General features: G+C 69.9%; 48 protein-coding genes (1 of these 48 running past the window's edge). 17 read left to right on the forward strand and 31 right to left on the reverse strand.

Going from position 1 to position 57671, the window contains the following annotated elements:
• Positions 1–128: 128 nt before the first annotated feature.
• From ABLE43_RS00005 to ABLE43_RS00035, 7 genes are all read right to left on the reverse strand, one after another.
• Entirely contained in the window at positions 129–1025 is an 897-nt protein-coding gene (locus ABLE43_RS00005; RefSeq protein WP_348976794.1) for a thymidylate synthase, read from the reverse strand.
• Positions 1026–1202: 177 nt separating this feature from the next.
• On the reverse strand, positions 1203–2546 hold the full coding sequence (locus ABLE43_RS00010; RefSeq protein WP_348976415.1) for an ammonium transporter: 1344 nt from the start codon (positions 2544–2546) through the stop codon (positions 1203–1205).
• Between the two features lie 14 nt (positions 2547–2560).
• A complete protein-coding gene (locus ABLE43_RS00015; protein WP_348976416.1) occupies positions 2561–2899 on the reverse strand; it encodes a P-II family nitrogen regulator in 339 nt (112 codons plus the stop codon).
• A 146-nt stretch (positions 2900–3045) separates the two neighbouring features.
• Positions 3046–3249, reverse strand: coding sequence for a putative signal transducing protein (locus ABLE43_RS00020; protein ID WP_348976417.1), 204 nt, complete (start codon positions 3247–3249; stop codon positions 3046–3048).
• Positions 3249–4670, reverse strand: coding sequence for a metalloprotease TldD (gene tldD / locus ABLE43_RS00025; RefSeq protein WP_348976418.1), 1422 nt, complete (start codon positions 4668–4670; stop codon positions 3249–3251). Before tldD ends, ABLE43_RS00020 begins: the two co-directional genes overlap by 1 nt.
• A 26-nt stretch (positions 4671–4696) precedes the next feature.
• Positions 4697–4933 (reverse strand): HTH-like domain-containing protein, encoded by a 237-nt coding sequence (locus tag ABLE43_RS00030; protein WP_348976419.1) that lies wholly within the window; start codon positions 4931–4933, stop codon positions 4697–4699.
• Positions 4930–5157, reverse strand: a complete 228-nt coding sequence (locus ABLE43_RS00035) for a zinc-finger domain-containing protein (RefSeq protein ID WP_348976420.1) — start codon at positions 5155–5157, stop codon at positions 4930–4932. Before ABLE43_RS00035 ends, ABLE43_RS00030 begins: the two co-directional genes overlap by 4 nt.
• An 86-nt stretch (positions 5158–5243) precedes the next feature.
• On the opposite strand from ABLE43_RS00035, the gene ABLE43_RS00040 reads away from it, so the two are divergent.
• Entirely contained in the window at positions 5244–6188 is a 945-nt protein-coding gene (locus ABLE43_RS00040) for an ABC transporter ATP-binding protein (RefSeq protein ID WP_348976421.1), read from the forward strand.
• Positions 6189–6561: 373 nt separating this feature from the next.
• Here ABLE43_RS00040 and ABLE43_RS00045 read toward each other — a convergent pair whose 3' ends face one another.
• The 3 genes from ABLE43_RS00045 to sucC form a co-directional block, all read right to left on the reverse strand.
• The gene (locus ABLE43_RS00045) at positions 6562–7491 is read right to left on the reverse strand and encodes an electron transfer flavoprotein subunit alpha/FixB family protein (protein WP_348976422.1); all 930 of its coding nucleotides are present in this window, start codon (positions 7489–7491) and stop codon (positions 6562–6564) included.
• Positions 7488–8237, reverse strand: coding sequence for an electron transfer flavoprotein subunit beta/FixA family protein (locus ABLE43_RS00050; RefSeq protein WP_348976423.1), 750 nt, complete (start codon positions 8235–8237; stop codon positions 7488–7490). The genes ABLE43_RS00045 and ABLE43_RS00050 overlap by 4 nt, the downstream gene beginning before the upstream one ends.
• Before the next feature lie 202 nt (positions 8238–8439).
• Positions 8440–9639 carry an ADP-forming succinate--CoA ligase subunit beta gene (sucC, locus tag ABLE43_RS00055; RefSeq protein WP_348976424.1) on the reverse strand — a complete coding sequence of 400 codons (1200 nt, stop codon included), beginning with the start codon at positions 9637–9639 and terminating at the stop codon, positions 8440–8442.
• A gap of 171 nt (positions 9640–9810) precedes the next feature.
• Between sucC and ABLE43_RS00060 the strand changes: the two genes are divergently transcribed.
• The 3 genes from ABLE43_RS00060 to ABLE43_RS00070 are packed head-to-tail and all read left to right on the forward strand — an operon-like array spanning position 9811 to position 11473.
• Complete coding sequence (locus ABLE43_RS00060) at positions 9811–10335, forward strand: sterol desaturase family protein (protein ID WP_348976795.1); 525 nt, start codon at positions 9811–9813, stop codon at positions 10333–10335.
• Entirely contained in the window at positions 10332–10730 is a 399-nt protein-coding gene (locus ABLE43_RS00065; RefSeq protein ID WP_348976425.1) for a hypothetical protein, read from the forward strand. Before ABLE43_RS00060 ends, ABLE43_RS00065 begins: the two co-directional genes overlap by 4 nt.
• Entirely contained in the window at positions 10727–11473 is a 747-nt protein-coding gene (locus ABLE43_RS00070; RefSeq protein ID WP_348976426.1) for a sulfite exporter TauE/SafE family protein, read from the forward strand. The genes ABLE43_RS00065 and ABLE43_RS00070 overlap by 4 nt, the downstream gene beginning before the upstream one ends.
• 116 nt (positions 11474–11589) lie before the next feature.
• Here ABLE43_RS00070 and ABLE43_RS00075 read toward each other — a convergent pair whose 3' ends face one another.
• Together ABLE43_RS00075 and ABLE43_RS00080 are read right to left on the reverse strand one after the other, a co-directional pair.
• Positions 11590–12474 (reverse strand): ROK family protein, encoded by an 885-nt coding sequence (locus tag ABLE43_RS00075; protein WP_348976427.1) that lies wholly within the window; start codon positions 12472–12474, stop codon positions 11590–11592.
• 8 nt (positions 12475–12482) lie between these two features.
• Positions 12483–14336 (reverse strand): M61 family metallopeptidase, encoded by a 1854-nt coding sequence (locus ABLE43_RS00080; protein WP_348976428.1) that lies wholly within the window; start codon positions 14334–14336, stop codon positions 12483–12485.
• A gap of 93 nt (positions 14337–14429) precedes the next feature.
• On the opposite strand from ABLE43_RS00080, the gene ABLE43_RS00085 reads away from it, so the two are divergent.
• The 4 genes from ABLE43_RS00085 (at position 14430) to ABLE43_RS00100 (ending at position 20247) form a co-directional block, all read left to right on the forward strand.
• Positions 14430–16169 (forward strand): type I secretion system permease/ATPase, encoded by a 1740-nt coding sequence (locus ABLE43_RS00085; protein WP_348976429.1) that lies wholly within the window; start codon positions 14430–14432, stop codon positions 16167–16169.
• Complete coding sequence (locus ABLE43_RS00090) at positions 16166–17545, forward strand: HlyD family type I secretion periplasmic adaptor subunit (RefSeq protein WP_348976430.1); 1380 nt, start codon at positions 16166–16168, stop codon at positions 17543–17545. Before ABLE43_RS00085 ends, ABLE43_RS00090 begins: the two co-directional genes overlap by 4 nt.
• Positions 17546–17699: 154 nt before the next feature.
• The gene (locus ABLE43_RS00095; RefSeq protein ID WP_348976431.1) at positions 17700–19214 is read left to right on the forward strand and encodes a TolC family outer membrane protein; all 1515 of its coding nucleotides are present in this window, start codon (positions 17700–17702) and stop codon (positions 19212–19214) included.
• A 373-nt stretch (positions 19215–19587) separates the two neighbouring features.
• Positions 19588–20247: an HPP family protein gene (locus ABLE43_RS00100; RefSeq protein WP_348976432.1), complete on the forward strand. Its 660-nt coding sequence runs from the start codon at positions 19588–19590 to the stop codon at positions 20245–20247.
• Between the two features lie 140 nt (positions 20248–20387).
• Here the strand turns inward: ABLE43_RS00100 and pelF are convergent, their stop codons facing one another.
• The 13 genes from pelF to ABLE43_RS00165 form a co-directional block, all read right to left on the reverse strand.
• Complete coding sequence (gene pelF, locus ABLE43_RS00105; RefSeq protein WP_348976433.1) at positions 20388–21857, reverse strand: GT4 family glycosyltransferase PelF; 1470 nt, start codon at positions 21855–21857, stop codon at positions 20388–20390.
• Entirely contained in the window at positions 21854–22666 is an 813-nt protein-coding gene (locus tag ABLE43_RS00110) for a hypothetical protein (protein ID WP_348976434.1), read from the reverse strand. Before ABLE43_RS00110 ends, pelF begins: the two co-directional genes overlap by 4 nt.
• Positions 22663–23616 carry a hypothetical protein gene (locus ABLE43_RS00115; protein WP_348976435.1) on the reverse strand — a complete coding sequence of 318 codons (954 nt, stop codon included), beginning with the start codon at positions 23614–23616 and terminating at the stop codon, positions 22663–22665. The genes ABLE43_RS00110 and ABLE43_RS00115 overlap by 4 nt, the downstream gene beginning before the upstream one ends.
• The gene (locus ABLE43_RS00120) at positions 23613–25085 is read right to left on the reverse strand and encodes a hypothetical protein (RefSeq protein WP_348976436.1); all 1473 of its coding nucleotides are present in this window, start codon (positions 25083–25085) and stop codon (positions 23613–23615) included. Before ABLE43_RS00120 ends, ABLE43_RS00115 begins: the two co-directional genes overlap by 4 nt.
• Entirely contained in the window at positions 25082–26791 is a 1710-nt protein-coding gene (locus ABLE43_RS00125; RefSeq protein WP_348976437.1) for a hypothetical protein, read from the reverse strand. The genes ABLE43_RS00120 and ABLE43_RS00125 overlap by 4 nt, the downstream gene beginning before the upstream one ends.
• Positions 26788–27645, reverse strand: coding sequence for a glycoside hydrolase family 191 protein (locus ABLE43_RS00130; protein WP_348976438.1), 858 nt, complete (start codon positions 27643–27645; stop codon positions 26788–26790). Before ABLE43_RS00130 ends, ABLE43_RS00125 begins: the two co-directional genes overlap by 4 nt.
• Positions 27642–29039, reverse strand: coding sequence for an exopolysaccharide Pel transporter PelG (gene pelG, locus ABLE43_RS00135; protein WP_348976439.1), 1398 nt, complete (start codon positions 29037–29039; stop codon positions 27642–27644). Before pelG ends, ABLE43_RS00130 begins: the two co-directional genes overlap by 4 nt.
• 55 nt (positions 29040–29094) lie before the next feature.
• Complete coding sequence (locus tag ABLE43_RS00140; RefSeq protein ID WP_348976440.1) at positions 29095–31905, reverse strand: cadherin domain-containing protein; 2811 nt, start codon at positions 31903–31905, stop codon at positions 29095–29097.
• Positions 31906–31932: 27 nt separating this feature from the next.
• Complete coding sequence (locus tag ABLE43_RS00145) at positions 31933–33126, reverse strand: hypothetical protein (protein WP_348976441.1); 1194 nt, start codon at positions 33124–33126, stop codon at positions 31933–31935.
• A gap of 154 nt (positions 33127–33280) precedes the next feature.
• Positions 33281–33952, reverse strand: a complete 672-nt coding sequence (locus ABLE43_RS00150; protein WP_348976442.1) for an alpha/beta fold hydrolase — start codon at positions 33950–33952, stop codon at positions 33281–33283.
• 25 nt (positions 33953–33977) lie between these two features.
• Positions 33978–35279: a CitMHS family transporter gene (locus ABLE43_RS00155; RefSeq protein ID WP_348976443.1), complete on the reverse strand. Its 1302-nt coding sequence runs from the start codon at positions 35277–35279 to the stop codon at positions 33978–33980.
• A 27-nt stretch (positions 35280–35306) separates the two neighbouring features.
• Positions 35307–36770, reverse strand: a complete 1464-nt coding sequence (locus ABLE43_RS00160; RefSeq protein WP_348976444.1) for an OprO/OprP family phosphate-selective porin — start codon at positions 36768–36770, stop codon at positions 35307–35309.
• Positions 36767–37834, reverse strand: coding sequence for an ABC transporter substrate-binding protein (locus tag ABLE43_RS00165; RefSeq protein ID WP_348976445.1), 1068 nt, complete (start codon positions 37832–37834; stop codon positions 36767–36769). Before ABLE43_RS00165 ends, ABLE43_RS00160 begins: the two co-directional genes overlap by 4 nt.
• Before the next feature lie 102 nt (positions 37835–37936).
• Here ABLE43_RS00165 and ABLE43_RS00170 point away from each other — a divergent pair, with 102 nt between their 5' ends.
• Both ABLE43_RS00170 and ABLE43_RS00175 read left to right on the forward strand, forming a co-directional pair.
• Positions 37937–38602, forward strand: a complete 666-nt coding sequence (locus ABLE43_RS00170; RefSeq protein ID WP_348976446.1) for a response regulator transcription factor — start codon at positions 37937–37939, stop codon at positions 38600–38602.
• A gap of 310 nt (positions 38603–38912) precedes the next feature.
• Positions 38913–40313, forward strand: a complete 1401-nt coding sequence (locus ABLE43_RS00175; RefSeq protein WP_348976447.1) for a sensor histidine kinase — start codon at positions 38913–38915, stop codon at positions 40311–40313.
• Between the two features lie 76 nt (positions 40314–40389).
• On the opposite strand, the gene asd is transcribed toward ABLE43_RS00175, so the two are convergent.
• Positions 40390–41265, reverse strand: a complete 876-nt coding sequence (asd, locus tag ABLE43_RS00180; protein WP_348976448.1) for an archaetidylserine decarboxylase — start codon at positions 41263–41265, stop codon at positions 40390–40392.
• A 44-nt stretch (positions 41266–41309) separates the two neighbouring features.
• Here asd and ABLE43_RS00185 point away from each other — a divergent pair, with 44 nt between their 5' ends.
• Positions 41310–42962: an aminotransferase class III-fold pyridoxal phosphate-dependent enzyme gene (locus tag ABLE43_RS00185; protein WP_348976449.1), complete on the forward strand. Its 1653-nt coding sequence runs from the start codon at positions 41310–41312 to the stop codon at positions 42960–42962.
• 40 nt (positions 42963–43002) lie between these two features.
• Here the strand turns inward: ABLE43_RS00185 and ABLE43_RS00190 are convergent, their stop codons facing one another.
• The 3 genes from ABLE43_RS00190 to ABLE43_RS00200 form a co-directional block, all read right to left on the reverse strand.
• Positions 43003–44946 carry a vanadium-dependent haloperoxidase gene (locus ABLE43_RS00190; protein ID WP_348976450.1) on the reverse strand — a complete coding sequence of 648 codons (1944 nt, stop codon included), beginning with the start codon at positions 44944–44946 and terminating at the stop codon, positions 43003–43005.
• Between the two features lie 368 nt (positions 44947–45314).
• On the reverse strand, positions 45315–45926 hold the full coding sequence (locus ABLE43_RS00195) for a hypothetical protein (RefSeq protein ID WP_348976451.1): 612 nt from the start codon (positions 45924–45926) through the stop codon (positions 45315–45317).
• An 18-nt stretch (positions 45927–45944) separates the two neighbouring features.
• Positions 45945–46631 (reverse strand): class I SAM-dependent methyltransferase, encoded by a 687-nt coding sequence (locus ABLE43_RS00200; RefSeq protein WP_348976452.1) that lies wholly within the window; start codon positions 46629–46631, stop codon positions 45945–45947.
• Between the two features lie 272 nt (positions 46632–46903).
• On the opposite strand from ABLE43_RS00200, the gene ABLE43_RS00205 reads away from it, so the two are divergent.
• From ABLE43_RS00205 to ABLE43_RS00215, 3 genes are all read left to right on the forward strand, one after another.
• On the forward strand, positions 46904–47776 hold the full coding sequence (locus ABLE43_RS00205) for a UDP-2,3-diacylglucosamine diphosphatase (protein WP_348976796.1): 873 nt from the start codon (positions 46904–46906) through the stop codon (positions 47774–47776).
• Complete coding sequence (locus ABLE43_RS00210) at positions 47773–48828, forward strand: glycosyltransferase family 4 protein (protein WP_348976453.1); 1056 nt, start codon at positions 47773–47775, stop codon at positions 48826–48828. The genes ABLE43_RS00205 and ABLE43_RS00210 overlap by 4 nt, the downstream gene beginning before the upstream one ends.
• 101 nt (positions 48829–48929) lie before the next feature.
• Positions 48930–49859 (forward strand): DUF808 domain-containing protein, encoded by a 930-nt coding sequence (locus tag ABLE43_RS00215; protein WP_348976454.1) that lies wholly within the window; start codon positions 48930–48932, stop codon positions 49857–49859.
• A 274-nt stretch (positions 49860–50133) separates the two neighbouring features.
• On the opposite strand, the gene ABLE43_RS00220 is transcribed toward ABLE43_RS00215, so the two are convergent.
• Positions 50134–53148 carry a TonB-dependent receptor plug domain-containing protein gene (locus ABLE43_RS00220; protein ID WP_348976455.1) on the reverse strand — a complete coding sequence of 1005 codons (3015 nt, stop codon included), beginning with the start codon at positions 53146–53148 and terminating at the stop codon, positions 50134–50136.
• Between the two features lie 144 nt (positions 53149–53292).
• Between ABLE43_RS00220 and ABLE43_RS00225 the strand changes: the two genes are divergently transcribed.
• Both ABLE43_RS00225 and ABLE43_RS00230 read left to right on the forward strand, forming a co-directional pair.
• Positions 53293–54756 carry an MFS transporter gene (locus tag ABLE43_RS00225; RefSeq protein ID WP_348976456.1) on the forward strand — a complete coding sequence of 488 codons (1464 nt, stop codon included), beginning with the start codon at positions 53293–53295 and terminating at the stop codon, positions 54754–54756.
• Entirely contained in the window at positions 54753–55739 is a 987-nt protein-coding gene (locus tag ABLE43_RS00230) for a serine hydrolase domain-containing protein (protein ID WP_348976457.1), read from the forward strand. The genes ABLE43_RS00225 and ABLE43_RS00230 overlap by 4 nt, the downstream gene beginning before the upstream one ends.
• A gap of 104 nt (positions 55740–55843) precedes the next feature.
• On the opposite strand, the gene dacB is transcribed toward ABLE43_RS00230, so the two are convergent.
• Positions 55844–57202 (reverse strand): D-alanyl-D-alanine carboxypeptidase/D-alanyl-D-alanine endopeptidase, encoded by a 1359-nt coding sequence (gene dacB, locus ABLE43_RS00235; protein ID WP_348976458.1) that lies wholly within the window; start codon positions 57200–57202, stop codon positions 55844–55846.
• Between the two features lie 53 nt (positions 57203–57255).
• On the opposite strand from dacB, the gene ABLE43_RS00240 reads away from it, so the two are divergent.
• On the forward strand, positions 57256–57671 hold the 5' end (the start) of the coding sequence (locus tag ABLE43_RS00240) for an amidohydrolase family protein (protein ID WP_348976459.1). 1429 nt of this gene lie beyond the right edge of the window; 416 of the gene's 1845 nt are visible here — the first part of the coding sequence; the start codon lies at positions 57256–57258; the stop codon falls past the right edge of the window.

Here is a 57671-nt window from a genome sequence, read left to right on the forward strand (position 1 = left end):
TCGGCCAGGATCAGTCCGCTTGCCCAGACAATGTGGCTCAATCTTCGCCCATTGGGCATCCGTCAGTACGTCTCGGTCCATCCAAAGCGTGAATCACATTCGTAAAGCTTTGTGAATCCCCACAGACCCTAGACCGCGACCTCCGCCTTGATCGCGCGGTGCGGGGCATAGCCTTCGACCGCGAAATCCTCGATTCGATAGCCGTCGATATCGGCCGGGCGGCGGGTAAGGCGCATGGTGGGGAAGGGCCGCGGTTCGCGCCGCAACTGCTCCTGCGCCTGATCGAGGTGGTTGAGGTAGAGATGTACGTCACCGCCGACCCAGACCAGTTCGCCCGGCGTCAGATCGGCCTGTTGCGCCAGCATCAGCAGCAGCGCCGCCGCGCCGACGTAGTTGAACGCCGCGCCCAGCAGCAGGTCGACCGAGCGCTGGAACAACAGGCAGTTGAGCCGTCCGTCCGACGTCACATGATATTGATAGACCATGTGGCACGGTGGCAGCGCCATCGCCCCCAGTTCGGCGACGTTCCAGCCGTGGAACAGCATCCGGCGGCTGGCGGGATTCTCGCGCAGGGTGCGGACCAGTTCGGCGATCTGGTCATATTCCCTGCCGTCCGCGCCCAGCCAGCGCCGCCATTGCTTGCCATAGACCGGCCCCAGCTCGCCCCAGCGCGCGGCGAAACCGTCGTCCTCGACGATGCGGCGCTCGAACGCTTCCTGCGTGATCGCCTCGCCCGTCTCGCGGCGATAGGCGGCGAGCGGCCAGTCGCTCCAGATGCGGACATTGTCGCGCAGCAGCGGCTGGATGTTGGTGCCGCCGGTCAGGAACCACAGCATCTCCCGGACCGCCGTCTTCCAGTAGACGCGCTTGGTGGTCAGGATCGGCGCGGTCCCGTCCGACAGGTCGAAGCGCAGCATCGCGCCGAAGATCGAGCGGGTGCCGACGCCGGTGCGATCCATCCGCTGGTCGCCCCTCGCCAGCACCTGCGCCATCAGGTCGAGATATTGCTGTTCCGGGTGGCGCATCATCGGGGTTCCTGGCGGTGGCGGCGCATCGGCCTGCCCGACGCCATGCCACCCGTGCACCCCAGCGTCGAGCGCCAAAAAAAGGGCCGGCACGCAAGGCGCCGGCCCAGGGGTTTTCCGCAGGAGGAAACTGTGAAGCGGGCGGCGGGGACTAGGCCACCGCCCGGGTACGAAAACTCAGTAGTTGTAGGCGCGCTCGCCATGCTCGCCGAGGTCGAGGCCCTCGAGCTCGACTTCCTTCGAGACGCGCCCGCCGGTGAGCGCCTTGGCGACGAACCACGCGATGGCGGTGCCGACCGAGGCCCAGACGATCGTGACCAGCACCGCGAACACCTGCACGCCGAGCTTCTCGCCCATCGCATAGTCGGCCGCGCCGGGGCCGCCGAGCGACGGGGCATAGACCACCGCCGTGCCGATCGCGCCGATGATGCCGCCCACGCCGTGGATGCCGAAGGCGTCGAGCGAGTCGTCATAGCCGAGCTTCGGCTTGACCACCGTCACCGCGAAGAAGCAGACCACCGAGGCGACGGCGCCCAGCACGATCGCGCCGAACGGCCCCGAATTGCCCGCCGCCGGGGTGACGGCGACCAGCCCGGCGATGATGCCCGAGCAGAAGCCCAGCGCCGAACCCTTGTGGCCCGAGAACTTCTCCGCCAGCATCCAGAACAGGCCCGCGGAGGCGGTGGCAACGAAGGTGTTGATCATCGCGAGGCCCGCGGTGCCGTTGGCTTCCAGCGCCGACCCGGCGTTGAACCCGAACCAGCCCACCCACAGCAGCCCGGTGCCGACCATGGTCAGCGTCAGCGAGTGCGGCGCCATGCGCTCGGCGGGGAAGCCGACGCGCTTGCCCAGCAGAACGGCAAGCACCAGCGCCGAGACGCCCGCGTTGATGTGCACCACGGTGCCGCCCGCGAAGTCGAGCGCGCCCGCCTTGAAGAAATAGCCGCTCGATGCCCACACCATGTGCGCGATCGGGAAATAGGTGATCGTCAGCCACACGATCGCGAAGACCATGACGGCGGCGAACTTGATGCGTTCGACCACTGACCCCAGCACCAGCGCGATGGTGATCGCGGCGAAGGTCATCTGGAAGCTGATGAAGACATATTCGGGGATTTCGACCCCGGCGGTGAAGGTCGCCGCCTGCGACGAGGCCGTCACGCCCGCGAGGAACGCCTTGCCCGGGCTGGCGATGAAGTTCGCCAGCGTCGCGCTCGACACGTCGGGGCCGAAGGCCAGCGAATAGCCGTACATCACCCAGATCAGCATCGCGAGCGCGGCGACCGCGCCGATCTGCGTCATCACCGACAGCATGTTCTTGGTGCGGGTGAGGCCGCCGTAGAACAGCGCGAGGCCGGGCACGATCATCATCAGCACGAGGACGGTCGAAACCATCATCCACGCGGTATCGCCCTTGTCCACGGTCGCGGCGGGCGCGGCGGCGGCGTCCTGCGCCCATGCGGGCAGCGCGGCGAACAGGCCGAGGCCCGCACCGGCAAGCAATTTCATCGGATGTTTCATGATGTCCCCCATCATCACAGCGCGGTGAGGTCGGTTTCGCCGGTGCGGATGCGCACCGCCTGGCCCACGTCGAGCACGAAGATCTTGCCGTCGCCGATCGCGCCGGTGTTGGCGGCGGCCTGCACCGCTTCCACGACGCGCGACGCGATGTCGCTGTCGCACACGACCTCGATCTTGATCTTCGGCACCATGTTGGTGCTGTATTCGGCGCCGCGGTAGATTTCGGTCTGGCCCTTCTGCCGCCCGAACCCCTTGACCTCGGTCACGGTCATGCCCGCGACCCCGATCTCGGTCAGCGCCTCGCGTACCTCATCGAGCTTGAACGGCTTGATGATGGCGATGACTAATTTCATGTCGCCCCCTCGTCGCTTGTTTCCCTGGGGAGCAGCATCGCAAGGGGCGTGCCAAGCGCGGAATCACGCAGTTTCGCGTGGTTGCGGACGGCGGCGGATCGGTATCGAGCGGTAAAATTGTGCAGCGCGGTGCAACTGCCCGTTTTTCAGGCAGGATCGGCGAGCAACTGCCGGGCAGCCGCCAGATCGTCGGCATCGACCATCACCCGCACCGGGATCAGCAGCCAGCTGCCCTCCGCAAAGCTGGTTTCGGTATCGAAGGCGACGGCGGGAAGCCCCTCGCTCTCCAGCCGTCCGACGATGATCTGCGCCTCTACGCGCGGAAATCGCCCGAGTTCCGCCAGCGGCATCAGGCGGTGCCGCCGACGGTCAGGCCGTCGACCAGCAGCGTCGGCTGGCCCACGCCCGCAGGCACCGACTGGCCTGCCTTGCCGCACATACCGATCCCTTCGTCGAGCGCGAAGTCATTACCGACGCCCAGCACCTTCGTCAGCACGCTCGGCCCGTCGCCGATCAGCGTCGCGCCCTTGATCGGCGCGCCGATGCGGCCGTTCTCGATCCGGTACGCCTCGGTGCAGGAGAAGACGAACTTGCCCGAGACGATATCGACCTGGCCCCCGCCGAACGACCTGGCGAAGATGCCGTTCTTGACCCGCGACAGCAGCTCGGCGGGGTCATCCCCACCGCCGCGCATGAAAGTGTTGGTCATGCGCGGCATCGGCGCATGGGCGAAGTCCTGACGCCGCCCGTTGCCGGTGGGCGCGACCCCCATCAGCCGCGCATTCAGCCGGTCGTGGATATAGCCCTTCAGGATGCCGTCCTCGATCAGCACCGTCTCCTGCGTCGGCGTGCCCTCGTCGTCGATCGACAGCGAGCCGCGGCGGTCGGCGATCGATCCGTCGTCGACCACGGTGACGCCGGGCGCCGCCACCCGCTCGCCGATGCGACCCGAAAAGGCGCTGGTGCCCTTGCGGTTGAAGTCGCCTTCGAGGCCGTGGCCGATCGCCTCGTGCAGCAGGATGCCGGGCCAGCCGGGGCTGAGCAGCACGGTCATCTCGCCCGCCGGGGCATCGACCGCCTCGAGATTCACCAGCGCCTGCGCCAGCGCCACGTCGATCGCGCGGTTCCACGTCGCCGGGTCCATCAGCGAATCGTACAGGTAGCGCCCGCCGATGCCGAAGCTGCCCGTCTCGCGCCGCCCGTTCTGCTCGACCACGATCGAGACGTTGAGGCGGACCAGCGGGCGCACGTCGGTGGCGACGAAGCCGTCGGGGCGGACGATCTCCACGACGCTCCACGATCCGATCAGGCTGGCGGAGACTTGGCAGACGCGCGGATCGCGCGCGCGGGCGGTGGCGTCGATTCCCTGGCACAGCGCCACCTTGTCGGCAAAGGGCACGAGGTCGAGCGGATCGGCGGCGGTGTAGAGATGGCGATTGTTGCCGCGCGGGGGCGGGGCCTTGGCGCCCTTCGCCGGATCGATCAGCGCCATCGTCTCGCCCGCGCGGCGGATCGCGGCTTCGGACAGTTCGTTGGCATGGGCGAAGGCGGTCGTCTCGCCCGACACCGCGCGCAGGCCGAAGCCCGCATGGGTGTCATAGGAGGCGGTCTTCAAGCGCCCGTCGTCGAACCCGAACGCTTCGGAGCGGCGGTACTGGAGGTAGAGTTCGCCGTCCTCGGCATTGGCCAGCGTCGCCTGGGTGGCGCGGAGCGCGGCTGCGGGATCGAGGTCGCCGGAATAGAGGAAGGCGCGGGGATCGGTCGGGGTCATCTGTCCGATATAGGCACGACCGAGCCTCAGCCCAACGGCTTCGTCACGGTTACATGCTCCGCCAAGCGAACGCCCTTGTTGATTTCCGTGCCGTAGCTCGACGGCAGTCCGGCCCGCTCGGCAACATCGGACTTACGCACGCCTTGCAATGCCTTGGCGTTGCGAATGCCGAAGAGGTGGATGCTGACGAGCTGGCAACCCTTCGGCGCGGCATCATATTCGGCACGCAGCTGTCGGGCGAGATCGTCGATGCCGGTGCTCAACGCCCCGCGCCATCTCCATGGTCGCGCAGCTTGCTCTGGTCCGCCCCGTCGGCAGGCCCGCCCACGAGGATGAAGCGCCGGTCGCAGTAGCCGCAGTCGACATAGCCCGTCTCGTCGATCTGGAGCCACACGCGCGGGTGGCCGAGCGCGGGGGCGATCTCGCCGCCGCCGTCGCAGGCGACGCGGGGGGAGGAGACGCGGAAGGTTTCGGGCGGAGGCAGCATGGGACAGGCGAATAGCAACGCCGCCGCGCGGCGACAAGTTGGATCGGCACTTGGCGCGGGCGCCGCCGGGGCGTAATCGCAGCGCCATGACCAGCCCCGACCTTCAAGCCGCCATCTCCATCCGCGACCTGTGCAAGACCTATGCGGGCGGCAAGGGCGGGGCGGCGCCCAAGGTGGCGCTGAACGGCGTGTCGTTCGACGTGCCGCGGGGCACGATCTTCGGGCTGCTCGGGCCGAACGGGGCGGGCAAGTCGACGCTCATCAACACGCTCGCGGGCCTCGTCAACAAGACCAGCGGCACCGCGGCGATCTGGGGCTTCGACATCGACCGGCACCCGCGCAATGCCAAGGCATCGATCGGGATCGTCAATCAGGAAATCCTGTTCGACCCCTTCTTCACGCCCGCCGAGACGCTGGAGATCCAGGCCGGGCTGTACGGCGTGCCCAAGGGGCAGCGGCGGACGATGGACCTGTTGCGCGCGGTGCATCTGGAGGACAAGGCGAACGCCTATGCCCGCACGCTGTCGGGCGGCATGAAGCGGCGGCTGATGGTGGCCAAGGCGATGGTCCATGCCCCGCCGGTGCTGGTGCTCGACGAGCCGACCGCAGGCGTCGACATCCAGCTGCGCCAGCAGCTTTGGGACTATGTGCGCGAACTGAACGCGGGCGGCGTGACGGTGGTGCTGACGACGCATTACCTCGAGGAAGCCGAGGAGCTGTGCGACCGGATCGCCATCATCAACCACGGCCGGGTCGTCGCCAACGAGCCGACCCGCGCGCTGATCGGGCTGGCGCAGGAGAAGGTCGTCGAACTGACGCTCGACCGCGACGTGGCGACGCTGCCCGATGCGCGCTGTTTCGAGAAGGTCGAGCGCAAGGGCGATCGGGTGCTGGCCGTCACCTATCGCAAGGACGTGGCGAACGCGGGCGAGGTGCTGGGCGCGGTGGCGGGCCAGGGATACGGCATCGTCGACGTCGTGACGCGCGAGGCCGATCTGGAGGATGTGTTCCTGAACCTGACCAAGGGGTGAGGGGGGCGTTGCGGTTTCGGATGCCGTCCGTTCGTCCTGCGTAGCCGTTGAGCTTGTCGGGACAGCGTATTGGAGGATTGGACGAGGTGCTTCGATAAGCTCAGCCCCTACTCAGCACGAACGGTGAGGTGTCATCAGACCCGCTCCCCCGTTCGTCCCGAGTACAGTCGAGGGACGGGCCGCAGGCGTTGCGCGGGGTGTCTCGACTTCGCTCGACACGAACGGTTTGGAATGGGCAGCATTTCGGGTGCGGCTCACGACGCGGGAATGAATCCCGCGTCGTCGGTCGTCGCTGTAGCGACGCCGGCCGTCGCCGCTTTGTGCGCTTGGGGCTTCGCCCCGCGCGCACCGGCGTGCAGCTGCGCTGCGCGCCTCAAAGCTTGGCGGTAATCTCCGGCACCAGCGTGAACAGGTCGCCCACCAGCCCGACATCGGCGACCTGGAAGATCGGCGCGTCCTCGTCCTTGTTGATCGCGACGATGACCTTGCTGTCCTTCATGCCCGCCAGATGCTGGATCGCGCCGGAAATGCCGACCGCGATATACACCTCCGGGGCGACGATCTTGCCGGTCTGACCGACCTGATAGTCGTTGGGAGCATAGCCCGCGTCCACCGCCGCGCGGCTCGCGCCGACCGCCGCGTTCAGCTTGTCGGCCAGCGGATCGATGAGGGCATGGAACTGCTCCTCCGATCCGAGCGCGCGACCGCCCGAGACGATGATCTTGGCGCTGGTCAGCTCGGGGCGTTCCGATGCGGCGATCTCCGCGCCGACGAACTTCGCCAGCCCCTTGTCGCCGGTCGAGCCGACCGCTTCGATCGCCGCCGATCCGCCGGTCGCCGCCGCCTTCTCGAACGCGGTGCCGCGGACCGTCAGCACCAGCTTGGGATCGCTGGTCTTCACGGTCGCGATCGCGTTGCCCGCATAGATCGGGCGGGTGAAGCTGTCCGGCCCCTCGACCGAGAGGACTTCGCTCACCTGCATCACGTCGAGCAACGCCGCGACGCGCGGCGCGATGTTCTTGCCCGTCGTGGTCGCGGCGGCGACGAAGGCGTCACGGCTCGCCATCAGCTCGACCACCAGCGGCGCGACATTCTCGGCGAGGTTGTGGGCATAGGCCGCATCGTCGGCGACGAGTACCTTCGCAACCCCGGCGATCTGCGCCGCGGCCTGCGCCACGGCGTCGACGCCTTGCCCTGCGACCAGCAGCTCGACCTCGCCCAGCTTCGCGGCGGCGGTGACGGCGGCGTAGGTCGCGTCCTTCACGACCGAGCCGTCATGCTCGGCCCATACCAGTGTCTTCATGCGACCACTCCCAGCGTCTTGAGCTTGGCTACCAGTTCGTCGGCATCGGCGACCTTGACGCCTGCCTGCCGCCTGGCGGGCTCCTCGACCTTCACCGTGGTGAGGCGCGGGGTCACGTCGACGCCGTAATCGGCGGCGGTCTTTGCCGCCAGGGGCTTCGACTTCGCCTTCATGATGTTGGGAAGCGAGGCGTAGCGCGGTTCGTTCAGGCGCAGGTCGGTCGTGACGATCGCGGGGAGCGTCAGCGCCACCGTCTCCAGCCCGCCGTCGACCTCGCGCGTCACGTTGACGGTATCGCCCGACACCTCGACCTTGCTGGCGAAGGTGCCCTGGGGCAGGCCGGTCAGCGCGGCGAGCATCTGCCCGGTCTGGTTGTTGTCGTCGTCGATCGCCTGCTTGCCGAGGATGACGAGGCCGGGCTGTTCCTCGTCCACCACCGCCTTGAGCAGCTTGGCGACGCCGAGCGGCTCGACCTTCGTCTCGCTGGTGATGAGGATCGCGCGGTCGGCACCCATGGCGAGCGCGGTGCGCAGCGTGTCCTGCGCCTTCTGCTCGCCGATCGAGACGACGACGATCTCGGTCGCCACGCCCTTTTCCTTCAGCCGGATCGCTTCCTCGACCGCGATCTCGTCGAACGGGTTCATGCTCATCTTGACGTTGGCGAGGTCGACGCCCGACCCGTCCGCCTTCACGCGGGGCTTCACATTATAGTCAAGCACGCGCTTGACCGGCACCAGCACCTTCATGGGCACTCCCTCTCAAAACTCTTGCTCGGCGACATCGGCGGTTTCTGTGGCGGCTCGGCGTGGTTTTCGCAAGTCCGGTACGGAAAGGCCGGGTCGCCGGGACGGCAGGCGGCGACCCTAGACCGAATCGCCCTGCCACCCCAACGAAAAAGGGCCCGGACGTTTCCGCCCGGACCCCTTGCCGCGTGGCAGGTGAGGGCGATCAGGCCGCCTTCTGCACCTCGGCCACGATCTTGCGGGCGGCGTCGCCCAGATCGTTGGCGGGCACGATCGCGAGGCCCGAATTGGCGAGGATGTCCTTGCCCGCCTGCACGTTGGTCCCCTCGAGGCGGACGACCAGCGGCACCGACAGGTTCACTTCCTTCGCGGCGGCGACGATGCCCTCCGCGATGATGTCGCACTTCATGATCCCGCCGAAGATGTTGACGAGGATGCCCTTCACCGCCGGATCGGCGAGGATGATCTTGAACGCCGCCGTCACCTTCTCCTTGTTGGCGCCGCCGCCCACGTCGAGGAAGTTGGCCGGGAACATGCCGTTCAGCTTGATGATGTCCATCGTCGCCATGGCGAGGCCCGCACCGTTGACCATGCAGCCGATGTCGCCGTCGAGCTTGATGTAGGCGAGGTCGTACTTCGACGCCTCCAGCTCCATCGCGTCCTCTTCGGTGGTGTCGCGCAGTTCCATCAGGTCCTTGTGACGGAACATGGCGTTGCCGTCGAAGCCGACCTTGGCGTCGAGCACGACGAGCTGGCCTTCCTCGGTGACGGCCAGCGGGTTGATCTCGATCTGCTCGGCATCGGTGCCGAGGAAGGCGGCGTAGAGCTTCGAGGCGACGTTCGCCGCCTGCTTGGCGAGATCGCCCTTCAGCTCGAGCGCGGCGGCGACGGCGCGGCCGTGGTGCGGCTGAAAGCCGGTCGCCGGATCGATGTCGATCGAGTGGATCTTCTCGGGCGTGTCATGGGCGACGGTTTCGATGTCCATGCCGCCTTCGGTCGAGGCGACCATCGAGACGCGGCCGGTCGCGCGGTTGACGAGCAGCGCGAGGTAGAATTCCTGCGCGATGTTCGCGCCGTCGGTCACGTACAGGCGGTTGACCTGCTTGCCCGCCTCACCGGTCTGGATCGTCACCAGCGTGTTGCCGAGCATGTCGGTGGCATGCGCGCGGACCTCGTCGAGGTTCCACGCGAGGCGGACGCCGCCCTTGGCATCCGGGCCCAGTTCCTTGAACTTGCCCTTGCCGCGGCCGCCGGCGTGGATCTGCGACTTGACGACGTACAGCGGCCCGGGGAGCTTGCCCGCCGCTTCCACCGCTTCCTCGACCGACAGGGCGGCGAAGCCCTGGGGCACCGGCACGCCGAACTTCGCCAGCAGTTCCTTGGCCTGATATTCGTGAATGTTCATGACGTTGCCTTCCGCCTCTCGGGTGGTTGTACGCAAGTTTGCGAAGTTGCCGCGCGTAAAGCACATGTGGGCAGGCGAATCCAGTGCAAAACCGCCTTATCGATAATGCGTCGCAAATGTAATAAACGATGCGGTGTCGCTTTGTCGGGCACCGATCGCTATATCGCCGCCATGCACTGGGCAATCGGCATCCTGATCTTCGTCGCGACCGTGATCTTCATGGAGGGGTTCGCCTATGTCGCGCACCGCTGGCTGATGCACGGGCCGGGCTGGTTCCTGCATGCCAGCCACCATCGCCCGCGCCACGGCAACTGGGAATGGAACGACCTGTACGCCGCGATCTTCGCGGTGCCCTCGATCGTGCTGCTGCTGGGCGGGGTGCAATGGGGCTGGTGGCCGGGCACGATCTGGATCGGGGCGGGCATCGCCGCATACGGCGCGATCTATTTCGGGTTCCATGACGTGATCGTCCACCGGCGGCTGTCGCATCGCTACCTGCCCAAGTCGGCCTATATGAAGCGGATCATTTCCGCGCACCGGCTGCACCATGCGGTCGAAACGAAGCACGGCACGGTCAGCTTCGGTTTCCTGTGGGCGCCGCGCCCCGAGGATCTGAAGGCGGAACTCAGGGCGCGCGGCAATGCGGGGGTGCGTGCCCCCACCGCCGCGACGCGCGACCCGGTGGAGCATCCGTGAAGCCCGAGGGGTGGCAGGCGCGCGCGCTGTCGTGGGTGCTCGCGGTGTTCGCGACGCTGGCGATGGTCGGGGCGGTGGCCACCATGTCGACCAACACGCCCGGCGGCATGACGCAGGGCGGCGGCGGCGAGACGGCGCGCAGCGACGGCGCATCGCCCGCCGATCGACGGACGCCGACGGTGGAAGTGGACACGCCCGCAGCCTTCACCACCGGCGCGCCGCGCGCCGACACGCCCGAGCAGATCACCGCGCGGGCGCAGGCGAATGCGCTGCGCGACATCGCGGGATGGTTGCAGGCGCTGACCTATGCCGTGCTCGCGCTGGTGGCGGTGACGGCGGTCGGCGTGCTGGCGCTGTTCCGCATCGCGCAGGCGCGGGAGCGTGACGCGCGTTGATCCTCGACCCGTGGTTCTATGCGCTGGCGATCCCGGCGGTCGCGTCGCAGGGACTGGCCAAGGGCGGGTTCGCGGGCGTCGGCGCGCTGGCCATGCCGATGCTGGCGCTGGCGATCGATCCGGTGCAGGCCGCCGCGATCCTGCTCCCCATCCTGATCGTGCAGGACGTGGTGGGGGTGTGGGCCTTCCGCCGCACCTTCGATGCGCATGTGCTGGCGTGGATGCTGCCCGGCGCGGCGGCGGGCATCGCGCTCGGCTACTGGTTCGCCAGCATGGTGCCACCCTCGGCGGTGCTGGCGGCGGTGGGCGGCATCTCGATGCTGTTCGGCGCATGGCGGCTGTGGACCGAGCGACACGGGGTGCCGGTCGCCTCCGCCTCGCCCGGATGGGTGGGCAGCCTGTTCGGGATGCTGTCGGGCGTGACCAGCCAGATCGCGCACGCCGGTCAGCCGCCGTTCCAGCTGTGGGTGCTGCCGCGCAGGCTGCCGCGCGACGTGCTGGTGGGGACGACCGCGATCTATTTCTGCGCGGTCAACTGGCTGAAAGTGCCCGCCTATGTCGCGCTGGGGCAGTTCACGCGCGAGAATCTGACGACGGCGGCGACGCTGCTGCCGGTGGCGATCGCATCGACGTTCGCGGGCGTATGGCTGGTGCGGCGGGTGTCGGCGGAGCGGTTCTACCGGGTGATCTACTGGCTGATGATCGCGGTGGGGGCGAAGCTGGTGTGGGACGGGGTGGGTTGAGCCACCCGGTTCGTCGTTCCCGCGCAGGCGGGAACCCATAGCCGCTGTCGTTCGGCAGGGAGGCGCAACCGCTGCGTGTATGGATCCCCGCCTTCGCGGGGATGACGGATGGGGGGTCAGGCTGGTGCCTGTCCCGCTGCCCATGCGCCGATCAGCCCGGCATCGCCGCGTAGCGTGCCCGGCACCACCACCGGCCCGGCAGTAGGCCGCAGCAGTTCTCGCCGCACCACCGCGTCGAGTCGCGCGATCAGGCCGGGGGCGCCCGACAGGCCGCCGCCGACCGGCACCACCGCGACCGGCAGCGTGTTGAGCAGCATCGCCAGCGGGCCGCCCAGCAACTGTGCCCAATAGTCGGCGGTCGCCTGCGTGGCCGGATCGTCCGCAGCGGCGATCGCGTGGCTGTCTGCGTCCACCCCGTGGAGGAAGCGGTGCAGTCGCTCGATCCCGCGCGCGCCGCCGATCGTGTCAAGGCAGCCGCTGCGCCCGCAGCCGCAGGGGAACACCGGCACGGCGCCGCCTGTACCGGGCGCGGGGCGCAGCACGCCGCCATGCCCCCATTCGCCCGCAAGGCCATGCGGACCGGTGACGATGCGCCGGTCCACCACCAGAGCGCCGCCGACCCCGGTGCCGAGGATGATGCCGAACACCCAGGGCTGTCCCATCGCCGCCCCGCGCGTGGCCTCCGCCAGCACGAAGGCGTCGGCGTCGTTGATCGCCGTGACCGGCAGGCCGAGCGCCGCTGAAAGATCGTCGGCGAGCGCGCGGCCATGGATCGCGGGCACGTTGGCGCTGGTGATCCGCCCGCCCGCCGGATCGACCAGCCCGGCGGTGGCGAGCGACAGCGCCGCCGCCGGATGCCGGGCCAGCGCATCGGCGAAGGCGGCCACGAACTCCGGCCAGTCGCCGGGCGTCGCCGTGCGCGCGCGGGCGACGATCGCGCCGTCCGCGTCGAACCACGCGAGGTCGATCGTCGTGCCGCCGATGTCGGCGCACAGGCGCATGGGAGCCGCTACGCGCCTGCGCCGAGCCATGCGGTGCGGAAGGCGCGCTGCGCCGCCGTCGGCGTCTGCCCCACCGTCTCGCCGCGCACGATCGTCAGCGCCGGATCGGGGAGCGGGGTCAGCGTCGCGGTCCGCTCGCTGCCCCGGCTGCGATAGCGGATCGGCACCGCGACGCCGGGCTTCAGCGCGCCGAGCGCGGCGTTCCAGCCCGCGACGTCGGTGATCGCGGTGCTGCCGAGCGCCACGATCGTATCGCCGCGATCGACCCCCGCCGCGCGCAGCGGCGTGCCCTCGGCAGGCGACTGGGCGAGCGTCACCCCGCTCGCATCGGCCATGGCGGCGGTGCGACCGATCCAGCCCGCACCGGGATTGGCCGGACGCAGCGTGAGGCCCGCCTGCGCCAGCAGCGGCGCGAAATCGGGCAGGCCGCTCGACGCGATGCTGCGCGCGAAGAAGCCGTCGGCAAAGGCACGGTCGCCGGTCAGCTCGGCCAGCGCGGCGCGCAGATCGTCGGTGCGATAGGGCCGCTCGGGCTGGCCGTGACGCTGCCACAGCAGCCGCATATAGTCGTCGAGCGACTTGCCCGGGAACCGCCCGCGCAGTTCGAGGTCGAGCGCCAGCGCGATGACTGCGCCGTACGGATAATAGGACACGAAGATATTGGGATCGACCGGATCGATCGACCGCGCCGCATCGACGAAGGGCGCGCGGAGACTCATCTCCATCGGCGAGGCGTTGATCCGGGCGGGCAGGCGCGCGGGATTGTTGACGATGCCGCTCAGCGTCGGGGCCAGTTCGCCCAGATAGTCGTCGATGCTCGACACGCCCGCGCGGCGGATGGCGAGCGGGCCGTAATATTGGGTGAACCCCTCCGCCAGCCACAGCGACGGCGTGGGATTGGCGCGGGTGAAGTCGAACGGCTCGAGTTCGGCGGGGCGGATGCGCTCGACGTTCCAGCTGTGGAAGAATTCGTGGGACAGCGTGCCGAGCTGGTCGTCGTTCGCCTCGGCAAGGCTGCGGGTGTTGCTGATGATCGTGGAGTTGCGATGCTCCATGCCGTCGCCGGTGATCCACGGCAGATAGTCGGCGATGAAGGTGTAGGTGCCGAAGTCATAGGGCGCGGGCTTGCCGAAGATCGCGATCTGGGTGCGGACCACCGCCTTCGCCTTTTCGGTATAGCGGTCCATGTCCGCCGCGCTGCCCAGATGATGGAGCGCGAGACGATAGGTCTGCCCGGCCTCGCGCCATTCGCGGACCATGTGGTCCGACAGCTCGGTCGGGCTGTCCATCAGATATTGCAGGTTCGGCGCCCAGAAGGTGGCGGGGGTGCCGGGTACGGCGGGAAGCTGGGTCGCGACCTTCCACTTGGGGTCGAACTGCTCGAAGGTCACGCGCACCGGCTGCGCGTCGTAACCGCTGGCCCAGGCGAGGGTCGCGGGCATGTTGAGGTGCGCGTGGGTCCGGTCGATCTGGGCATAGGTGCCGTCGCCGTGATCGGCGTAGAGCGTGTAGGCGAGGGTGACGGTGCCGTCATGGCCCGCGACGCTCCAGCCGTAGGGATCGGTGCGGGTGAGCGCGAGGGGGCGGCCTGCGCCGTCGGTGGCGGTCACGTCCGACACGTTCTTGGCAAATTCATGGACCGCATAGCGGCCGGGCGACGATCGCGACATCTGGATGCGCAACGGTCCGGCGGGCACGCCGCGCCAGGTGGCGGTGATCCGCGCGCGGTGGTGCGCCGCATCGGCGAGCGCCACGCGGTAGCTGACCCGCGCGCCCGCGCCCGGATCGCGCGCAGTCGACTGGGCGGCGGCGGGAAGTGTGGCGCACGAGGCCAACAGCGCGACGACGATCTGACGGTACATGAAACGCTTCCCCCTTGTGGATGACCGCGTTCTAAGCATGAAGCGCCGTGCCCGCAAAGCAACGTTAAGGGTTTGCAGGGTAGAGCGACCGCCATGTCCCGTGCCGCGTCCGCACCCCAGCCGAATCTGCTGCATGACGCGGTGCGCCGGTGCCGGCGGCACCTGTGGGCGGCGGCGGGATTTTCGGGGCTGGTCAACCTGCTCTACCTCGCACCGTCGATCTTCATGCTGCAGGTCTATGATCGGGTGGTGCCGACGCGGGGGGAGGCGACGCTGCTGCTGCTGACCCTGATCCTCGCCGTCACGCTGGTGGTGTTCGCGCTGCTCGATGCGGTGCGCAGCCGGCTGCTGCTGCGCGCGTCGCTGCGGCTCGAACGGCGGGCGGCGCCGGGCATTTTGCTGCGCATCCTCGGCAGCGACGTCGGCACGACCGCGCAGCGGATGCAGGCGCTGCGCGACTTCGATTCGCTGCGCGGCACCTTGAGCGGGCCGATCATGGTCGCGCTGTTCGATGCGCCATGGGCGCCGATCTATATCGCGATCGCGTTCCTGCTGCATCCGTGGATCGGGGTGCTGGCACTGGTCAGCTCGGTCGTGCTGGCGCTGCTGGCGTGGGGCGGCGACCGGGCGACGGCGGGGGCGATGCGCGATGCGAATGCGCGCGCGGTGCTGGCCAGCCGCGAACAGGACTTCTCGATCCACACCGCGGAGGTGGCGCGGGTGCTGGGGATGCGCAATGTGCTGGTCACGCGCCACCTGCTGGAGCGCGCCGACCTCGTGCGGCGGCAGGCGGATATCGCCGCGACACAGGCACGGTTCCTCGGCATCACCAAGTTCCTGCGGCTGCTGCTGCAATCGCTGGCGCTGGCGCTGGGCGCGTGGCTGGCGGTGCGGCAGGATATTTCGGGCGGCGCGATCTTTGCCGCGTCGCTGCTGCTGGGCCGCGCGCTCCAGCCGGTCGAGCAGATTCTGGGCGCATTGAAGCCGCTGGCGACGGCGCGGGCGGCGTGGGACAATCTGTCGGCCTATTGCGCGCTGCCGGAACCCGGCCACAGCGCCACGACGCTGCCGGTGCCGGAGGGGCGGATCGACGTGCGCGCGTTGAGCGTCCGTGCGCCGGGCGGCGAGCGGGAGATATTGAGCGACGTCAGCTTCTCGGTCCGGCCGGGCGAGATCGTCGCGCTGGTGGGGCCGTCCGGGGCGGGCAAGTCCACGCTGCTGCGCGCGCTGGCGGGGGCACTGTCGCCCGACCAAGGCGAGGTGCGGATCGACGGGGCGAGCCTGTCCGACTGGAACCGCGAGCAGCTCGGGCGGCATCTGGGCTATATGCCGCAGTCGCCGACGCTGTTCCCGACGACGGTGCATGCCAATATCTCGCGCTTCGCCGCGGTGCTGGCGGGCGACGGGCCGGATATCGACGAGCGGGTGGTCGCCGCGGCGACGCGCGCGGGCGCGCACCAGCTGATCCTGCGGCTGCCCAAGGGCTATGGCACGATGCTGTCGGCGGGCGAGGGTGCGGGGCTGTCGGCGGGGCAGGGGCAGGCGGTGGCGCTGGCGCGCGCGCTGTACGGCGATCCGGCGATCCTGTTCCTCGACGAACCCAACGCCCACCTCGACAGCGAGGGCGAGGCGCGGCTGGTGCAGACGCTGGAGGGACTGCGCACGCGCGGGGCGACGGTCATCGTCTCGACGCACCGCACCGGGCTGTTGCAGGCGGTGGACAAGATATTGCTGCTGAAGGACGGGCGGGTGCAGCTGTTCGACGAGCGCGAACGGGTGCTGCGCGGGCCGGGGCCGCAGGCGGTGCCCGCCGCCGCCGGAGGTGTGCGATGAGCGACGCGACCGACATCCCCGCCGGGCAGCGGCAGGAGGCGGTGCGCGCGCAGATCGCGCAGGCGCTGGCGCTGGACGATTCGCCGCGCCGGTCGCTGCGCTTCGGGATCGTCGTCGCGGTGCTGTTCTTCGTGGTGGCGCTCGGCTGGGCGGCGTTCGCGCGGCTCGACGCGGCGGCGGCGGGCGAGGGGCAGGTGGTCGTCGCGGGCAACCGCCAGACGGTGCAGCACCGCGACGGCGGCATCGTGCGGGCGATGGCGGTGCGCGACGGGCAGCATGTGCGGGCCGGGCAGCTGCTGTTCCGGCTGGAGGGGGCGGAGGTCGCCGCGACCGAACGGGCGCTGGCGGCGAGCGTGATCGATCTTCAGGCGCAGCGCGCGCGGCTGGAGGCCGATGTGCGCGGTGGCCCGATCCTGTGGCCCGCCGGGTTCGCGCGTGCGACCGGCGACGACCGGCGGCTGGTGGAGCGGGCCAGGGCGCTCCAGACCGCGCAGCAGGCGGCGCGGGCATCGGCGCTGGCGGCCAACGCACAGGTGCTGGCGCGGCAGGCGGCGAGCGTCGCGCAGGCGTCGGGCGGCTATGCGGCGCAGGCGCGCGCGACCGAGGCGCAGCGCCGATCGCTGCAACAGCAGCTGGAGAGCACGCGCAAGCTGGCCGACGAGGGCTATGTCTCGCGCAACACGGTGCGCGCGATCGAGCGGTCGATCCAGCAATTGGACGGCGCCGACGGCGACTATGCCGCGCGCGTCGCATCGGCGCGCGAACAGGTGGGGCAGGCGCGCGCCGAGCAGGTGCAGGGCCGCCGCCGCTATGTCGAGGATTCGGCGGCGCTGCTGCGCGACACCCAGTTCCAGCTGAACGAGGCGCTGCCCAAATGGGCGGCGGCGCGCGAGCAGCTGGCGCGTACCGAGATTCGCGCGCCGGTAAGCGGGCGGGTGGTCGGCCTGCGCGTCTTTTCGGTCGGCGGGGTGATCGCCGCGGGACAGCCGATCCTCGACATCGTGCCCGATGCCGCGCCGCTGGTCATCAAGGCGAGTTTCCAGCCGACCGATATCGACGGGGTGGTGCCGGGACGCGAGGCGGAGGTGAAGTTCCTCTCGCTGCACGAACGCGACCTGCCGATCCTGCTCGGCACGGTGTCGACGGTATCCGCTGATGCGCTCCGCGACGAGGCGAGCGGGCGGAGCTATTTCAGCGCCGAGATCACCGTGCCGCGCAGCCAGATCGCACAAATCGAGGCCGTGCGCGGGCGCGATACCGGCATCCGGCCCGGCGTGCCGGTGCAGGTGAGCGTCAAACTGCGCCAGCGGACCGCGCTGCAATATCTGCTCGACCCGCTGACCGAAGCCTTTTCGAGGTCGCTGCGTGAACGGTGAACGGAACGAAATCCTCCCCGGCACGGGGAGGGGGACCGCGCCCGCAGGGCGTGGTGGAGGGGGGCGTCCGCATACGCAACCGTTGCGTCCGCGGACACCCCCCTCCACCACCGCTTCGCGGCGGTCCCCCTCCCCATATTGGGGAGGAGCTTGTTTGCTCCTCGTCGCCGTCCCCGCCCATGCGCAGGATACGCTGGTGCAGGCGATCGCCGATGCCTATCGCACCAACCCGACGCTGGATGCGCAGCGCGCGCAACTGCGCAGCCTCGACGAGACGATCGTGCAGGCGGGCGCGCCCTATCGCCCGAGCGTCTCGCTCGACATGGCGCTGCAATATCGCTCCGCCGACCAGCGCAACCTGTTCGACGATTTCGTCACCAACCGCAGCCGGACGATGGCGGCGACGTTGTCCGCGCGGCAGATATTGCTCAACGGCGGGCGCACCGCCGCGCAGGTCTCGGTCGCCGAGGCGCGGGTGCTGGCGGGCCGCGAGGCGCTGCGGCAGGCCGAGAATGCGGTGCTGTTCGAGGTGGTCGATGCCTATGTCGCGGTCCGGCGCGACGCCGAGCTGGTCGCGATCCAGCGCCGCTCGCTCGACAGCTACGGGCGGCAGGTGGCGCAGGCGATCGCGCGCGAGCGCGGCGGCGACCTGACCCGTACCGACATCGCGCAGGCGCGCGCGCAGGCGGAGATCATCCGCGCGCAACTGGCGCAGAGCGAGGCGACGTTGCAGGTCAGCCGCGCGCGCTTCGCCACGCTGGTGGGGCGGATGCCGGGCGAACTGGCCGCGCCGCCGGTGCTGGCGGGGTTGCCGACCTCGCTCGACGCTGCCTTCGCGATCGCCCAGCGGGAAAGCCCGGCGATCGGGCAGGCGATGTTCGCCGCACGCGCGGGCGATGCGCGGATCGCCGCCGAACGCGCCGAGCGCGCGCCGGTCGTCGCGCTGTCGGGCGGCTATGGCTATGGCAGAGCGGGCAGTTTCCAGACGCGCGACCTGGGGCAACAGGCCAGCGGCGGGGTGACGCTGACCATGCCGCTGATCGCGGGCGGGGTGATCGGGTCGCGCATCCGCGCGGCGCAGGCCGATCGCGAACGGCTGGGCTATGAGGTGGAGGGCGCGCGGCGGCAGGCGCTGGCCGCGACGCAGGATGCGTGGAACCAGGCGCTCGCCGCCGCCGCCGCCGCCGAATCGGGGCGAGTCGCCAGCACCGCGGCGCAGGAGGCGCTGACCGGGGTGCAGAAGGGCTTTGCCGAGGGATTCCGCTCGAACTTCGAGGTGCTCGATTCGGAACAGCGGCTGCTGAACGCGCAGCTCGTGCTGGTGAACGCGACCTATGCCGCCTATTTGGCGCAGGCGCGGCTGCTGGCGACGCTGGGCCGGTTGCAGGCGGCGGCGCTGGGTGAGGGGCTGCCGACCTATGACGCGGCGGCCAACACGGTGGAGGCGAGGCGCGCGGTGATCGGGCCGCTCGATCCGCTGCTGTCGGCGATCGACCGGGCACAGGTGCCGGGCAGCGGCTTTGCGCCGACCCCGCCGCTGCCGGTCGCGACCGCGCCGGTGCTGCGCGATGCGACTGCGCCGCCGCCGTCAGGGTCGCTCGGGACCAGCGTGCCGATCCTGCCGACGCCGGTCATCAGCGATCTGAACGATACGGTGGTGACGGGGTAGGGCGGCGGCCTGTCTGTGCTCCGCTCCCTGACAAGCATTCCTCTGCAAAACCTCCCTCTCGTACCCCGGCGAAGGCCGGGGTCCAGTTGGAGGACGCTGGTAAGGTACGGAAGAACCATCGCAACTGGACCCCGGCCTTCGCCGGGGTACGGGGGGCTTCGGGTCAGTCGCGCGACTTTCGCAGAGAAATCCCGACAAGGGAGGGGTCGGGGGTGGGTTGGCCTGCGAGGAACGGTCGCACCCGCTTGCGCGGGGGTACGGCAGGGTCAAGGACCGACCTTGGACCTTCGCAGAGAAATCTCTCCAAGCAGGGGAGCAAGTCGCGGCTGAAATCCTTGGCATTTCGTCCGATTGCCGCCTACCGCCCATGCCCATGTTCCGTTTTCGCCCGCTGCTGCCCGGTACCACGCTGGCCGACCGGCTGATCGCCTGTGCCGGGGCGGGGATCGCCATCGCGCTGACGATGGTGGTGTGCGCCGGGCTGCCGCCGCTCGGGCCGGACCTGCCGGTCGTGGTCGCGCCGATGGGCGCATCGGCGGTGCTGGTGTTCGCGGTGCCCACCAGCCCGCTGGCCCAGCCATGGCCGGTGGTAGGCGGTAATATCCTGTCCACGCTGGTCGGCGTCGCGGCGGCGCAGGCGATCCCGCACGTCATGGTCGCGGCGGGCGTGGCGGTGGCGGGGGCGATCCTGCTGATGTCGCTGCTGCGCTGCCTGCATCCGCCGGGCGGGGCGGCGGCGCTGAGCGCGGTGATCGGCGGCGCAGGCGTGCATGCGGCGGGATACGGCTTCGCCTTCGCGCCGGTGGGGATCAATTCGATCGCGCTGGTGGCGATCGCGACCGTGTGGCACCGCACGACGCTGCGCCGCTATCCGCACCGGCCCGCAGCCGTCGTGCCGCCCGGCACCCTTGCCCCCGCCGACATCGACGCGGCGATCGCCGACATGCACGAGAGCTTCGACATCGCGCGCGCGGACCTCGACGCCCTCCTCGCCCATGCCGAGCGGCATGCGGCGGCGCGGGGTAAGCGCTGATCCGGCGTAGCCGGTTCAAAGCGGCACCGGCCCGCTTCCCCGCCCGGCCACCCATTCAGGATACGCTGTGGGTGGTCGGGCGGGGGAGCGGGCCGGTGCCGCTCCGAAACGCGCAATTCCGCGCGTTTCCAAACGAAGGATCAGCGCGCGGCCAGTTCGCCGTACAGGTCGCGATACGCCCCGATGATCGTCGGGTGGTCGTAATCGGCCAGCACCCGCCGCCGCATCGCCTCCCCCATCGCCAGCCGCACCTCGGGCTCGCCTGCGATGGCGCAGATGCCCGCTGCGGTCGCCGCCGGGTTGACCAGCGGGGTGACGATGCCGCCGTGCCCCGGATCATGCGCCCCGCGCCCCTCGATCATCTCGCGGCAACTGCCCACATCGGGCGCGACCACCGGGATGCCGCACGCGCCCCCTTCGAGGATCACCAGCGGCTGCGCCTCCGACAGGCTGGTGAGGACCAGCAGGTCGATGCGGTTCATCCAGTCCTCGATCTTCACGCGGCCCGCAAAGGTCAGCACGTCGCCCAGCTTCAGGTCGGAGACCAGCGCGGTGCATTCGGCGGCATATTCGGGATCCTCATCCTCCGGCCCGAGCACCACGAAGCGCAGGTGCGGTTTCTCGGCATGGGCGAGCGCACAGGCGCGGATGAAGGTCTTGATGTCCTTGATCGGTACGACGCGCCCCAGCAGCGCGACCAGCGGGTGCGCCGGATCGCGCGCATCGGCCAGATGGGCGAACCGGCGCGCGTCGATGCCGTTGGGGATCACCCGCACGCGCTCCGCCGCCGCACCCAGCCGCCGCTGCACGACATTGTTCTCGCCATAGAGCGCCACGATCGGGTCGCAGGCGTCGTAGCAGGCGGTGGCGAAGCTGGTGAAGGCGCGGACCCACAGGTCGCGCAGGTCGCGCACGCTGCGGTCCATCTCCAGCCCGGTATCGACCTGATCGCCGATCCATTCGGCCATCATCACCTCGATCTGCCGTTCGAGCAGGTAGATGCCGTGTTCGGTGATGAAGGCGGGCCGCCCGGTCTCGCGCGCCGCCCGTGCCGCGACCAGCCCGGCGAAGCCGGTCGAGATGGTGTGATACACGCGCGCGGCGGGGAGCGGCGCGGACAGGACCGCAAGGAGGCCGCCCAGCAGCACCCGCATCGCCCAGAAATAATGGTGGAACGACGCCTTGGGCAGCATCGCCTGATAATGGCGTTTCAGCCGTGCGAAGACCGCCGGATGGGCGAGGATGTCGCCCGGCCGGGGCGTCTGCGGCAGCGTGTGGAGCGCATCGATCAACTGCCCGAGCGCCACCGCCCCGCCCTGCGCCAGAAAGACGATCAGGGCGTCGGCGATGGCTGTGGCGGGGCCGCGCGGCAGGCGGCGGGGCAGTTGCGTCTCGGGTGCCAGCGCCACCTCGACCACCTGCACCACATTGGGCGGGGGGGTGAGGCGGAAGGGCAGCGGCGCGGACGACGGCTTGATCGCGACGATCGCGAAGCGGATCTCGGGCAGGCTGGCGATCAGATCCTGCAACCAGCCCGATACCCCGCCGACGACGTACGGATAGGCGCCCTCGACCACGAGGCAGATGTCGGCGTCGACCTCGTCGGTCATGCCGCCGCGCCGGTCCACCAGTCGCGCGCGGCGCGGGTGCGGTCCTCCGGGTCCGTCGCACCGGGCATCGCCGCGACGAGCGCGTCCACCGCGGCATAATCGCCCGCGCCCCAGGCCGCCTCGATCCGCATCGCGTCGCTCGCGGCATCGCCCAGCGCCAGCGCGTCGGCCAGCAGGTGCGCGCGCTGCGAATCGGACAGCAGCACATTGGCGCGGGCATGGTCGGCGAGCAGTTCGGCGAGCGCGGCACGATCCCCCTTCGCCGTCAGCGCGGCACGGGCGAGGGCGAGGTTCTGCACGACCCGCGCCGAGGCGGCGGCGGCGAGCGCGCGGATCGTCTGGTCGCCATCGGTCAGCGCCTGCGCGATCAGCGGCGACAGCGCGGGCCGGAACGAGCGCACCACCGTCTCCAGCGCGCGGCGACGTTCGACGACATGGCCGTGGCGCATCACCGTGACCAGCGAATGGAGCGTATCGACATCGGCATGCAGCACCCGCCCGTCGAGCATCCGCGCCGCCGCCAGCCGCGCCCCCTGCCGCCGCCAGTCGCGGCGCGATTCGGCCTCGGGCAGCGGCAGGGGCCGCGCCGTGCGGCGGGGCAGGCGCGCGGCGATCGCGGACCCGAGCAGCAGCGCGGCGGGACCGCCTACGCCCATGACGGCAGGCAGCAGGGCGATCCCGCGCCGCTCCCGCAACCACAGTGCATAGCCCAGCGCGGCGAACAGCGCATGGAGCGGCAATGTGCCCGGCCCGCCCGGCGCCAGCACGGCCAGATCGAGCAGCGCCAGCAGCGGCAGCGCGTGCTTCACGCCACCCGCCCCGCGCTGCGGATCGCACTGGCCGCGCCGGGTTCGGGTGCGGCGATCAGCGGGGTCAGCCAGCCGCCGATCTCGGCCATTTCGGCGAGCGCATGGGCGCTGAGCGCATGGAAGGGCAGCGCGTGGATCACGAGGCATCCGGCGATGCGCCCCTCGTCCGCCAGCACCAGCGGCACGGCGATGACCCCGATCCCCGCCAGCGCGGCGCGATCGGCGGGGCGGCCGACATGGATCGGGGCATGGCGGCGGCGGGCGAGCTGCGCCAGCGTGTCGGGCAGCGTGTCGGCGCGCCCGCCCGCGGTCTGCCCGCGCAGCCACGCCCGCGCCTGTCCGCCGGCGAAGCGGTAGCAGGTGAAATCCTCGGTCCGCGCAGCCACGGCGATCAGCGCGCCCAGCGCGACGCGGCGCTCGGCCGGATCGACGGCACCCAGCCGCGCGGCGGTGGCGACGACATGGCCGAGCGTGCGGTCGTCGGTCGCCACCTCCACCTCCAGCGCGCGGTTGGTGCGCACCAGCGCGTGGAACGCTTCGCTCAGCCGCGCGACGTTGCGCCACCCGGCGGCGGCGCGGCGCTCCATCCGGGCGAAGCGTCCGCTGCGCAGCATCGTCACCTCGCCCACGCCCACCGCGCCCACGAACCACAAGAGCGGCGGGACCGACAGGCGGAAGAGATGGTCGAGATAGTCCCGCTCCACCCCGCCGTGCGGTGCGACGCCCAGCCACAGCGCCGAGGCGACGGCGGCGGCGGCGAGCGCGGGCAGCGTGCCATAGGCGAGCGCCATCACCAGCACCGGCAGCCACAGCGGATTGGGCTGCACGTCCGCGAACGCGCCGCCGGTGCCGAGCAGCCGGTCGAGCAGCATCAGCACGCCGAACCCCACCGCCAGTTCGGCGGCGATGCGCGACCGGCGGCGGGCGGCGGTGCCGAGCCGGGCGATCACCGCCCGCTCCCCAGACCACGGGTGACGAAGGCGCGAGCGAAGAGCTGCTGCCCCGGAAAGCCCGGCCGTGCGATCGAGCTGATGCCGCCGCTCGCCTCGATCCGCCACAGCGTACCGACGGGCAGATCCAGCCCGAGGCTGGCATTGGGGCCGTCGCCGCCGAAGCGGTCGACGGTCCATCCGGCAAGCCCGGTCAGCTGCGCCGTGCCGATCGCACCGCTGGCCAGCGCCTGGAGCGTATGGTTCTCGCGGTCGATCAGGTCGACGATCGCGGTGCCGCCGGGCGTGCGGTCGCGCGACTGGACATATTCCGCCTCCAGCCGATAGGTTAGGCCGAGCGCCAGGGCGCCGGTGCGACGGATATAGTCCAGCCCCGCGGCCAGCGTCAGCGTGTCGCTGCCCCCGCCGATCCGGGCGAGGCCGTAGCGGTTCGCCCCCAGATCGAACTGCCCGACGAGGCCGGGGGCGAGGCGATAGGTGAGGCCGCCCGCCAACCGGGACAGGGTGCCGCCGCCGAGCGCCTGTTCGACGGTCGAATAGTCCGGCTGGCGCAGCAGCAGCGCCGCGCGCCATTGCCGCTCGGCCGGTCCGGCGGTGATGCGCACGCCGCCGCCGGTCACGCCGCTGTCGAGTGCGGCGGCAAGCACCGCCTGCACCTGCGTATCGTCGCCGACGCGGACGGTCGCGGCGGCATCGAGGATCGGTTCGGCGCGCTCGCGCGTGCCCGCCGGGGTTTCGACCCGGCTGGCGACCACGCGCGCGCCCCCGCCCAGCGTCAGCGCGTCGCTCGCGCGCACGTCGGCACGCGCCACGGCTTCGGCCTGTTGCAGGTCGCCGCCGCCGCGCAGGGTCACGCCCGCGGCGGCGGTGCCGGGCGCAACGGCCAGCGCGCGCCGTGCGGTGCGATCGGTCGCGCCGATCGCGCGATAGGTTTCGGCTGCCCCTGCCACATCGCCATCTACGCCCCGCGCATCGGCAAGGATGCGGCGCACGCGCCGGTCGTTCGGATAGGCCACGGCCAGCGCCTCCGCCCGGCGGCGGCCCTCGCCCGGATAGCCCGCCGCGACGTCCGCCTCGATGGCGAGCAGTTCGGCATCGAGATCGGGTGCGGCGCGTGCCTCGACCACGATATCGTCGGCGCGGCGCACGAAGCTGACGGTGAGCGTCGCGCCCGATTGCCGCCAGCGCAGGTCGTAACCGGCGGCGGCGCGCAGCACGAGGCTGTCGTCGTTCCAGCGCAGGTCGCCGATCGCCGGTCCGGCGGCGCGGCGGAACGCATCGATCGCCGCCTCGGGCAGCGGCTGGTCGAAACGCACCACCAGCTCGCCGCCACCGTCCTCGACCGCGATCGCGGTGCCCGGTTTCCAGACGAGCCGGGGGTCGCCGCCCAGCACCTCGGCATCGGCGAACACCGGCGGGGGCACCGCCAGCACCGGGGCCTGCGCGGCGAGGAGGGCGAGGAGGATCATCGCGCCAGCACCATGCGCGCGCGGCCGGGCTGGCCTGCCGCGATCAGCAGCCGGGCGTGGAGCGTGGCGAGCGCGCGGTCGTCGGGCGACTCCGCCCGCAGCCGCTCGACCAGCGCCAGCGCCTCGCGCCCCCGGCCCAGCCGGTCGAGCAGTTCGGCGCGGGCGGGCACGTCGGCAGGCGTCAGGCCCAGCGCGCGCTCGAGCCACGGGCGCGCGGCATTCGCGCCGTTCGCCTTGCCCTGCGCATCGGCCATCAGCCGGAGCGCGGGCAGATCGTCGGGATCGGCGGCGAGGTGATCGCGCAGCAGGGCGATGGTGCGCGGTGCGTCGCCGCCGTTCCACGCGCTCCACGCAAGGTCCACGCGGTCGCGGGGCAGCGGGATGCCCGCCGCGATCCGCGCCCGCGCCAGCGCCGCCGCCTGTGCCGGATCGATCCGGCGCGGGGTGGCGGCGGTAACGGCGCGCAGCTGCGCCACGCTCAGTGTCCGCCCGTCGAGCAGCCGCGCCAGTGAGCCGCGCGCCGCGCCCATGTCGTCGGCGGCATTGGCGAGGGTGAGGCGGGTCAGCAGCACCTCGCTGCGATCCGCCAGCGGGTGGCGGGAGAGCTGCGCCAGCGCCGCCGCCGGGCGATCGCGCCCGGCATAGGCGTTCAGCCACGCCAGCTGTTCGGCGAGGCTGCCCTGCACGCTGCGCTGCCGCAGCCATGCGACCCCGGCGGCATCGGGGCGCGGCCCCATCAGATACAGCAGCCGCCGGGCGGCGGGCGTGTCGGGCATGCCGTCCGCCGCCGCGCGCATCAGCAGCGCGACCGCATCGCCGCGCGCGCCGATCGCCAGCAGCCGTTCGGCAAGGAGGGGGAGGTCGGCGCCCGCAGCTTGCGCCCGCTCCAGCAGCAGCGCGCGCAGGGCTTCGCGGTCGCCCGCCTTCACCAGCAGCGCCTCGCGCGCCGCCTCGCGCCGGTCGGGCGGCAGCAGCGCGGCGGCGGCGAGCGCGCCCGCCCGGTCGCCCTGCGCCTGTGCGATGCGCAGCGCGCTCCACGGATCGGCGCGCCGCCAGTCGCCGCCGATGCGGGTCAGCGTCGCGATCAGGTCATAGCGGCGCTGCTTCTCCAGCCGCAGCACGAGGTCGAGGGTGCGCGCGGCATCGGGCCGGGGGATCGCACCGGTCGTCGCCGCCGTGACCAGCAGGTCGGGCCGGTCGAGCGCATAGGCGGCGGCGGTGATCGCCGGGGCGGGAATGTTCTCCTTCCCCGCAACGGCGCGGGCGAGCAGCGCGGCCGCCTCGCCCCCCCGCCCGGCGCGGCGCAGCAACTCGATGCGCAGCGGCCATGTCGCCGCCGTCGTCCCGTCGGGCCGCTTGCCGAGATAGTCGAGCGCGACGGCGGCGCGACCGGCGGCGGCGAGGTCATAGGCGACCTGCAGCGTCGTGACCGGCTGCCCCGCGTCGCTCAGCGCCTGCGTCATCCGCGCCAGCGTCGCGGCATCGGCGGTGCGGATCACGTCGGCGATGGCGGGCGGCGCGGGGGTGTGGGTCGTGGGGATCAGCGCGGGCGGCGGCACCGCGACCGAGGCGACGGGGCGCGCGCGGCGCTCGACGTGGAGCACCTCCAGCGGCCCGGGCAGCAGCAGCAGCGCGGCGGCGAGCACCGCCACCCCCGCCCCCACCGGCACGCCGACCGCCAGCCAGCGATCGCTGATCGGCCTCATCGCCCCGGCTCCGGCCACAGCCGATCGAGCGCCAGCGTGGCGACATAGGGCGAGAAACCGGCGGCGCGCTCGCGGGCATAGAGCCGGGCGACGCCCGCCTTGTCGGCGGGCTGCCAGTAATCGAGCGTGTGGAGCGTCAGCGCCGGGTTGATCGCCTTCGCCGCGCGCAGCCGCTCGGCCTGCCACTGCCAGTCACTGTCGGACAGCAGGTCGTAGCGCTTCGTCCCGAAGTTCCAGCGCGAGGCCATCGCCTCGCCCAGCACATGGTCGACGGCGGGCGCGGCGGCATCGAGCAGCGCATAGCCGCGGTTGAGCATGATGCGGATGGCGGGGAACGCGGCGCGCACGGCGGCGATCAGCGCCGCGCCCGCCGCGACCATGCCCTTGTTGCCGATCGGGTCCTGCCGTTCCATCGCCTCGGCATTGTCCATCGTATCGATGAAGATTCCGTCATAGCCGAGCGCGAGGATCGCGGGCACGATCTCCTCCACCACCGCGCGGGTCCATGCCGGATGGCGCAGGTCGACGCGGCGGGCGTCGGGCCAGTCGGGATTGGGCTTGCCCAGCGCCCCCGCCGCATCGAGCGCGGCGAAATAGGGGCGCTGCCGCTCGATCTCGCCGAGGCTGACATAGCCGAGCAACCGGCTGCCGGGCCCGCGCAGCGGCGCGATCGGGCGGGGGTGATGCGGTTCGAGGACGAGCAGCGCATAGCCGCGCGCCAGCACCGGATCGGTGGCGGGGCCGTAATCGACCGCCCAGCGCAGCTCGCCCGGCGTGTCCGACCACGCCCGCCGCGCGGCGAACACCAGCGCGCCCAGCCCCGCGCCGGCACCGATCAGGGTACGGCGGTTCACAGCCAGCGCCCGTTGTGGCCGACCACCGCCGGATTATTGCCGACGAACAGCAGATAGGTCAGGTTCACGCTCGCCTCCGCGACCATCGCGATGCCGACGGTGGCCCCGATGACCGCGCCCGCCATATAGCCCCAGCCGAATGCCGCGAACCCCGCGCCGAACTGTGCCCAGGTCGCGAGCAGGCTGCCGATCGCGAAGGCGCCCCATGTCAGCAGGATGCGCCCGAACAGGTCGTAATAGGCGAGCACCACCGTGGCGGCGATCACGATCAGGTGGAACACCACGCCCGCCGAGGTCTGGCGGAAGGCGAAGATCGCGCGCACGTCCGCGCCGATCGCGTCGAACAGCGGCACCGCCAGCACCCATGCGAGCGCGGCGACCAGCAGCTGCACCAGCACGAGGATGCGGATGCTGCCGAGGATCGTGGCGATCACCTGCGCCCGCGCCTCCTCGATCCGGTCCATCGTCGCGGTGCCGGTGCAGCGCGCGATCAGGCCGCTGAACGCGCGGTCGAACCGCGTCTCGGTGACGATCAGCAGCAGCGTGAGGCCCGGCACGATGGTCAGCAGGCCGAGGAAGCTGCCCTCGTCGTTGATCGGGTTCAGGCGGAGCTGGCCGAGCGCCACGACGCTCGCCGGGCCGAACCACAGCAGCCATTTGTCGATCCAGATCGCGGCGACCCCGGCGACTCCGGCCAGCGCGATGATCGTGGCGAGGCGCGGCGGCATCGCGTCGCGCGGGGGCAGCACCGCGTCGCCGGTGAAATGTTGCCGGAGCAGCAGCAGGATCGCCGCCAGCGTCGTCGCCACGCCCAGCGCGACGATGCCGAGCACCGTCGCCAGCCCCGCGCCCGGCCACAGCGCCAGCACGGCGGCGGCGATGGCAATGCCCAGCAGATAGGCGAGCGGCACCGCGTGATAGCGATCGAGCGCGGTCAGCATCGGCGCGGCGATCCAGATCTGGGTCAGCCACGCGAGCGTCATCGCGGCGCACAGCGCTGGCAGCAGCGCCAGCCCGCCCAGCACCGCGAACAGCAACGTGCCGATCAGCAACCCCAACGCGCCGCCCGCCACCAGCGCCCCCAGCAATATGCCGGGAATGCCGCCCGCGTCCTCTGCATAGATACGATCGGCGACCAGCCGGATCGCGACGATCCCGATCGGTGCCGCGGCCAGCGCCGAGAGGCTGAAGGCATGGATCAGCACCGTCTGCACGACATGCGCGTCGCCGCCCGACAGATGCGCCGCCGCCCAACGTTCGAGCAGCAGCATCGCGGCGGCGGTCAGCAGCCACGGCCCGGCGCTGATGACCGCGCCGTGCGCGGCGGCGCCCGCGATCCCGCCGACGCCGCCCTCACGCGCCACCCGCGCCAGCTGGAACCCGATACCCGCCATCACTTGTCCGAAGAAACGCGCAGGCGATCCCTAGCATGCGTTTCCGAACAGTTCCTTACAGGAAGAAATCGTTCGCGGTCAGATTGTGGTGGCCGAGCAGCGCGATCGAGAAATCGGGCAGGCTGCCGACGCCGACGTTGCCCTCGACGACGGTATATTCCTTGCCGTCGATCATCTGGAAGCTGAAGCGCAGCTGCGCCGCCCCGGTGAATTTCGCACCCGGGCTGCCGAGCAGCGCGAACGCCTGATCGCCGGGCGCGAGCAGCGAGATGTTGGCGTCGATCGCCGACAGGTCGATCTTGTCCTCGCCCTGGCGGAAATCGGTGATGACGTCGCGCAGCGACGACAGGGTCGAACTGTCGAGCGCCGAGTCGAACTTGAATACGTCGTTGCCCGCGCCGCCGGTCAGCGTGTCGCGCCCGATGCCGCCGACGAGCGTGTCGTTGCCGTCGCCGCCGTTGAGCGTATCGTTGCCGAGGCCGCCGACCAGCCGGTCGTTGCCGCCCAGCCCGTTCAGCACGTCATTGCCCCAGCCGCCGTCGAGCATGTCCTGTTCGCCGGTGCCGGTCATCGTATCGTTCGAGATCGTGCCGGTCTGGGTAATGCCGACCACGTCCTTGACATAGACCCACAGCAGCTGCCGGTCGGTCGCACCGTGCGAATCGGTCGCGACGACGGTCACGTCATAGATGTTGTCGCGGTTGGAATCCTGCGCATTCTCGAAATCGGGGCCGGCCTTGAACGCCAGCACGCCCGTCACCGGATCGATGGTGAACAGCGACCCCTCGCCGCCCGGCGCGATCGAATAGCGGACGGAATCGCCGTCCTTCAGATCGGGATCGGTCGCGGTGACGGTGGCGACGGCGGTCGTGTTCTCGGCGATCGAGAAGCTGCCCTTGTCGCCGCCGCCCGACGAGGTGATCGTCGGTGCCGCCGTCTGTTCGGCGACGTTCTTCACCGTCACGTACAGCAGCTGCTTGTCGACGACGCCGAACGAATCGGTCGCGACGACGGTCACGTCGTAGATGTTGTTGCGGTCCGAATCCTGCGGATTCTCGAAATCGGGTGCCTTGAGGAAGCTCAGTGCGCCGGTCAGCGGATCGATCGTGAACAGATGCCCCTCACGGCCCGGCTCGATCGAATAGCGGACGGAATCGCCGTCGCGCAGGTCGGGATCGGTCGCGGTGACGGTGGCGACGGCGGTCGTATTCTCGGCGACGGCTGCGACCCATGCGCTGTCGCCGCCGCCGTTCGAGGTGATCGTCGGCCCGCCGGTCTGCTCGACGACGTTCCTGACCGTCACGTACAGCAGCTGCTTGTCCACCACGCCGCGGGCATCGGTGGCGACGACGGTCACGTCATAGATGTTGTTGCGGTCCGCATCCTGCGGATTCTCGAAATCGGGGGCGGTGATGAAGCGCAGCACGCCCGTCAGCGGATCGATCGCGAACAGATGCCCCTCACGGCCCGGCTCGATCGAATAGCGCACCGCATCGCCCTGCGCGATATTGGGGTCGGTGGCGGTGATCGTGCCGACGATCGCGCCGTTCTCCGACACGGCGGGCACCCATGCGGCATCGCTGCCGTCGAACGAGGTGATCGTCGGCCCGGCGTTGGCGACCTGCGTCACCTTCACCGCATGGGTACCGATCGCGCCGATGTCGATCGTCGCGACCTCGCCGATCAGCGATTCGAGCTTGCCGCCCTCCACCGCGATCCAGTTGGTGCCCGGTGCCTTCAGGTCGATCTTGACCTTGCCCTCGCCCTCCACGGTGAAGGCGATATCGCGCCCGTTGCCCGACACCGATTGCAGCGTCGCGCGCATCGGCAGGTCGGTGATATGGGTCACGTCGTCGGCGGTCGCGCCCATCGTGATCCGGAAGGTGCCGCCCGCCATCGGCAGGAACACCTTGTCCCCGCTATAGGCGTACCAGCCCGCGACGCTCTGGATCACCTGTCCGGCCTTCTGCCCGTCCACGTCGAGCGCGAACAGGCCGGTGCCCGTGGCCGAGGTGACGCTGGCGGTGATGGTGTCGCCGTCGACGCTGCTGACCACGCGCGCCTTGTCGAACGCCTGCACCCGCGCCGCGAGATCGGCCAGCGTCACGAACTCGGTCCCCGAAGCCGCGGCCATGGCGACGAATTCGGTGAACATCGCCTGGGTATAGGCGCTGGCCGAACCGTCGGCGCTCCACATGGTGGGGCCGTAATCGTGCCACGGCCACACCACCACCGGCGCGTCGCCGTTGGCGGTGAGCGTCTGGAACTCCTTCGCCCAGATCGCCTGCGCCTCGGCCACGGTTTTCTTCTGGAATTCGATCAGCGAGAAGTCGAACGAGGTGTTGGGCGCGATATAGACCTGATCGGACGCGGCATTGCCCGGCGTCATGTAGCCGATGGCATTGGGATAGCCCGCGCCGACCCCCGAATAGCCGCCCGAGAGATATTGCACGTACTTCAGGATTTCCTGCGACGTGGGCAGCTGCTCGGGCGCGCCGGGCACCGCCGCGCCGGTGACATGCGCGTCGCGGCCGAGATAGTCGCTCAGGCGCTGCTGCAATTCGGCACGGCCCTGTCCAAATTCATAGGCGACCTGTTCGGGGGTCAGCGTGTTGGTGTCGTGCGGATGGGTATAGCTGTGGGTGCCGATCTCGTTGCCCATGTCGATCAGCGACTTGTAATAGGGCAGCGATACCGCCCAGTCGGTCGACTGGCCGGTCGCGGGGCTGTTGCCGATATTGACGTAATAGCTGCCGACGAAGTTGTACTTCGCCTTCCACTCGGCCAGCAGCGGGATCAGCTTGTCGTAGATGCCGGGCGCGGTCCCTTCCGGGTTCACCTCTTCCCGTTCCTGGCTCTGGTCCATGTCGACGCGCGAGGCGAACAGCCCGCTCTACCGCGTCATCTGCAGCCCGACCGACAGGCCGCCGCCGTGCACCGAATAGTCGATCGCCTTCTGCAGCAGATTCTCGTCGGCCATCACCGCTTCGGACGAGAAGATGACGTTGCGCCCGCCGGTATGCGTCGCGATGGCGGCGGCATGCGTCTGGTCATAGACGGTGGCGGTGGCGATCGTCTGCCCGGTGCCGCTGACGCTGGTGAAGGCGTTCCAGCCGACGCCCTTGTATTCGTGCACCACCTGGCCTTGCGTATAGCCGTCGAGCACGGTGCCGTTCGCGTCGGTCGCGCGGATCGTCACGTCGGCGGGCCAGCCGCCGGTGACGCGGGTGGCATCGAACAGCAGCTTCATGCGGGCATAGCTGTCGCCGGGGAGCGCATTGCCCGCCGCGTCGTTGGTCATGAACTCGCCCGCCGCGATCAGACCGATGCCGTACTGCTTCGTCGCCTGTTCCAGCGCATGGGCGATCGCATCGACCTTGCCTGCCGCCACGTTGCGGAACGAGGGGAAGACGATGCTGTCGTACTTCGCCAGCGTGGCGACGCTGGTCAGGTCGTCCTCGGTCAGGATGTCGAACGGCACGCCCGCCTGCATCGCCTGGGCTTGGGCGGCCATGAACAGCTGCGAATAGGCGGTCTTGCTGAAGAAGGCGTTGGCGGTCGTCTCCGACCAGACGATGGCGATGCGCGCGGCGGGATCGGTGGCAGCACCGACATCGTTGAACACGGTGAAGGGGTTGGACGAATAGCTGCCGGGCAGGAACACCTGATCGTTCACGTCGTACAGCGTGTCGATCGCCTGCGGGTTGCCGATCGCCGCCTTGGGCACGCGGAACTCCACGGTGGTACGGTCCGCGGACCACGCCGCCTGAAGATTCGCCAGCACCAGCGTCTCGCCGGCGGCACCGGTGTAGAGCGAGACGGTGCCGTCGGCGTTGAAGTTGACGTTGTATTCCGCGCCGCCCGCGAAGCCGAACACCTGATGGCCGGTCGCGGCGTTGCGATCGGTGTTGAGCCACACGGTGGTATTGGCCCCGACCCCGCCCGGCGCGGTCAGCGCGAAGGCGAAGCTGTCGCCGTCGCTCTTCGCATGGATGGCATAGCCCGCGTCCAGCCCGCGATCGATGCGGTCGCGCGCGTTCCAGTCGTCGAGATTGCCGTCAAGCGTGATCGGGGCCGCGTTCGCCATTGCCGTCTTTCCTGTCCACCCGTCCCGCGCTTCGCATCGGGGGTATACCGGGGCAACAGTCCAAAAGGTGGTTACGCGCGAAACTATAGTTAATGCGTTTCAATGCGATACGATCGATCCCCGAACAGGACAGGTCGGCGCGATTTCCCCGCGATCAGCGCACCGAACCCGCATCGCATAGCCAGTCGCGCAACAGCATCGTGACCTCGCCCGACCGCTCCAGCGGCGACAGATGCCCGCAGCCCCGCAGGATCCGGAACTCGGCGGTCGGGATGCGGCGGGCGAGCGCGCGGGCGTCCTCGACGGTGCAGATGCGGTCGCGGTCGCCGACCGCGACCAGCGTCGGCACATGGATGCATCCGATCGCCGCGCCGAGGTCCGGCCGCGCCAGCAGCGCGCGGCGCTGGCGCTCGAACACCGCATTGCCGACGCGCTCGGCCATCGCCTGCGCCGGCCCGCTGACCGTGCGGCTGAGCGTCGGGTCGGCGTGCGGCGCGGTGGCGAGCATCCCCTGTTCACCAAGGCTGCGCGCGCGCACGTCCATCGTCGCGCGGGTGCCGAACAGCGCGATCCGCTCGACCCGCCCGGGGGCCTGGCGGACCATCTCCATCGCGACATAGCCGCCCAGGCTGACGCCCGCGACCGCGATGCGCGGCGGGGCGGCGGCCAGCACCCGCGCGGCCATCGCGCCGATCGTATCGTCCTGCGACAGGTCGCCGAACTCCGGATGGGCAAGGTCGGCCAGATCCATGATCTGCCGCGCCCAGAGCTGCCCGTCGCATCCCATCGCGGGCAGCAGCATCAACGGTACGGGCGAGTGGTCCATGGGCATGCTCCTGCGGCGGGCGGGGTCAGGCGACGAACGGGAAGGCGAAGGCGATGATGCCGACGATCGTCATCACCACGCACACCCCGATCGCGGGCAGCAGGGTGAATTTCTGGTGATCGGCCAGATCGATCCCCGCGAGGCTGACCAGCAGATAGGTCGAGGGGACGAGCGGGCTGAGCAGATGCACCGGCTGTCCCATCAGCGACGCGCGGGCGATCGCCATCGGCGACACGCCGTAGTGCGACCCCGCCTCCGCGAGGATCGGGAGCATCCCGAAATAGAAGGCGTCGTTGCTGATGAAGAAGGTGAAGGGCAGCGACAGGAGCGCGGTGATCGGCGCCATATAGGGTCCGAAGGCGGGCGGGATGAAGCCGACGACCTCCTTGCTCATCGCCTCCACCATGCCGGTGCCGCCGAGGATGCCGGTGAAGATGCCCGCCGCGAAGATCAGCGACACGACCGACAGCACGTTGCCCGCATGCGCCGCGATGCGTTCCTTCTGCTCGGCGACCTGCGGATAGTTGACGATCATGCCGATGGCGAAGGCGATCATCATCAGCACCGACAGCGGCAGCAGTCCCCACACCAGCAGCGTCAGCAGCGTCACGACCAGCAGGGCGTTGAACCAGATCAGGTGCGGGCGGCGCGCCTCGGGGTACTGCGACACCGCCATGCCGGTGAACCCGGTCGGCTGGTTGGCCTTCACATGGCCGATGCGGCGGCGTTCCCTGCGGCCGAACCACACCGCCAGCGCGAGCAGCGCGGCAAGCCCCGCCAGCATGCCGGGGATCAGCGGCAGGAACAGCTCGGCCGGATCGAGCTTCAGCGCGCTGGCTGCCCGCGCGGTCGGCCCGCCCCATGGCGTCAGGTTCATGATGCCGCTCGTCACCATCAACAGGCAGCACAGGTACAGCCGGTTCATGTCGTAGCGCTTGTAGAGCGGCAGCAGCGCGGCGATGGTGATGATGTAGGTCGTGGAGCCGTCGCCGTCGAGGCTGACGACCGCGCACAGCGCGACGGTGCCGAGCAGGATGCGCAACGGATCGCCGTGCACCAGCCGGATCAGCCTGCCCACCAGCGGATCGAACAGTCCGGTGTCGGTCATGGTCGAGAAGAACAGGATCGCGAACAGCAGCATGACGCCGGTGGGCGCGAGGTTCTTGATCCCGTCGATCATCATGTCGCCCAGTCCCGCCGCCTGTCCGGCGATGACGCCGAACAGCGTGGGGATGACGATCAACGCCACCAGCGGCGTCATCTTCTTCGTCATGATGAGGGTCATGAAGACCGCCACCATCGCGAAGCCAAGCAGGGCGAGGCTCATGTCGGTGTCTCCGGGGAAATGGGGGGATCAGAAGGTGACGGCGACGCGCGCGCTGACGGTTTCGCCGCTGTCGGGGCCGGTGTACGCCCCGGCGCGATTGTCGGTGTTCCAGTGGATGCCGTTCACCTGGATGCGGGTGAAGCTGTTGAGGTACCAGTTGACGCCCAGCGTCGCGGCCCAGCCCTCGCCGCCGGTCAGCAGGTCGGTATAGTCGAGGTTCTCGTAGCGCGCGGTCAGCTCGATCGCGCCGGGACCGCCGTCGAAGGTCGGGCGCTTCACCTTGGGCTGGCCGAAGCTGCCGAGGCGCGGGTTGTAGGGCGGCAGGTTGCCGGTCAGGAAGAACCCGCCCGACACGCTCCATGCCCTGCTGTCGAAGTCCGCGCCCGACAGCGTGCGCGCCTCGCGCCGGCCCGCCTCCGCCATCACCCACAGCGGGCCCTTGTAGCCGCCCAGTTCGAGGCCGTAGCCGGTGGTGCCGGTCCCGTTCAGCAGCGTGCCCGAGGACACGCGCAGCGCGCCGTTGAAGCGCCCGCCGATCACCGTGTTGCGGGTCAGCGCGGCGCTGGCCGGAGACAGCGCCTCGTCGAAGCCCCATGCGCCCAGATGCAGCACGGCATCGGGCGTCTTGACCGGGTTCCAGTGCGCGCGCGCCAGCACGGTGCGCCCGTCGCCGACGCTCTGCGATCCGTCGATCCGGTCGCCGGTGACGGTCAGCGAGGCGTGGCCGGTCTTCCAGAACAGGCGCGGCATCAGCCCCACGCCGTAGAAGCCGCGCTGCGGGATGATCGCGGTCGAAACGACGGTGCGCTCGAGGAAGGGCGTCGAGTCCGACCCCGTCGATCCTTCGAACCCGCGATCGTTGAACAGGTGCCCGGCGCGCACGTCATAGTCGATGCCGGGCGCGATGCGGTTGCGCCAGCCCATGAAGGCGGTGACGACATCGACCTCGTTCTCCGAGAAATCGGCCTCGAACTGGTAAAAGAAATGCGTGCCGACCCCGCCTTCCAGCCCGAGGCGCAGCGCACGCATGCCGGTGGTGGTCAGGTTGCGCCCGTCGTACCTCGAGCCGAAGGTCGAGCTGACGTCGGAGAGGATGCGCCCGCGCGGCTTGAAGGTGTACACCCCGTCCGCCGAGTGGAACACCGGCAGCCCCGCACCCCATTCGGTGGTGAGGCCCGACGGGTTGTTCCGCGCCGCCTCCGCCTGCGCCACGTCGCGGTCGGCGGGGCCGGGGGGAACGAGTTGCGGCGCGAAGGGCACGGTGCGGCGCGGCTGGACTTCGGCGGTCGCGGCGGGCGGCGCGGCCTGTGCCACCGGCGCGGGGGCGGGGGGCTGGCCTTCCAGCCGGTCGAGCCGGGCCTTCAGCGCCGCGATCTCCGCCGCCTGCTGCCGCACCAGTTCGGCGAGGTCGGCCTGGCTCGGGGCTTGCGCCAGGGCAGGGGTGGCGACGGCGAGCGCGATCAGCGCGCAGCCGGTGCGGAACGGGATCATTGCGGGGCTCCGGTTAGGATCGAGCGCCATTCGCGCAGGAAGCGCTGGCGGGTGATGCGGTCGAGGTTGACGAGCAGCTGCGGCCCGACGCGGATCGGCCGCGCCTGTGCGGGCGGCAGCCGCCGGGCGGGCACGTCGGTGCGCACCGGCCACAGGCTGGCTTGCGCCAGCAGGCTCTGCCCGCGCTTCGACAGCAGGAAATCGAGGAACAGCTTGGCCGATGCGGGCGCGCGGGCGGCGCGGGGGATGAAGGCGATGCGCGAGGTGACGATGGTATAGTCGCTCGGGAATACCACGCCGATGCGGGGATCGCCCTTCGCCCGGTCGAGCGCATAGGAGCCGATGACGTTATAGGCGATCGCCTGTTTCCCCGCCGCGACCGCCGCCAGCATCGGTTCGGTGTTGGCCTGCAACACCGGCTTCGTCGCGGCGATGGCGGAGAGCAGGTCGCGCGTGTCGCGGGTCGCCGCCATGTCCTGCGTCAGGTACAGATAGCCGACGTTCGATCGCGCCGGATCGAAGGTGGTCACGCGGCCCGTGAACAGCTTCGGCCGCGCCCGCAGCAGCGCGGCGAGCGCGGCATGGCTGCGCGGCATCTGCGCATCGGGGATCAGGCGGCGGTTGTAGACGATGCCGATCGGCTCCGCCGTGACGCCATAGCCCATGTTCTTCCACACCGCGGTCGGCGGCAGCGCGGGCTTTTCCGGGCTGGCATAGGCCTGCGCCAGCCCGTCGTTGATGAGCTTGACCTGCAGATCCATCGCCGACGACCAGACGAGGTCGGCCGAGGGCTTGGCCGAGCGCGTTTCGACGATCAGGCGGCGATAGATGTCGATCGAATTCAGATCGGCATAGCGCACCGCGACGCCCGGATAGGCGCGGCGGAACGCGGCGACCAGCGGCACCAGCTCGGCGCGGTCGGCATTGCCGTAGATGGTGACGCCGCCCTCCGCCTTCGCTTCGGCGATCAGCGCGTCGTAGGAGCGCGGATAGCCCGGCGGACGCTGGGCGAGCGCGGGTGCACCGATCGCCACCGCCATGACTGCCAACAGGAAATATCGCATCGGGCTTCCTCTCGCGCTTTGCCGATTCTTCGGTTCGGCTAAGCTGCGACCCATGCGATACCCCCTCAAGCTGTCAGCAACCTTTCACCGCGGGGGCCGTGGATGCGCATCCTGATGATCGAGGACGATGCGGCGCTCGCCCGCAGCATCGCCGCATTGCTGCGCAGCACGGGCCATGCCGTGGACCATGTGCCGAGCGGCGAGGAGGCGCTGGAGGTGGTCGCGGGCGAGCCCTATGCGCTGGTCATCCTCGATGTCGGGCTGCCGGGGATCGACGGGTTCGCGGTCCTGTCCGAGCTGCGCCGTCGCGGCACGCGGGTGCCGGTGCTGATGCTGACCGCACGCGACGCGCTGGACGACCGGGTGCGCGGGCTGGACCTCGGCGCCGACGATTATCTGCGCAAACCCTTCGAGCCGGAGGAGCTGGAGGCGCGGGTCCGGGCGCTGGGACGGCGGCGCGGCGGCGATCCGGTGCCGGAGCTGAGCGTCGGCGCGCTGGTCCTCAACCGCTCGACCGGCACTGCGAGCGTGGCCGGGCGCGTGCTCGACCTCCGGCGGCGCGAATGGGCGGTCCTCGATTCGCTGGCCACCCGCGCGGGCCAGGTGGTTGCGCGCGAACTGCTGCTCTCCGAAGTGTTCGGCTATGACGAACCGGTCGGTCCCAATGCGATCGAGGTGAACGTCACCCGGCTGCGCACCAAGCTGGCGCCGGACGGGCCGCAGATACGGACGGTGCGCGGGGTCGGTTACATGCTGGATGCCGGGTGAGGGGTGTGTATCGCCACTCCCCGCGCCGGCAGTATCGCCCTGCGAAAGTCCTTTCCCGTACCCCCGCGCAGGCGGGGGTCCAGGAGCCGCGAACGCAAGCCATTGTTTCGTGTGGCTCTGGACCCCCGCCTGCGCGGGGGTACGGCAAGGTCAAGGGCCGACATTGGGCTTTCGCAGCGGAATCCTGCGAGGGAGGGGTCGGGGGTCGGTCGGCCCGCGAGGGAACGGCGGCACCTGCCCCGTGCCGACCCACCCCCAGCCCCTCCCTGCCAGGGAGGGGAGTACTCGCCTGCCCCCACGACCCCCGCTGATGCCCGCCCCCCGCGCCATCGCGCTGCGCACGCGGCTGCTTGCCGCGATGCTCGGCCCGCTCGTGCTGGTGGCGATCGTGGTCGGGCTGGTCGGCGCGACGCTGATCGCCGATGTCGTGCGGCGCACCAACGACCGGGTGCTGGGCGGCGCATTGGGCGCGATCGCCGAGACGGTGGAGGTGGAGCGGGGCGAGGTGACGCTCGACCTGCCGCCCGCCGCCTTCGGCATGCTGGAGAATGGCGAGCGCGACAATGTCTATTACCGCATCGCCATCGGCGGCGACCTGCTGACCGGCTATGCCGACCTGCCCGCCCCCGACGCGCGCGAACTGGCGGTCGACGTGCCGCGCTTCCGCTTCGCCGATTATCGCGGGCAGCGCATCCGCATCGCCGAGGTGCGGCGCGCGCTCCCCGCGATCGCGCCGCCGGTGGTGGTGCAGGTGGCCGAGACGCTCGACAACCGCGCCGCGCTGACCCGGCGGCTGGTGAGCGCGCTGCTGCTGGGCGAGGTGCTGCTGGTCGGCATCGCCGTGCTGCTGCTGCGCCCGGCGCTGGGGTGGAGCCTGCGCCCGCTCGCCCGGTTGCGACAGGCGGTGGAGGCGCGCGACGGGCGGGCGCTGCCCGATCTCTCGCCGCTCGATACCGGGCCGCTGCCGCTGGAGCTGCGCCCGCTCGCCGCCGCGTTCGACCGGCTGCTGGCGCAGCTCGACGCGGCTACCGCCGCCACCCGCCGCTTCACCGCCGATGCCTCGCACCAGATGCGCACGCCGCTGTCGGTGCTGAAATTGCAGGTCGCGCTGGCGCGGCGGGGCGAGCCGGATGCGCTGGACGAGATCGGCGATGCCGTCACCCGGCTGGAACGGCTGCTGACCCAGCTGCTGAGCCTCGCGCGTGCCGAGGAGGCGGGGGCTGCCGCGCCGTTCGAGCGGGTCGACCTGCGCAAGGTCGCCGCCGCCGTCCTCTCGCGCCGCATCGCGCAGGCGGTGGAGGCGGGGGTCGAGCTGCAACTCGACGCGGCGGAGGATCGTGCGTTCACCGTCGCGGGCTACTGGTCGCTGATCTTCGAGATCGTGAGCAACCTCGTCGACAACGGCATCCGCTACAATGCGCGCGGCGGCAGCGTGACGATCGCGCTCGGGCGCACGCCCGATGCGGTGTTGCTGGTGGTACGCGACGACGGCCCCGGCATTCCCGCCGCCGACCGGGAGCGCGCGTTCGAGCGGTTCGTCCGGCTGGGCGCGGCGGACGGGCCGGACGGCAGTGGCCTCGGCCTCGCGGTGGTGCGCTCGGCGGCGGAGCGGATGGGGGCGGGGGTGGAACTGGGCGACGGCGCGCCGGGGCTGGTGGTGACGTTGCGGTTCGCCGAATATCGTCATTCCCGCGCAGGCGGGAACCCATAGCCGCTGTCGGTGCGATGCTTGCCGGTACGTCGGTGCATATGGATTCCCGCCTGCGCGGGAATGACGGGAAGGGGCGTTACGGACGCTCGAACAGCACCTCGCCCGCCCGCACCCGCATCCCCGTAACCACCCCCGCTGCCAGCCGGTACGGTGCGGGCAGCAGCATCACGATCGTCGAGCCATGCTCGAACCACCCCATCTCCTCGCCCCGCGCCAGCCGCGCGTCGCAGGTCGCCACCGGATCGGGGCGTTCGCGCAGCAGCTGCACCGTGTCGAGGAAGGTCAACCGGATCGCCGCCACCAGGATCGCCGCCACCGGCACCAGCAGCACCGGCGTCCCGTCGGCCAGCCGCAGCCGCACCGTGGCGCGCTCGTTGCGGCAGTACAGCCGCTCGACCCGTTTCAGCGCCGGCGGGTTCACGTTGAAACAGTCGCCGGGGAAATAGCGCACCCGGTCGACCGTCCCGTCCTGGGGGGCATGGAAGCGGTGGTACATCCCCGCCGTCAGCCGCAGCGTCACGAAGCTGCCGCCGACATAGGCGTCGCCCTCGCCCCCGGTCAGCTCCGCGATCGAATAGCGCTGGCCCTTGGCCTGCACGATGCTGTCGCGCTCGATCGGTCCGCAGGCGACGACGATCCCGTCGGAGGGGGAGGCGATCTGCGTCGCGCTCGCGCTGAACACCCGTGCGCCGGGCCGCAACCGCCGGATGAAACAGGCATGCATCGACGGCCAGCGCGTCTCCGCCGCGTCGGACAGGTCGACGTCGCTGAACGTGCGCCATACCGCGATCGACGCCCTGGCGACCCACGGATGCTCGATCTTGCTGAACCGGCCCATCGCCCGCGTGAGCGTACGGCGCGGCAGCCAGTTGGTCGCGGCATAGTTCAGCGATTCGATCGCGGTCAGCCTCGCGATCATCCGGGCGAGCGGGGAGGGGAGCGTCTGTTCCATCGCCGTCATCAATAGTACGCGATCGCGTCATATCCGCGTCAGTCATGACGCCGATCGTCCTCGCCCTCGCCGCCGGTACCGCCGGACTTTTCGCCACCAAGGGGCGCAAGCGCCTCGCGCTCAGCCGCGCCAAGCACGGCTCGCTCACCGGCCATGTCCGCTGGGGACAGCGGATCGCGCGGACGATCGCCTTCTACGACTATGACGACGCGCGGTTCTTCGCCGCCGACGGTGCACCGCCCGAGGTCGCGGCGCGGCGGCGCGCGGGGTTCGAGGCGCTATCGGCGCTTTATGCCGAGCGCTTCCCGAAGACCGTCGCGGCGACGAAGGACTTGCGCGAGGGGCTGTCCGACCTGCAATTCACGGGACGCTACCGCGTGCCGTTCCAGTTCAGCGCGAAGGTGCGCGAGCGACTGGCGACCGGGGCGTTCTACGAATCGTCGGAAGGCGTGACCGTCACCGACCTCGACGGGAACCGCTTCTACGACCTTGCCGGGTCGTACGGGGTCAACCTGTTCGGGCACGACTTCTACAAGGACTGCATCGCCGAAGGTTCGGCGCGGGTCGCGGCGCTGGGGCCGGTGCTCGGCACCTATCACCCGGTCATCGCCGCCAATGTCGCGCGGTTGAAGGCGATCAGCGGCATGGACGAGGTGTCGTTCCATATGTCGGGCACCGAGGCGGTGATGCAGGCGGTGCGCCTCGCGCGCTATCACACGGGCAGGCGGCGGCTGGTGCGCTTCGCCGGGGCCTATCACGGCTGGTGGGGCGATGTGCAGCCGGGTATCGGCAACCCCACGCCGCAGGACGATACGCTGACGCTGGCCGAAATGTCCGAGCGCACGCTGCACGTGCTGGCGACGCGCCGGGACATCGCCTGCGTGCTGGTGAACCCGTTGCAGGCGCTGCACCCCAACAGGGGCGCGCCCTCGGACGGCACGATGATCGACAGCAGCCGCTCGGCGCATCTCGACCGTGCGGCGTACCGCGACTGGCTGGTGAAGCTGCGCGAGGTCTGCACGCGGGCGGGCGTCGTGTTGATCTTCGACGAGGTGTTCATGGGCTTCCGCCTCGCCAGGGGCGGCATGGCAGAGGCGTTCGGGGTCCGGCCCGACATGGTGACGTACGGCAAGACGCTGGGCGGCGGGTTGCCGGTGGGCGTGTTGTGCGGACGCGCGGCGCTGATGAAGCGGTTCCGGCCCGAAGCGCCCGCCGATATCTGTTTCGCCCGCGGAACGTTCAACGCGCATCCCTACGTGATGGGGGCGATGGACGTGTTCCTCGAACGCCTCGATTCGCCCGAAGTCGCCGCGATGTACGACCGGGTGGACGAACGCTGGGACGCACGGATCGCGCAGTTCAACGCGGCGATGGCCGAGGCCGGGCTGCCGGTGCGCGCGGCGGGGATGCAGACGGTGTGGACGATCCGCTACACCGTGCCGTCGCGCTACAACTGGATGCTGCAATATTACTGCCGCGCCGAGGGGCTGGCGCTGAGCTGGGTCGGCACCGGGCGGCTGATCTTCAGCCTGAACTACGACGACGCCGCGTTCGCCGAGGTGGTCGCGCGATTCGTGAAGGCGGCACAGGCGATGGCTGCGGATGGCTGGTGGTGGTCGGCAACGGGCACGACGAACAAGATGCTGCGGCGACAGGTGCTGAAGGAGACGCTGTCGCGGCGATTCAGGCGGGGGTGAGCGCGGCGGCACCCTTTGCGGGATGCCACCGCCCATCGCTCTATTGTGCTGCCCGCGCCGTGCTGGTGTTGCTGGCCTTGACGGCGATCTGTTCCCCTTGCAACGCCGCCGCGACCGCTGGCGAGCATTGCGGCATCGCTGCCTCCTCCGCCCGGGCCGCCGCCATTTGCGCTACCCGCGGATCGACCAGCTTCGATCGAAAGATATCGTTGGCGATGCCGAGGCCGAGCGGAACGCCGCCGGTTGCCGGAGACGACGGCACGTCCCCGGCCGGGCTGTAGACGTGCTTGTACGTGATGGCGCAGGCGTCCTTGTAGACCGGAAGCCCGCCCTCGGTTTTGGAGTTCTCCTGCTGCGCATCGGCGGGGTCGAACGCATCGAAATTCCAGTGCACGCCCAGCCAGATGCGACTGAACGCATTCTCGAAGATCGCGTGCGACAGCGATTGGAACCGGCGGACGATGCGGGTGCGCACCAGCCCCGGCTGATCGACGAGCGGCTGGTCGCCGCGATACGGTTGATACAGGTCGCGGCTGATCCCGTTCATTTCGTCCGACACCAGCGCGAAGGCGATCGAGTCGCATTTGTCGGCCGGTGCATCGCCATAGAACAGCCGCAGCATCTGGAAACATGCCGCGCCGAAGGTGGCATGGCCGGAGGGATAGGCCGGAAACGGCGGCTTGAAGCTGATCTTGTTGCTGTTCGTCTCCGGCGCGCCGAATGCCAGCCAGAAGGGATCGGCCTCGTCCGCGAGATGCTCGGAACCGCCCGTCGCCGGGGCCTCGGGGCCGCTGGCCGGGCCATGCTCGCGAACGCCGCTCAAGGGCCGCCAGAGCTGGAACTTGTATTTCTCGCGCCAGGCGAACTTGCCCGCATCGGCCATCGCCGAATTGCACAGTGCGAATATGCGGACGAACTGGGCATGCTGCTCCGCAACGTCGTCGGGGTCGGTGGGTCCGGCGTCGGCGGTCTTTTTCTTGTTCCACGCGACCACCCGGACGACCTGATTGTACAGACGCGGCGGCGTGCCGATCAGATTGGCGCCGTCATAGGCCCAGAACAGCGCCGCCAGCGTCTGGTCGGGCGTGCGCTCGGTGAGCGGCGATTCGGGCTTGCCGCCCGCGTGCCGGACCTCGAACAGGCTCGCGGCATAGGTGGCCGGGTCGGGCTGCCCGCCATGCCAGACCGGCGGCGGGGCGAGGGTGTGCAGCGCATCGTCGGAGACGGCGAAACTTTCGACCGTCGTGCCGTAGAAGGGGCCGTGATAGATTCGTACCGGTGCATCGCCGAATTCGGGATGATCGCGGTCGATCGGGTCGCGGCGGACCGGGTTGGCGGGTTCGTCGCGAAAGGCATAGCGCCGGTCCATCGGCTCGAACCGGCCCTGATCGGCCCCCGGCTCGCCCGGCTTCACCGCCAGCCGCGCGAAGATCAGGTTCCCGACATATTCGCCGAAGCGGTGCGCGGGCGACAGGACATCGATCGGCCGGGGATAGTCGGCGATCAGCTTCGTCAGGGCGGCGGACAGCGTCTGATGCGCGACCGCCGAAATGCCGGGACCGCGCGATCGGTACAGCCGGTCGAGCATCAGCACCGCAGCACCGGTCAGCGCCTGATTGGTACTGGACGGATCGCTGTTGAGCCCGGCCAGCCTCGGCTGGATCGCCGCCGCGGCCATTTTCTCGAACTCGCTCGCGCCCGCGGGGAGCGGAAGGGTGATCCGCAACTCCGCCAGATACGGCTCCGCCAGCCGGCTCGCGGGCGGGTTCCCGCCGAACTTCAGCGTCGCGAAAAAGGCGTCGTGCATCGCCAGATGGATCAGCCCCATCGCCCGCGAACTCATCGTCGGGCCGGTCTGCGGCCCGCCGAGCGAATGGGTGATGCGGTTCATCTCCAGCGCGACATGGTTCCAGTAGAAGACCGGGAATTTGTTCTTCGCCGCGAAATCAGGCTCGTCGTGCGAAACGTCCGGCAGCAGCAGCATGGCATCCTCTCCAGAAGCGGTGAGATACGCAAGCGTATGACCCTCCCGAAACCGCGAAGGTCATCGTCCGATACTGAAAGATTCGCGAATCGATCGTGCAATCGTAGCAGAAAAGGCGACGTTTCCGAATGTAACCGTTGTTTCTATAGTCGGTGAAGATGCCGTTACGGATGTTTATACTGCGATATCGGTCCGAATAGACAATTTCGGTGACCCAAAGGTCGGATATGACGGGATAATATTCATGCATCGCCGATCGCGGACCGTTGTCGACCCGACACGGAACGACCGGTCCGCCTGGTCGACGAACCGGTCGCACATGTTGCGATCCTCCCCTGCGATCCCGGGCGCGCCGCGCCCGGCGCAGTTCAGTGCCGCGCCGCTTCCTGCAGGTCGGTATCGATCCGTGCGCCGCGCAGCAACTGCCCCGGCGCCTTGCGATACAGGACGAAGTCGTTGAACGGATCGGTCACGATCTTGGTCGCCCAGACGATGCCGGTCATCACGTCGCGCTGCACGAACAGCTGCACGACGCGGAACAGCAGCCCGGCGACCGCGAAGCCCAGCCACAGCAGCGCCAGATGGCGCAGGAAACCGACGAAGCCGACATGCGGCTCGAACAGCCCGAAGAAGGTCGGGTCGAGCAGCAGCGGGATCGGCATCGCCGCCCACAGTGCCATGAACACGACCTTGCGGAACAGGTTGTAACCGACCTTGATCGCTTCCTTGTGCGCGTGCGTCGCCTGGTTCACATGGTCGTAGGTCTTGGGCTCGAAGAAGAAATGCCCCGATTGCCGCGCGGTCATCGCGACCAGCCAGCCGAGCAGGCTGGCGACCGCCGGGTCGATCCACACCACGACATAGGCGATCAGGAACGTCGTCGCGCTGACGAAGTGCAGCGCCTGGTTGATGATGCTGTGGTGGTAGTAGCGGTGATCGTCCCACCGCTGTTCCTGCAACGCTTCCTTGAATCCGGGCATCGGTCGGGCCTCTTTGGGTCAGGCGGTCGCGGCGTGCGCGAGCGTGGGGGTGTTGTCCTGTCCGTCGGCGGTGCGGCGGAAGCAGACGAGCGAGAAATGGCCGAGCGGCGGGAGCGGGCGGCGCTCGACCAGTTCGGCGCTCGGGTGGCGCTCCGCCCAGTCGCCATAGACCGACCAGGGGAAATCGGTGCGCCAGCCGAGGCGGCTGGTGACGGGCATCAGCGCGCGCTCGATCCTCGCGCGCATCCCGACCTCCGCACCCAGCCGCGTCGTGATGACGATCAGCCCGCCGGGGCGCACGACGCGCAGGAACTCGCTCAAGGCCCGGTCGGGATGCGGCACCGCCGACACGACATATTGCGCGACCACCACGTCGAACGATGCGTCGGCGAAGTCGAGCGCCTCGGCATCGCCGATCGCGATCCGCTCGACATGGTCGAGGTTCAGCCGCTTCACCCGGTCGCGCGCCTTGTCGAGCATCTGGTCGGCGATGTCGATGCCGGTGATCCGGCTGTCGGTGCGATAGTGGGGCAGCGAGATGCCGGTGCCGACGCCCACCTCGAGGATGCGCCCGCCGACCCGCTCGGCCGCGTCGATCGCGGCGCGACGACCGCGGCGGAAGACGGGTCCGAACACCAGGTCGTAGATCGGCGCCCAGCGGTCATAGGCGCTGGCCACGCCGACGCGGTTCAATTCCTGAGCCAATGCAAAATCCCTGTCAGCACCCGTCGGTGGGTTGTCGGGCAAGGGTGGCGCGGTTCGATGACACGCGCGTTGCGGGACGAAGACGTTGCGGTTTCAGTTTGATGAGACGCGCGTCATCGTTCCGAAACGCAATTGTCGCGTGTCGCGGATACAGCATGGCGCAACGCTGAGGACGAGTGTCCGATCCGCTATCGTGGAGGCAAACCATGACGACGGCCTATGTATCCCGGACCGAACCGAATTCGACCCCCGCGAAATCGGAACGGTCGATGATGAAGTCGCTGGCGCGCAAGGTGCCGGACTGGATCAACGATCCGCAATCCTATCGCAGCGAAGGTCCGAAACAGTCGTACCGCACCGTCTTCATCTCCGACGTGCATCTCGGCACGCCGGGATGCAGCGCGACGCAACTCGTCGATTTCCTGCATTCGTTCGAGTGCGAGACGCTGTACCTCGTCGGCGACATCGTCGACGGGTGGCAGATCCGCAAGGGCTGGTACTGGCCGTCGAGCCACAACGACGTGATCCGGTCGATCCTGAAGTTCGCGCGCCGCGGCACCCGCGTCATCTACATCCCCGGCAACCATGACGAGGCGTTCCGCGATTACGTCGGCCTCGAATTCGGCGGGGTCGAGATGGTCGAGGAGGATATCCACGAAACCGCCGACGGGCGCCGCCTGCTGGTGCTGCACGGCGACAAGTTCGACGGGGTGGTGCTCTATGCCCGCTGGCTCGCCTTCCTCGGCGACTATGCGTACACCGCGCTGCTCAAGGCCAATCGCGTATGGAACTTCGCGCGGCGCAAGCTGGGCCTGCCCTATTGGTCGCTGTCGGCCTATGCCAAGCACCGGGTGAAGAACGCGGTCAACTTCATCGGCCGGTTCGAGGAGACGGTGGCGCACGCCGCCGCCGAGCACGGCGTCGACGGGGTGGTGTGCGGCCATATCCACACCGCCGAAATCCGCCGGATCGGCGACATCACCTATTACAACGACGGCGACTGGGTGGAGAGCTGCACCGCGCTGGTCGAGGATCATGCGGGGGCGATGTCGCTGATCGACTGGCGCGCGCTCACCTGGGAAAGGGAACTGGCCAAGGCGGGGCCGAAGTCGTTCGTGCCGCCGCGCGCGGTCGCCGCCGCATGAGGATCGCGATCGTCAGCGATGCGTGGAGTCCGCAGGTCAACGGCGTCGTGCGTACCCTCCAGACCACGATCGGCCGGTTGCAGCAGCGCGGCCATGTGGTCGAGACGTTCACCCCGGACGGCTTCGCGACGCGCGCGTGTCCGGGCTATCCGGAAATCCGCCTCGCTATCGGCTGCGGGGCGGAGCTGGGGCGGCGGATCGAGCATTTCCGGCCCGATGCGATCCATATCGCCACCGAAGGCCCGCTCGGCTGGGCGGCGCGCGGATGGTGCAAGGCGCGGGGGGTGCGTTTCACCACCTCGTTCCACACCAATTTCGCCGAATATCTGGCGATGCGCACGCATCTGCCCGCCGCGCTGTTCTGGCCGTTCCTGCGCCGTTTCCACGCGCGCGCCAGCGGGGTGATGACCGCCACCGCGCGGGTGGCGCAGTCGCTCGCCGACCATGGCATCGCCCATACCCGGCGCTGGTCGCGCGGGGTCGACCTCGCGCTGTTCAAACCCGACGGCGGGCAGCTCGATCTCGCCACGCTGCCGCGCCCGATCCTGCTGCATGTCGGGCGCATCGCGATCGAGAAGAATATCGAGGCGTTCCTCGCACTCGACGTGCCCGGCACCAAGCTGCTGGTCGGCGACGGTCCGGCGCGCGCCGACCTCGAACGCCGCTATCCGCTGGCGCGCTTCGTCGGGCTGAAGCAGGGGGCGGCGCTCGCCGCGGCGTACCGCGCCGCCGATGTGCTGGTGTTCCCCAGCCGCACCGACACCTTCGGGCTGGTGATGATCGAGGCGCTGGCGTGCGGCACCCCGGTCGCGGGCTATCCGGTGCCGGGGCCGCTCGACATCGTCGGGCTGGACGGCATGGGTGGTGGCGACGCCCGGATCGGCGCGGTGGACGCGGATCTGGCGGCGGCGGTGCGACAGGCGCTCACCGCCGATCGCGATGCCTGCGCACGGGCAGGCTCTGCCTATTGCTGGTCGCGATGCACCGACCAGTTCGTCGGCAATCTGGTCGATGCCGGATTGGCCAATCCCGCCCTGCTCGCCGCCGAATAGCGGCGAGGGCACCGGGCCGGACGCTTTCCTCCACGCTTTTCGTGGCGTCGCAGCATGTTGCGCGTTACCACCGCGGCAACAGGGACAAGGGGACGCGCACGATGGCCGGTGGATTGGTGGCATTGCTCGACGATGTGGCGGCGATCGCCAAGCTGGCGGCGGCGTCGCTCGACGATGTCGGCGCGGCGGCGGGGCGTGCCGGTGTCAAGGCGGCGGGGGTGGTGATCGACGATGCGGCGGTGACGCCGCGCTATGTCGTCGGCCTGTCGCCCGCGCGCGAACTTCCGATCATCGGCAAGATCGCGCTGGGATCGCTCAAGAACAAGCTGCTGATCCTGTTGCCCGCCGCGCTGTTGCTCAAGGCGTTCGCGCCATGGGCGATCACGCCGATCCTGATGCTGGGCGGCGCGTTCCTGTGCTTCGAGGGCGCGGAAAAGATCATCGGCGCGTTCACCGGCGGCCATGGCGCGGACGAGGCGGCGACCGCCGCCGATCCGGTCGAACTGGAGAAGCGGCAGGTCAGCGGCGCGATCCGCACCGACATGATCCTGTCGGCGGAGATCATGTTCATCACGCTCGATTCGCTGCAGGACATGTCGTTCTGGGAGGGCGCGGCCGCGCTCGCGCTCGTCGGCATCGCCATCACGATCGGCGTGTACGGCGTCGTCGCGATCATCGTGAAGATGGACGACATCGGCCTGTCGCTCGCGCAGCGCGCGAACGCGGCGACGCAGGCGATCGGGCGCGGCCTCGTCAAGGCGATGCCGGTGCTGCTCAAGGCGCTGGCGATCATCGGCACCGCGGCGATGCTGTGGGTCGGCGGGCAGATCATCCTGCACGGCATCGAGGTGTTCGGCTTCACCACCCTGCCGCATCTGGTCCACGACACCGCGCATCATGCGGGTGCGGCGGTGCCCGGCATCGGCGGCGTGCTCGAATGGCTGGTCAATGCCGCGGGTTCGGCGGTGGTCGGCATCGTGGTCGGCGCGGTGATCGCCGGCCTGCTGCATCTGGTGCCGCGCAAGCATTGAGGCGATAGCCGGATGTCTCCCCTCCCTGCTTAGGGAGGGGAGTAATTTCTTGCACGACCCTGCCGGATGCCGATCGCTCCTAGGACCGATCGACATTCAACAATTCCGGCATATGTCGCGATCGAGATCGCCATTCTCTCGTCACCCCGGACCTGTGCCGGGGTCCACCGTGCGGCGATACGGTGCGGTTCGCGCCGCTATCGACAGCGTTTGCAGCCCGGTGGACCCCGGAACAAGTCCGGGGTGACGATGTGGCTATGAATGCCGATCGCTCCTAGAACTTCACGTCCGCCTGCACGGTGAATGCGCGGCCCCGCGGATCGGCGACGCGCGGTTCCCATGATCCGCCCGCGCCGGTGTTGGAATCATAGGTGATGGCGAACGGCGGATCGACGTCGAACAGGTTCTTGACGCCGAAGGTCAGCCGTGTCGCGCTGTTGCCGAGGTTGGGGAAGCTGACCGCGAGGTTGTAGGTCACATATTCCTTGACGAACCGGTTGAACCCGTCGCGCGTGACGGTACCCGCGAGGATGCCGGGCAGCGCCTGGTTCTTGTAGCCGTCGCGGTAGAGCTGGGTCAGCGCGACCGAGAACTGGTCGGTCGAATAGCTGACGAAGGCATTGTGCTTCCAGCGCAGGCCGAGGTCGCCCGCAAAGGTGAACACGCCGATCAGGCTGGGGCCATAGGCCGCATTCTCGGTCAGCTTCTCGCGCTTCTTGAGCAGGTAGGTGCCGTCGATCCCCATCAGGAAGCTGCCGCCCAGCGCATCGAACCCGCCGCGCCCGGCGATCTCGAGGCCCTGCGTGCGCCGCGCGCCCGCGTTGATCCAGCGGCGGTCGATGATGACCAGCTCGTTCGCCGCGTTGCGGATGAAGCGGTCGGGGAAGAGCCCGGCATTGTCGATCAGCTCGCGCTCGGTCAGCAGCTGGATCGTGTCGTCGACGTTGATCGCCCAGAAATCGACCGACAGGCTGAACCGGTTCGACGGTTGCAGCACCACGCCCGCGCTGAACTGCCTGGCGCTTTCGGGTCCGAGGTTCGGATTGCCGCCGGTATAGATGTTCGGCTGCACCGCCGCGCAGGCCGGGTTGGTGGTGTTGGGCACGCCGCCGGGGCAGCGCACCGGGTCGGCGAGGTCGCGGCCCGAATAGGGCGATTCGGTCAGCCCGTTGAAGATCTGGTTGAAGGTGGGAACCCGGAAACCGGTGTTGTACGACCCGCGGAACATCAGCGGTTCCCACGGGCGGTATTTCACCGACACCTTGGGATTGGTGGTGGTGCCGAAGTCGCCGTAATCGTCGACGCGCACCGCGCCCGTCACCTCGAACCCCTCGAACAGGGGAACGAGCACCTCGGTATAGGCCGCGCGCACCTGCCGGTTCTTGCGGCGCAGCGCGTTCACATTGTCGAACGCGGCGAGGAAGATGACCGGGGCGTTAGCGGCGGCGGCGGGCGATCCGTTGAAGCTGTAGGTTTCGCTGCGGAAATCGATGCCCGCCGCCAGCTGCACCTTGCCGCCGGGCAGGCGGAACAGCGGCCCCGCGATCGAGTAGTCGAGCTGCTTCACCTCATATTGCCCGCCGTAGAGCGTGGCCCCTTCCGCCGAGACGGCGGCAAGGCCCGCCAGCGCCGCCTCGGACTGGTTGAGGGTGAAGGGGTTGAGGATGCCGCTGTTGATGAGGCCCGCAAGGCCCGGCCCTGCCGCGCCCGGCGCGGTCGGCGCGGTCGGGTCATAGGCGCCGCTCGACAGCGTGCCGCGATAGAAATAGCCGCTGCCGAGCTGCGACGTCGCCTCGCTCTTCGCGTAGGATCCGCCCGCGCGGTAGTCCCATCCGGCCCACAGCGGCCCTTCGGCAGCCAGCGTCACGCGGATCGTCTTGGTATCCGTCTCATATTCGCGCGGGCCGCAGGCGATGCAGCGCCAGCGGAAGGCGATCGGCTTGCCGTAATTGGCCGCGACCGCCGGGAAGGTGCCGCGGATCGCGTTGTAGACCGCATTGTAGGTCGGCGCGGTCAGCGAATTGAGCGGATAGGCGACCTGGAAGTTGGAAGTGTTCGACGAGACCTGCGCGTTGGAGAAGCTCTTGGCCGAATTGGCGTCCGATCCGGTGACTTCGACCGAAAGCTGATGGTCCTCGGCCACCCGTGCGACCGCGCGCGCGAAATAGGTCAGTGTTTTGATCGGCTGTTGCAGCACGGCGGCGCGGCCCGTGTCCCATGCGCAGGCATAGCGCGCCGACACGTTGTTCCACAGCGCATCGTCATAGGCCATGCCGCCGTCCATCGATTCGCACCCCGCGCCGCCCGGCAGGTCGAGGATGTTGATGCCCCCGGTCGCCTGGGTGGTGGTGCCGGGGATGACGAGGCCCGAGAGCAGCTGCGTGCCCGAGGTGCCGCCGAGCAGCGTGCCGGTCTGCCCCTGCGGCCCGCGCGGCAGATAGGTGCCGTTGTTGAGCGCGAAGGCGGTGGCGATCGGCGTGCCGCGCGTATCGACCGAGAGCCCGCGCTGCGGCTGGTTGCCGTTGACGAAATCGCGGTCCGACCCGCGCAGGATGTTGTTCCAGCGATAGGCGATCGCGCCCATCACGTTGAACCCCTGTTCATTGAGGTCGCCGAACCCGGCGATCGCCGAGACGCGGTAGATGTTGCCGTCGCCCTGTTCGGTGACATCGGTCGCACCCTGCACGCCGACGCCCTGGTAATCGGTGCGGGTGATGAAGTTGATGACCCCGCCGATCGCATCGGTGCCGTAGATGGCGGACGCGCCGTCCTTCAGCACCTCGACCCGTTCGATCGCGGCGAAGGGAATCTGGTTCACGTCGACCGCCGCGCCCGACAGGCCGTGCGCCGCCACGCGGCGGCTGTTGAGCAGCACCAGCGTCGCCGCCGATCCCTGTCCGCGCAGATTGGCCGCCGACAGCCCGTTGGTGCCGCGCTGCGCGCCGGTGGTGACGTCGGCGTTGGAGGCGAGATTGTCCGCGCCCGATCCGTTGGTGGTCAGCAACCCGATCAGCTGTTCGGGGCTGGCGATGGCGTTGCGTTCCAGTTCGGCGTTACTGATGATCTGGAGCGGCAGCGGGCTGTTGTTCGGATCGCGCTTGATCCGCGATCCGGTGACGAGGATCTCGCCGTCGTCGGCGCGCGTCTCGGGCGAGGGCTGCACCGCGATGCCGGTCGGCGTCGCTGCCTCCTGCGTCGTCACGCCGTCCTCGGGCACCGTCTGCGCCTGTGCCATGGTGCTCGCCAGCAGCGATGCGCCCAAGAGAATCGTTGCCCGGATGCTGCGCATGTCTTGCCCCCTGTAACGGCCAGCCCCCCGGCGGCCCCTGTCAGGCACCAATAAGCAACAAAATCGTCACATCGTGGAAGACCCTATCTTGCGCGACGCAACATTTCCCCGGAGCGTAGCGCGCAAGTGACAGTCGGGAGCCGCATGACGCAGGAAATCAAAGGCGTGGCGCCGCTCGACCGCGGGCTGCTGCCGCTGTTCGCGGTGCTGGGGTTCGCGGCGGGGCTGCCCTTCTACATGTTCTCGACCGTGCTGACGCTGCGGTTGCAGGCGCATGGCGTGGCGCTGGTGGTGATCGGCTTCTTCGCATGGGTGCAGCTGCTGCCGACCGCAAAGTTCCTGTGGGCGCCGCTGATCGACCGGTTCGATGTGCCCGGATTCTCGCGCTGCTGGGGCAAAAGGCGCGGATGGATGCTGCTGGCGCAGCTCGGCATCTTCACCGCGCTGGTCGGCATGGCGCTGACCGCCGACGACCACGACCTGTGGGTGACGGCGTGGTTCGCGGTGCTGCTCGCCTTCTGGACCACCACGCTGGAGATCGCCGCCGATGCGTGGCGCATTGAACTCGCCCCGGTTGCCGAGGTGCAGGGGCCGATCACGGCGGCGAACCAGTGGGGCTATCGCTCGGCGATGGTCGCGGCGGGGAGCGGGGCGCTGATCCTGGCGGACCGGGGCGGGTGGAGCATGGCCTATCTGGCGATCGCGCTCGCCGCCTTCGTGCCGTTTCCGCTGATCGCGGCAACCCGGGGGGAGGGGCCGAAGATCGGCGCGCTGCTCGGCGGGATCGCGGCGAGCGTGGCGATCCTCGGCGTCGTGGCGCTGATCGTCGGGGCGGTCGGCTGGGTGCTGCTGCGCGCCGGATCGGCGGCGGGGATCGACGGGGGGAGCAACGTCACCCCCTATGTGCTCGGCGCGTGCATGGTGCCGTTCGTCGCGATGGCGCTGGCGTTGCCGCGCATCCGCCGCGCGGCCCCGACCTCGCGGCTGCGCAGCTCGGCGGCGATCGGGCCCTATGTCGATTTCTTCCGCCGCTATGATCTGGCCGCGATCGCGCTCATGATATTCGTCTCGCTCTATCGCATGGGCGACGTGCTGGCGCTCAACCTGTCCAAGCCGATGATCCGGGGGCTGGGGTACAGCCTGACGCAGATCGGCCTTGCCGACAGCTATGTCGCGCTGGCGGCGGGGATCGTCGGGGTCACGGCGGGGGGATGGATGGCGGCGCGCTGGCCGATGCCGCGCGCGCTGGTGACAGCGGCGCTGTTCGCCGCGCTGGGCAATTTCGGCTTCGTCGCGCTGGCGCAGCTGCCGGTGGCGGAAGGCTGGCTCTACCTCGCCACCGCCGCCGATCAGTTCGGCAACGGCATGGCGGGGGCGGTGTTCGTCGTCTATCTCTCGATGCTGGTGAACCCCCGGTTCGCGGGCGCGCAATATGCGTTCCTGTCGGGCTTCGCCTTCCTGCTGCCCCGCTTGCTGGCGGGCGCGGGGGGCGGCATGGTGCTGGTGATGGGCTATGACGGGTTCTTCGTCCTCTCCGGCGTGCTGAGCCTTGCCGCGATCGGCTTCGTGCCGCTGCTCGGGCGGCTGCGCGCGCGGGACACGGCATGATCGACGCGGCGTTCGCGCTCGCCGGGCGTGCGGTAGCGGATGGGCGCATCCCCGGCGCCACGCTGGGCATGGTCGATGCGGCGGGCAGGCGGGAAGTGCGCGTTACCGGCGCGGCGGCGCTGGTGCCCGTGCGCGAAGGGTTGACGCGCGACCACTGGTTCGACCTCGCCTCGCTGACCAAGGTGATCGCGACCACGCGCATCATCCTGTCGCTGGCCGACGAAGGGCGGATCGATCTCGACGCGCCGCTGACGAGCGCCATCCCCGACCTGCGGCAATATGACGTCGCGAACGCGCCCGAGCGGCGGCTGAGCTTTCGCGACTGCCTGGCCCATCGCACCCACCTGCCCGCGGTGCATCCCGTCTATACCTATGGCGACGATCCGGCGCGGCTGCGCGCGTTCGTGCTGCAACGCGCGTGGGCGGCGGGACCGGCGGTCTATTCGGACATCAATTTCATCCTGCTGGGCATCGCGATCGAGCGGGTGACGGGGCGGGGGCTGGACGCATGGCCGCTGGGCGACGGCCTGTCCTATGGTCCGCCGCCGGGCCCGGCGGTCGCGACCGAGGCGTGCCGCTGGCGGGGGCGGGTGCTGCGGGGCGAGGTGCATGACGAGAACGCCCATGCGCTGGGCGGCGCGGCGGGGCATGCCGGGCTGTTCGGCACGGTCGACGGCGTGCTCGACTTCGCCGCCGGGCTGCTCGCCGACCGCGACGCGCTGGCGCAGGTGGGCGCGCGGCAGGCCGGGCATCGCACGCTCGGCTGGGAGTTGCGGCATCCCGGCTGGTCGGGCGGGCAGGCATGTTCGGCCAGGACGATCGGCCATACCGGCTTCACCGGTACCGGGCTGTGGATCGATCCGGCGCGCGGCGTGGCATGGACGCTGCTGACCAATAGGGTGCACCCCAGCCGCCATGCCGACAGCGGTATCTTCGAGTTGCGCCCGGCGGTGGGCGAGGCGGTGATCGCGGGGCTTGGGTAACAGCCGCACCGTTCGTGTCGAGCGAAGTCGAGACACCGTGCACAACGCATGCGGCACGTCCCTCGACTGCGCTCGGGACGAACGGGGAGGGGAAGGCGCGCGCGCTACCGCGCCGCCGCCACCGCCAGCAGCGCGGCATCGATCGCGGCGGTGGCCGACGTGCCCTCGGGAATGTCGTTGGCATAGGCGGCGAAGGTCAGCCGCCGTCCGCTGGCCGCGGTCAGCACGCCCGCCAGCGCGGTGGTGCCGCTCAGCGACCCCGTCTTGGCGAGCAGCCGCCCGTCGAGCGCGGTGCCCCGGAACCGCCGGGCGAGCGTCCCGTCCACCCCCGCCACCGGCAGCGTCTCCAGCCAGCGCGTGCCCCAGGGCTGCCCCTGCACCCAGCGCAGCAGCGCCACCATCGCACGCGGCGACACGCGGTTGTAGGTCGACATGCCCGAGCCGTCGGACAGGTCCCACGCGGTGCGCGGCACCCCCGCCGCCGCCATCATCGCCGCGATACGATCGATCCCGCCGCGAATCGACCCGCCGATCCGCCGCAGCAGCAGTTCGGCGTGGAGATTCTGGCTGACCTTGTTGGTCAGGCGGATGTCCTCGATCAGCGGGGCGGGCGCCGCCGTCGCCAGCATCGGCGTGGCCACGACCGGCTGGACCAGCGCGCCGTCCGCATCGGCCAGCGGGCGGTGCCGCACGTCGATCCGGCCCGTCACCGCGACGCCGCGCGCGCGCAGCATCGCTGCCATGCGCCACGCGGCATGGTGCGCGGGATCGTCGATGCCGACGCGGATCGTTTCGGTCCTGCCCGGTGCGATCGTGCCGGTCAGGCGCAGCAGGTCGCTGCCCGGCATCCGGTCGAAGCCGATCGCGGTGCGGGGGCCGGGCAGGATGCGGTTGTCGATCCGGTAATAGTCGCCGCCGGTCACGATCGCGCCGCCGCCGTCCGCACGGATGGTCAGCACGACCTCGTTGTCGTCGAGCGTCAGCGCCGAGATGCCGGTGCCCGATCGGGTGGGGATGTTGTTCCACCCCATGCCGGGCGACCAGCGCTGGTCGGGAAAGCGGCTGTCGTCCCCGATCACGTTGCGGATGCGCCGATGCTTCGCCGCCACCGCATCGGCCAGCGTCGCGAGGCAATCGACCGCGCAGTCGTCCGCCGAGGACAGCCGCGCGTCGCCCGCACCGACCAGGATCACATCGTCGCCCTCGATCCGCACGCCGGTCGCCGCATCGCCCGGCGTATCGAGCGGCAGCGCGGCCATGGCGGCGGCGGTGGTCAGGATCTTGGTGTTCGACGCGGGCACGAAGCGGTCGTCGGGCGCGATCGCGACCTGTTCGACGCCATCGGCATCGGCGACCACCAGCCCGATGCGCGTGCCCGGCGGGGCGGCGGCAAGCGCGCGGCATACGTCCGCCTCAAGCGTGGGATCGGGCGCGGCGAGCGACAGCAGCAGGGCGGCGAGCATGGGGCTATCCTATGATGCGCTGCGCATCGGGCAAGCGGCTTGTTCGCACGGCGATGCGGCGTACAACGGTCAGGATGATCGCCCGCCTGTGCCTGATGCTGCTCGCGCTGCTGCTGGTCGCCGCCGATCGGCCCGCGCCCGGACCGGCGGTGCTGATTCGCGGCGCGCGGGTGTTCGACGGCAGCGGGCAGGCGGCGCGGATCGCCGACGTGCTGATCGCGGGCGACCGGATCGTGGCGGTGGGTGCGCGGCTGTCGCGGCCACGCGGAAGCCGGGTGATCGATGCGCGCGGCCTCACGCTGCTGCCGGGGCTGCACGACCTGCACACCCATATGCGTTCCCCCGGCTATGGCGCACCCGACGACCTGGGCAAGGCCTGGGCCAGCCACCTGCTGAACGGCGTGACCGGCGCCAACGACTTCTCGCTGTCGGGCGAGATGCTGCCGCCGATCCGCGCGATCGTGGGCGG

The organism is Sphingomonas silueang (genome assembly GCF_040049155.1).
Classification (GTDB): Bacteria; Pseudomonadota; Alphaproteobacteria; order Sphingomonadales; family Sphingomonadaceae; genus Sphingomonas; species Sphingomonas silueang.

Bases quoted from the DNA above. Each gene is read 5' to 3' on its own strand.
- ABLE43_RS00005 (WP_348976794.1), bottom strand. From the start codon at position 1,025: ATGCGCCACCCGGAACAGCAATATCTCGACCTGATGGCGCAGGTGCTG.
- ABLE43_RS00010 (WP_348976415.1), bottom strand. From the start codon at position 2,546: ATGAAACATCCGATGAAATTGCTTGCCGGTGCGGGCCTCGGCCTGTTC.
- ABLE43_RS00015 (WP_348976416.1), bottom strand. From the start codon at position 2,899: ATGAAATTAGTCATCGCCATCATCAAGCCGTTCAAGCTCGATGAGGTA.
- ABLE43_RS00020 (WP_348976417.1), bottom strand. From the start codon at position 3,249: ATGCCGCTGGCGGAACTCGGGCGATTTCCGCGCGTAGAGGCGCAGATC.
- tldD (WP_348976418.1), bottom strand. From the start codon at position 4,670: ATGACCCCGACCGATCCCCGCGCCTTCCTCTATTCCGGCGACCTCGAT.
- ABLE43_RS00035 (WP_348976420.1), bottom strand. From the start codon at position 5,157: ATGCTGCCTCCGCCCGAAACCTTCCGCGTCTCCTCCCCCCGCGTCGCC.
- ABLE43_RS00040 (WP_348976421.1), top strand. From the start codon at position 5,244: ATGACCAGCCCCGACCTTCAAGCCGCCATCTCCATCCGCGACCTGTGC.
- ABLE43_RS00045 (WP_348976422.1), bottom strand. From the start codon at position 7,491: ATGAAGACACTGGTATGGGCCGAGCATGACGGCTCGGTCGTGAAGGAC.
- ABLE43_RS00050 (WP_348976423.1), bottom strand. From the start codon at position 8,237: ATGAAGGTGCTGGTGCCGGTCAAGCGCGTGCTTGACTATAATGTGAAG.
- sucC (WP_348976424.1), bottom strand. From the start codon at position 9,639: ATGAACATTCACGAATATCAGGCCAAGGAACTGCTGGCGAAGTTCGGC.
- ABLE43_RS00060 (WP_348976795.1), top strand. From the start codon at position 9,811: ATGCACTGGGCAATCGGCATCCTGATCTTCGTCGCGACCGTGATCTTC.
- ABLE43_RS00075 (WP_348976427.1), bottom strand. From the start codon at position 12,474: ATGCGCCTGTGCGCCGACATCGGCGGCACGACGATCGACCTCGCGTGG.
- ABLE43_RS00080 (WP_348976428.1), bottom strand. From the start codon at position 14,336: ATGTACCGTCAGATCGTCGTCGCGCTGTTGGCCTCGTGCGCCACACTT.
- ABLE43_RS00085 (WP_348976429.1), top strand. From the start codon at position 14,430: ATGTCCCGTGCCGCGTCCGCACCCCAGCCGAATCTGCTGCATGACGCG.
- ABLE43_RS00090 (WP_348976430.1), top strand. From the start codon at position 16,166: ATGAGCGACGCGACCGACATCCCCGCCGGGCAGCGGCAGGAGGCGGTG.
- ABLE43_RS00100 (WP_348976432.1), top strand. From the start codon at position 19,588: ATGTTCCGTTTTCGCCCGCTGCTGCCCGGTACCACGCTGGCCGACCGG.
- pelF (WP_348976433.1), bottom strand. From the start codon at position 21,857: ATGACCGACGAGGTCGACGCCGACATCTGCCTCGTGGTCGAGGGCGCC.
- ABLE43_RS00120 (WP_348976436.1), bottom strand. From the start codon at position 25,085: ATGATCCTCCTCGCCCTCCTCGCCGCGCAGGCCCCGGTGCTGGCGGTG.
- ABLE43_RS00125 (WP_348976437.1), bottom strand. From the start codon at position 26,791: ATGAGGCCGATCAGCGATCGCTGGCTGGCGGTCGGCGTGCCGGTGGGG.
- pelG (WP_348976439.1), bottom strand. From the start codon at position 29,039: ATGGCGGGTATCGGGTTCCAGCTGGCGCGGGTGGCGCGTGAGGGCGGC.
- ABLE43_RS00140 (WP_348976440.1), bottom strand. From the start codon at position 31,905: ATGGACCAGAGCCAGGAACGGGAAGAGGTGAACCCGGAAGGGACCGCG.
- ABLE43_RS00145 (WP_348976441.1), bottom strand. From the start codon at position 33,126: ATGGCGAACGCGGCCCCGATCACGCTTGACGGCAATCTCGACGACTGG.
- ABLE43_RS00150 (WP_348976442.1), bottom strand. From the start codon at position 33,952: ATGGACCACTCGCCCGTACCGTTGATGCTGCTGCCCGCGATGGGATGC.
- ABLE43_RS00155 (WP_348976443.1), bottom strand. From the start codon at position 35,279: ATGAGCCTCGCCCTGCTTGGCTTCGCGATGGTGGCGGTCTTCATGACC.
- ABLE43_RS00160 (WP_348976444.1), bottom strand. From the start codon at position 36,770: ATGATCCCGTTCCGCACCGGCTGCGCGCTGATCGCGCTCGCCGTCGCC.
- ABLE43_RS00165 (WP_348976445.1), bottom strand. From the start codon at position 37,834: ATGCGATATTTCCTGTTGGCAGTCATGGCGGTGGCGATCGGTGCACCC.
- ABLE43_RS00170 (WP_348976446.1), top strand. From the start codon at position 37,937: ATGCGCATCCTGATGATCGAGGACGATGCGGCGCTCGCCCGCAGCATC.
- ABLE43_RS00175 (WP_348976447.1), top strand. From the start codon at position 38,913: ATGCCCGCCCCCCGCGCCATCGCGCTGCGCACGCGGCTGCTTGCCGCG.
- asd (WP_348976448.1), bottom strand. From the start codon at position 41,265: ATGGAACAGACGCTCCCCTCCCCGCTCGCCCGGATGATCGCGAGGCTG.
- ABLE43_RS00185 (WP_348976449.1), top strand. From the start codon at position 41,310: ATGACGCCGATCGTCCTCGCCCTCGCCGCCGGTACCGCCGGACTTTTC.
- ABLE43_RS00190 (WP_348976450.1), bottom strand. From the start codon at position 44,946: ATGCTGCTGCTGCCGGACGTTTCGCACGACGAGCCTGATTTCGCGGCG.
- ABLE43_RS00195 (WP_348976451.1), bottom strand. From the start codon at position 45,926: ATGCCCGGATTCAAGGAAGCGTTGCAGGAACAGCGGTGGGACGATCAC.
- ABLE43_RS00205 (WP_348976796.1), top strand. From the start codon at position 46,904: ATGAAGTCGCTGGCGCGCAAGGTGCCGGACTGGATCAACGATCCGCAA.
- ABLE43_RS00210 (WP_348976453.1), top strand. From the start codon at position 47,773: ATGAGGATCGCGATCGTCAGCGATGCGTGGAGTCCGCAGGTCAACGGC.
- ABLE43_RS00215 (WP_348976454.1), top strand. From the start codon at position 48,930: ATGGCCGGTGGATTGGTGGCATTGCTCGACGATGTGGCGGCGATCGCC.
- ABLE43_RS00220 (WP_348976455.1), bottom strand. From the start codon at position 53,148: ATGCGCAGCATCCGGGCAACGATTCTCTTGGGCGCATCGCTGCTGGCG.
- ABLE43_RS00225 (WP_348976456.1), top strand. From the start codon at position 53,293: ATGACGCAGGAAATCAAAGGCGTGGCGCCGCTCGACCGCGGGCTGCTG.
- ABLE43_RS00230 (WP_348976457.1), top strand. From the start codon at position 54,753: ATGATCGACGCGGCGTTCGCGCTCGCCGGGCGTGCGGTAGCGGATGGG.
- dacB (WP_348976458.1), bottom strand. From the start codon at position 57,202: ATGCTCGCCGCCCTGCTGCTGTCGCTCGCCGCGCCCGATCCCACGCTT.